Origin of the sequence: Kitasatospora sp. NPDC127067, from assembly GCF_042724755.1 — a bacterium.
Taxonomy (GTDB): domain Bacteria; phylum Actinomycetota; class Actinomycetes; order Streptomycetales; family Streptomycetaceae; genus Kitasatospora; species Kitasatospora lactacystinica.
This window is the reverse complement of sequence record NZ_JBHXEM010000076.1, coordinates 1-42,584: the sequence shown is the minus strand read 5'-3', so window position 1 is coordinate 42,584 and position 42,584 is coordinate 1. Positions and strand designations below refer to the sequence as shown.

The following is a 42,584-nucleotide window of genomic DNA, read 5'->3' as shown; positions in this document are numbered from 1 at the left end:
GTCCGAGTGGGTCGAGCCGTAGCCGTTCATCCACGCCTTCCAGGAGCCGCCGTGGGCCGCCTGGGAGGAGCTGTTGTCCACCACGCCGCTGGACGTCGTCCACGGGGTGGCGGTGCCGGTCTCGAAGCCCGCGTTGCCCAGCAGCTGCGCCGGGGTGCAGCTGCCGCCACCGGTGGAGACCGCCCAGGTGAAGGAGGTGGAGGCCGACGTGCCCGCGGCGTCCGTGACGGTGACGGTCACGGTGGAGCTGCCCGCGGTGGAGACGGTGCCCGCGATGACGCCGGTGGAGGAGTTGATCGACAGCCCGGCGGGCAGGCCGGTCGCGGCGTAGGACAGCGGGGCGGTGCCACCGGAGGCGCCGATCTGGAGGTTCACCGCGCCGCCGACGACGGTGGACTGGTTGCCCGGGTTGGTCACCGAGACGGTGCCGCTGCCGGCCGGCTTGGTGAGCAGGCAGCCGGAGACGTTGAGGTCGATGGCCCGGCTGGAGTTCAGGCAGGTGGTGAACCAGTACGTCTCCTCGCCGTAGCTCTGGCCCTTGAAGGCCTTGGTGGTGCCGTCGGCGGCCACCTCGCACGGGTTGTTGAGGGTGCACATGGCGCCGTCGTCGTTGCCGGTGTTGTTGATGCCGATGATCCGCCCGCTGGCGGACTCGACGATCGGCGAGCCGGAGGTGCCGTGCGTGGTGTTGCAGCCGGAGCTGTAGCGCAGCGAGTCGTGCCAGGTCCACTCGTCCTCGCGCAGGGTCGGCACGAAGCCGTTGACGGAGCAGTTCCAGACCTGCTTCCAGTACGACGAGGGTATGTACATCGACGCGCCGTCGGTCGGGTGCGAGTCGCTGATGGTCAGCGCGGTGGCGCCGTACTTGGAGCTGATCGACCCGTAGGTGTCGGTGAGTTGGTAGAGCGCGACATCGGTGCCGGTCATCGTCGCGTAGAGCACCTTGTCGGCCTGGACGGTGCCCAGGCTGTTGCCCGCGCCGTTCAGCAGGGTGCCGCTGCGGCTGGCGGTGGCGTTCTGGATCACCTGGCCGGCCGAGGGCATGGTCGGCAGGCAGTGCCCGTTGGTGAGCATCAGCGCGCGGTCGCCGGCCACCGAGGTGGGGTAACGGACCAGCGAGGCCGAGCAGTTGCTCAGGGCGATGGTGGACGTCAGGTCGGCCGCCTGGACGGCCTGCGCGGGGGCGGCGGCGAAGGCCAGCCCGCCCGCGACGACGGCACTGGTACCGGCCACCGCAACAAATCTCTTGAACATGGCTCTCCTTGTGGGGGATCGCGGGGTGTACGACTGGTCGCCGACGCCCGCGCCGCACGAAAGTGCCATGGCCACTTCAAGAGGTCAAGGATTGTGACCGAACTCGCCACTGCCCGGCACGGGTCGTGCCATCCGAAGGCAACGACCCGTCCCGGTATGCCCGTTACGGGCGGAGGCTACGGCTGCGGGGCGGTGGCCGCGGTCAGCCAGGCGGCATTGCCGGTGCCCTCGCCGCCCTCCGCGCGGAGCTTGAAGGTCCAGGTCGTCCCGGACGGCTCGAACTCGTGCTTGTCACCGACCTTGACGAACCGGCAGTCCTGGGTGAACTGCTTCACGTCGGCGTCCCAGTCCACTCCGGTGGTGTAGTGGAAGGCGTACGAGCCCGACTTGATGCCGTCGATGGTGGCCTTCTGCCCCTTGACCACGTACATCGAGGCCACGGCCCGGCCGTCCTGGACGACCGAGACGACGGCGTCCACGTCCCCGTTGTTGGTGACGGTCAGCTCCCCCTTGCCGCGGTTCCCGCCGTCGCGGACCGGGGAACCGTTCTCCTGGGCCCGCGGCTGCGGCTGCGGCTTGGGCAGTTGCGGGACGGTGAGGGCGGCCGGCTGGCCGGCCGTCGCGAGCTTGGCGAGCGCGGCGGGGACCGCCACCAGTCCATGGCCGCCGCCGAGCTGCGCCTGGATGACGCCGACGGTGCAGTACTTCTTGAGGTTGAGGTCGGTGCGGATCGTCAGCGCCTCGGAGGAGAGCGTGTTCAGGCCGGTCACCAGTTCGGTGCGCGCCGCGTCGACCCCGTCCGGTGCGCCGGCGGCCTTCAGGCTCCGGACCGCGCGGTCGGCATTGGACTCCACGATGGCGAGCGCGGTCTCGACCTCCTTCATGGTCGTCGCCGCGGCCACCTTCGACAGCCCGGTGCCGACCGGCTCCAGGGACTGCGCGAGCGTCGTCCCGAACGGCGTCGCCGAGGCGCTCGGCACGACCGTCGCCGAGGCGCTCGGCGCCGCCGTCCCACCCCCGCCGGAGCAGGCCGCGAGCAGCAGCACCCCGCCGACCGCCAGACCCGCCCCACCCGAAGACCCCGCGAACCGCATCGACTTCACGACCCCACCCCGCTGTCATCCGCCGCGCACTCCCCGTACGCGTCGGGGCGACATGCTGCCGAGCACGAACCACCCGGGTCAACCCGATAAGGACGATCATCGGAAGGGGCCGCCCCGGAGCCTCCACGGAGGTCAACTACGATCGGGCTCGTGCTCAGTCTCACCGGACTCCCGCTCCAGATCATCGCCTCCCTCCTCGCGATCGCCGTCTTCGCCGCCACCATGTGGCTCTGGCCGCGGTTCGGCGGGAAGGGCTGGAAGGCGTGGCTGGGCCGGATCGGCGCGTTCCTCGCCACCCAGGTGTCGGTCCTGGCCGCGATGGGCCTGATCGCCAACAGCTACTTCGGCTTCTACAGCTCCTGGACCGACCTGCTCGGCACCAGCGGCGGGCTCGGCACGGTGGTCGACCACCAGCCCAACGCCTCCGGGGTGGCCGTCACCGGCGAGCAGAAGTTCTACTCCGCCCAGGGCTCGGACCCGGAGCGCTCCGGCCTGATCCAGAAGGTCGACGTCAAAGGAGCCGGCAGCGGTCTGACCACCGAGGCGTACGTCTACCTGCCGCCGCAGTACTTCCAGCCGGACTACGCCAAGCAGCGCTTCCCGATGGCCCTGGTGCTGACCGGCTACCCGGGCACCCCGGAGAAGCTGATCTCGCTGATGCAGTACCCGGCGTCCACGCTGAACGCGATCGAGCAGAAGAAGCTGCCGCCGACCGTCCTGGTGATGACCCGCCCCACCCTGGTCGGCGACCGCGACACCGAGTGCGTGGACGTGCCGAACGGCCCCCAGGTGGAGACCTTCTTCACCACCGACCTGCCCAAGGCCCTCGCCACCACGTACCGGATCGGCACCGACCCGGCCAACCGGGCGGTGATCGGCAACTCCACCGGCGGCTACTGCGCGCTCAAGTTCGCGCTGCGCAAGCCCGACTCCTACCGCGCGGCGGTCGCCCTCTCCGGCTACTACAGCGCCGCCCACGACGCGACCACCGGTGACCTCTTCGGCGGCAACGACCGGCTGAAGCAGGAGAACGACCTGCTGTGGCGGCTGAAGAACCAGCCGCCGGCCCCGGTCTCGCTGCTGCTGACCACCGCGAAGGACGAGAACAACCGCGACGAGACCGAGGCCATGGTCGCCGCCTTCAAGGCCCCGACCAAGATGTCCACCATCACCCTGGACACCGCCGGCCACAACTTCCACACCTGGACCCGGGAGATCCCCCCGGCCCTGGAGTGGCTGGGCGAGCACCTCACCATGCCGCCATCCGCCTGACGTTCCGGATCACACGCGCCTCACAGCCCCGTCTCACGGTTCTCTCAGCCGCGCCACCCACCGTATGGCGCATGACCACGAGCAGCTACTCCCCTCCGGCCGGCGAACCGTGGCCCGAGGCCGCGAACCACCCGCCGCCGGAGGTGCCGCCCGGCCCGGTCCGGCCGGACCCGGCGCCGCTCTTCCCCGAGCAGCCCCTGCCGCCCACCGGCCCCAAGGGTCCGGCATCCTGGTCCGACCGGCTGCGCACCCTCCCGGCCCGCGCCTGGCGCGGGCGCGCGGACGACCCGCGCTGGGTGCGCCCGGCCCTGCTGGCGCTGCTGGCCGCGACCACCGTCCTCTACCTGTGGGGCCTGAGCGCCTCCGGCTGGGCCAACTCCTTCTACTCGGCCGCCGTGCAGGCCGGCTCCCAGAGCTGGAAGGCCTTCTTCTTCGGCTCCTCGGACGCGGCGAACTTCATCACCGTCGACAAGCCCCCGGCCTCGCTGTGGCCGATGGCCCTGTCGGCGCGGATCTTCGGCCTCTCCTCGTGGTCGGTGCTGGCCCCGCAGGCGCTGATGGGAGCGGCCACCGTCGGCGTGCTGTACGCGACGGTGCGCCGCCGCTTCTCCCCGCTCGGCGGCCTGCTGGCGGGCGCCGCGCTGGCGCTCACCCCGGTCGCGGCGCTGATGTTCCGCTTCAACAACCCGGACGCGCTGCTGGTGCTGCTGCTGACGCTGGCCGCGTACGGGCTGGTGCGCGCGGTCGAGGCGGCGGGCACCCGGTGGCTGGTGTTCACCGGGGTGGTGTTCGGCCTCGCCTTCCTCACCAAGACCCTGCAGGCCTTCCTCGTGCTGCCCGCGTTCGCGGTGATCTACCTGGTCGTCGCGCCCACCGGCCTGTGGCGGCGGGTGCGGCAGCTGCTGCTCTCGGGCGCGGCGATGGTCGTGGCCGGCGGCTGGTGGGTGGCGGTCGTCGAGCTGCTGCCCGCCTCCGCCCGCCCGTACGTCGGCGGTTCGCAGGACAACAGCTTCCTCTCGCTCACCTTCGGCTACAACGGCCTCGGCCGGATCAACGGCGACGAGACCGGCAGCGTGGGCGGCGGCGCGCGGATGCCGGCCGGGCTCGACCTGCCCGGCGGTGCGATGCGCGGCGGCGGCCACGGCTGGGGCCGGACCGGGCTGACCCGGATGTTCGGCACCGACATCGGCGGACAGATCGCCTGGCTGCTGCCGGCCGCGCTGATCCTGCTGGTGGCCGCCCTCTGGGCGACCCGCCGCTACGCCCGCACCGACACCGCCCGCGCGGCCTTCCTGGTCTGGGGCGGCTGGCTGCTCTCCACCGCGCTGATCTTCAGCTTCATGTCCGGGATCTTCCACCAGTACTACACGGTGGCGCTGGCCCCGGCCGTCGCGGCGCTGGTCGGCATGGGTGTGGACGGCCTGTGGCGGGCCCGGCACCGGCTGCCCTGGGCGCTGGTGCTGGCCGGGACGCTCGCGGTGACGGCGGTCTGGGCGTTCGTGCTGCTCGGCCGCAGCCCGGACTTCGTGCCGTGGCTGCGCTGGGCGGTGCTGGTCGGCGGGCTGCTCGCGGCGGCGGCGCTGGCCGCCGGTCCGCTGGTCGTCGGCTCGCCGACCGGGCGGTTCTCCGGCCGGACCGGCGCGCGGATCGCCTCGGTGGCGGGCCTGGTGGGCCTGGCGGCGGCGCTCGGCGGTCCGGCGGCGTACGCGGTGGACACCGTGAACACCCCGCACACCGGCTCGATCGTGACCGCCGGGCCGGGCGTGGACGGCGCGTTCGGACCGGGCGGCACGGGGCGCAAGGGCGGCCAGGGCTTCCCGGGCGGCGGCAACGGGCGCGGCTTCGGCCAGGGCGGTCAGCCGGGCTTCCCCGGCGGGCAGAACGGCCAGGGCTTCCCCGGCGGCCAGGGTTTCCCGGGCAGCGGCACGGGGGCGGGCACCGACCACGGCAACGGCCGCCACGAGCGCGGCACCGGCAGCGGCGCCGGTAGCGGCACTGGCAGTGGCAACGGCTTCCCCGGCGCGCAGGCCCCCGAGGGCACGGGCACCGACGGCCTCCCCGGCGGCGCCACGGCCGGCGGCCCGCCCCCCGGCGGCATGGGCGGCCTGCTCGACGGCCCCAAGGTGACCGACGAGGTCGCCGCCATGCTGAAGGAGAACGCCGACCACTACACCTGGGCGGCCGCCACGATCGGCTCGCAGACCGCCGCCGGCTACCAACTCGCCACCGGCGAACCGGTGATGGCCCTCGGCGGCTTCAACGGCACCGACCCCTCGCTGACCCTGGACGGGTTCCGGACGTACGTCCAGGAGGGCAAGGTGCACTGGTTCATCGGCGCCGGCGGCTCCCACCGCGGCTTCGGCGGCGCGGGCGGCGACGAGGGCGGGCAGCAGAACGAGTCCGCCCGGATCGCGTCCTGGGTGGCCGCCCACTTCACCGCGAAGACCATCGGCTCGACCACCTTCTACGACCTGACGGCCCCCACCTCCTGACGGTGGGCCCGCAACCCCGAAGGGGGCGTGCCGCGTTCGCGCGGCGCGCCCCCTTCCGTCGTCCCCGGCCGCCCGTCCTCAGTCGGTCGCGCAGTGGGTGTCCGCCTCCGGCAGCCGTCCGTCCACCAGGTAGGCGGCCACCGCGTCCCGGACGCAGCTGCTCCGGTAGTAGGCCATGTGCCCGTCGCCGTCCCGGGTGAGCAGCACGCCGTGCTCCAGCCCGCCGGCCAGCCGCTGCGCCCAGGCGTACGGGGTGACCGGGTCGCCGGTGGAGCCGATCACCAGGACCGGCGCGCTGCCCGGTGCCCGGACGGGCTGCGGCAGCTCGGGCGAGCGGTACGGCCAGGCCCGGCAGTCCGGGACGAGCAGGGTGCCCGTCGGGTCGTGCCCGGTGGTCAGCGGGGCGCGGGCGGCGAGTTCGGCGAGGGCCGGGCGCAGTTCCGCGTCGGTGGGCGGCGGCGGGCCGTCCGCGCAGGAGATGGCGGCGAAGGCGTCGGCCACGCTCTGGTAGCGGCCGTCCTCGCCGCGTCCGTAGACGCTGTCGGCGAGGGCGAGCAGGCTCTCGCCGTCGCCCCGGGTGACGGCCGGTTCGATGGCGTCGCGCAGCCCGGACCAGGACTGGTGGCCGTCGGCGAGCGCGTCCAGGACGGCGCCCCAGCCGAGCGCGGCGGTGAGCGTACGGCCGTCGGCGGTGCGCAGCGGGTGCTCGCGCAGGCCGTCGAGGAAGCGGGCGAGGCGCTGCGGGGCGGCGGCCGGGTCGGGGCCGAACGGGCAGGAGTCCCCGTCCTCGGTGGCGCAGTCGGCGGCGAAGGCCCGGAACCCGTCCTCGGCGGCGACGGCCTGTTCGATGCCGAGCCGGGCGGTGGGGACGCCGTGCTCGACGGCGCCGTCGAGGACGAGCCGGCCGGTGCGCTCGGGGAACTCCTCGGCGTAACGGGCGCCGAGGTGGGTGCCGTAGGAGAAGCCGAGGAAGTCCAGGCGGCGTTCGCCGAGGGCGCCGCGCAGCACGTCGAGGTCGCGGGCGGTGTCGCGGGTGCCGAGGTGCGGGAGCAGGTCGGCGTGCCGGGCCTCGCAGGCCTCGGCGAGCACCCGGCCGCGGCCGTAGTCCGGGTCGTCGGTGGCGTCCCACTCGTCGCGCGTGGAGTCGTCCAGGCACTGGACCGGGACGGTGTCGCCGGTGCCGCGCGGGTCGAAGCCGACCAGGTCGTAGCGGTCGTGCAGCGGCCCCTGATAGTTCTTCCAGCCCCAACGGACCATCTTGACACCGGAGTTGCCGGGCCCTCCGGGGTTGAGCAGCAGGGCCCCGAGCCGGTGCTCGCGGTCCGCGGCGGGCACCTCGGTGACAGCGACGTCGATGGTGCGGCCGCCCGGGTCGGCGTAGTCCAGCGGCACCTTGAGGGTGGCGCACCGCACGACGGCCGTGTCCGGGTCGGCGCCGTCGTCGCCGGGGCAGGGCTGCCAGTCGATGTGCTGGTCGTAGAGCGCGCGCAGGGCGGGTGTCGCGGTGGCGGCGACCCGCTCGTCCAGCGGAGGCCGGGCGACGCCGCCCGTGCAGCCGCTCGACAGCGCGAGGGCGAGGACGGCGGCGAGGGCGGGCACGGCGCGCCCGGACGAGCGGGGGAACCGGGAAGTGATCGGGGGCACCGCCCACGAATACCATCCGACCTGCGTCCGAAGCACATCGCACCCGCCCCCGGCCGGGGTCAACGGTCCGTCAGCCGTCGCACTGCTGGAGCATGGCCTTCTTGTCGGCGTCGGTGACGGGCAGCTGGTACTTCAGCGAGACCTGGGCGAAGCGCACCGCGTAGGAGCAGCGGATCCCGGTGTCGGCGGGCAGCCAGGCGGCCGGGCCGGAGTCGCCCTTGGAGGCGTTCTGCGAGCCGTCGGCGGGGATCAGGTTGAGCGGGTCGTTGGCGATCTGGACGCGCTTGGCCTTGTCCCACTTGCTGGCGCCCATCTGCCAGTCGTAGGAGAGCGGCATCACGTGGTCGATCTGGATCTTGGAGGCCTGCTGCTTGGTCCACTGGACGCTCTTGCCGGTGTACGGGTCCCAGATGGTCATCGCGGTGACCGTGCAGTCCGAGCCGTCCTTGTGCTCGACGCCGGTGCCGTCCCGGGCGAGCAGGTCGTTGCGGGTGTCGCACTTGTTGCCGCCGAACGGGACGCCGTCGACGTTGTCCGTCCAGGCGGGGCCGAACTCGTTGCGGTCGTAGCCGTCCTTGGTGCCGACGGCGGCGGTGGCGACCTTGGCGATGACGTCCCGGCCGGCCTTCCGCTCCTCGGGGGTGGTCAGCGGCGCCAGGCCGGGCTTGGTGCCGTCCGGGTTCTGCAGCGGGCTGGTGCCGGTGGCCCCGGCGACAGCGCCGCCACCGGGCTTGGGGCCGGTCGACTTGTGGTCGCGGCCGCCGATCAGCCAGCCGACCAGCGCGAGCGCGCATATCAGGAACACGGTGGCGGCGGACAGGGTGGTGCGGCGGGCGGGCACGGAGAACTCCCGGGATCAGGGGCGGGGTGACGGCGAACCAGCAGATCAGCCGCCCCGAGAGCAGGTCAAGCCGACGCCACGGGCCGGCCCGGAGCATGTCGAAGCTCACACCCGCTCATGCCGCCCCGCCCCGGCGGGGCGTTCAGCCGCCGATGGCCGACATCGGACGGTCGGGCCGGACGAACCGCGCGCTGCCGATGGCGTGCCCGGGCCCCTTGCCCGCCACCGCCAACGACACCCGCAGATCGGTGTGGACCCGGCCGAAGCGGTCCACCGGCGGGCGGGGCGCGGCCCCGGGTACGGGTGGGGGTGCGGTGTTCATCGCCCCAGTACAGGGGGCCCGGGCCCGGCCCGGCCAGCGGCCGAACCGCCGGGCCGCGGCCGCCGCGCGCGGCTTCCCCTTGTGGCTTCCCACAATGCGCGCCCCGGCCCGGACCGGGCAGGCTGGCCCCATGCAGACTGCGCCGACACCCGCCGGACCGGGCCCGGTCGCCGCCCTGGTCCTGGCCGCCGGGGGCGGGCGGCGCCTGGGCGGGCGGCCCAAGGCACTGCTCCGGTACGGGGGCCGGCCGCTGGTGGAGCACGCGGTGGCGGTGGTCCGGGCCGGCGGCTGCGCGGACGTCACGGTGGTGCTGGGCGCGCAGGGCGGGCGGGTGCGGGCCACCGCGCACCTGCCGGGCTGCCGGCTGGTCGGCAATCCGGACTGGGCGCAGGGCATGGGCTCCTCGCTGCGGGCCGGCCTGGCCGCCCTGCCGCCGCACGCCACGGCGGCGCTGGTGATGCTGGTGGACACCCCGGGCGTCACCCCGGCCGCGGTGGCCCGGCTGCTGGCCGCCCACCGGGCGGGCGCCGAACTGGCCGCGGCGGCCTACGGCGGGCGGCGCGGGCACCCGGTGCTGATCGGCGCCCGGCACTTCGCCGAGGCGGCGGCGGGCGCCCGCGGCGACGCCGGGGCCCGCGCCCTGCTGGCGGCGCACGCGGCGGAGCTCGTCCTGGTCGAGTGCGCCGACGTCGCCGCCCCGGACGACCTCGACACGCCCGCCGACCTGGCCCGCTGGTCCGCCGGGTGAACGTCCCGGTCCGGCCCGCCGGACATCCCCCTCGGGGAGGATTCCGCCCCCACCCGAGCGGGCAGGATCCCCTGATCCGTCCCTGAGGATTGCCTCATTCCGCGCCCGGCGCCGGACATTTCGGGGAGCATGGGAAACGTCCCACCCACCCGCCCCCGACGGACGGAGCCCGCGATGGCCGGACTGCCCGACGACTTCACCGGACACGACCCCACGCGGCCGGGGCCGGGCGGTGGCGCCCGGGCGATCCGCTGCCCCGCCTGCCGCCGCGAGCACCTCTACGAACCTCCCTCCCTCCCCTGCCCGTGCGGGGCCTCGCTCAAGGTGCCGCTGCTGCGCGGCGGGGTGCCGGTGCAGGTGCGCTTCCGTTCCTGGGAGGACTCCTGGCTGAGCATGCGCTGCCCGCACTGCGGCCGCTCCGACCAGTGGCCGCAGCCCGAGTTCACCTGCAACTGCGGCGCGACCGTCCGGCTGCCGGTGGACCGCGCCACCCGCCTGGGCGGCGGCACCGCCGCCCCGCTCGCCGCCCCCGGCCCGCAGGCCGCCCGCCCGTACCCGGCCCACCCGATGAACGCGCCCGCCCCGGCCCCGCCCGCACCGCCCTCGGCCGGCCGCCCCCGACCGTTCCGCCACCGCGCGCCGTTCCGCCCCCATCCGGTGCGCACCTCGCAGGACGCGGTGTTCACCGCCGCCCGCTACCTGGAGTGGCTGGGCTTCGACGACCTGGAGCTGACCGAGGCCCAGGAGCGCGACGGGGTCACCCTGCTGGGCAGCCGGATGGTCGCCCAGGTGGACACCTGGACCGAGCCCGCCGACGTGAAGTCGGTCGAGTGCCTCTGGCTGCAGACCCTGCACGCCGAGGAGATGGCCGCCGCGATGTTCACCCTCGCGGGTTATTCGCACCAGGCCACCGTGCGCGGCGAACAGCTGCTGGTCGCCCTGTTCAGCCTGGACCTGGCGGGTGTGCCGCAGCCCGCGAACGGCGCCGCCGAGGCCCTGATGGAGACCGGCTGGACCTCCTGACCCACCGGGCGGCCCGCCGGGCCGCCCCCACCTCCGCCCCCACCTCCCCCTCCCGTGTCTCCTCCGGCGTCTCCTCCCGTGCGCACCCCTAGATCATTTTTCCTCCAAAAGCAACAACCTTCGCTCGTGATCTGGTGCACAAGCTCACCCCCGTGTTGAATTGCGGCCACAGCGCGGGCCTTTCGCCCTGCCGTCGCCATGCGTGCGGGTCGTGGCGGCAGGGCCTCAGGGGCAGGTCCGCGCGCTTGCCGGATGGCGCACACAAGGAGGTGGCGTTGTCGGAGCACGGATGGAACCCGAGCGGCCCGGAGGAGCGGGGGCGGGCGGCAGCGGAGGAACCGGGCGACACCGTGTGGCGGCTGAGGTCCCGGGGGTGCTGGCAGGAGGCCGCCGAACTGCTGCGGCCAACCGCCGAGCACGACCCGGAAGCGGCCCTGGGGCGGGCCGAACTCCTCATCGAGCAGTGCCTGTTCACCGCGGCGCACTGGACCCAGGCGGAACAGGCGCTGCGCCTGGCGGAGGCACTGGCCTCCGGCACCGAGCAGCGCGCGGCCGCCGCCTGCGCCCGCGGCTTCCTCGCGTACGTGGCGAGCGTGCTCGGCCCGCGGGACCGGCTGGACGAGGCGCAGGCCGCGCTCGGCCGCACCTCGGCGCTGCTGCCGCCGGACGCCCCGGGCCGCCCGCTGCTGGACTTCCGGCGCGGACTGGTGGCCGAGAACCTGCTGCGCGACCGCAGCGCCGCGTGGATCGCCTACCGCCGGGCGCACGAGGGCGCCGGCGAGCGCGGGGACGAACTGCTGCGCTCGTACACCTGGCGACACCTGGCCGCGCTGGCGCTCTCGCGCGGGGACCGCGGGAACGCCCGGGAGGGCTTCGAGGCCTCCCTGCGGCTGCGCGAGCAACTCGGCTTCACGGTGGGGGTGGCACCGGCGCTCGCGGCGCTCGCCGAGGTGTCCGAGCCGCCCGAGGCCGCGCGGCTGCGGGCCGAGGCGGCCCGGCTGGTGGCCGGCCTGGGCGGGGTGCCGGTCTGGCTCGCGCGCCAGTTGGCCGCCTCCCGTGCGCCGGGGCCTCCCTCGGACGGGCGCATCGCGAGCGAGACCGGAGGAACAATCAGCTAAGGTGAGGCTAACCTGGCCGGGGGGAGCAGTACCCCGGCCAGGTCGCCTTGCCGTTCCCCGGGCACCGCCATGCCCCGGTCCGGCCGCGTCCGACGGGCCCGTGCCGCCGGGCACCGCCGGGCGGACCATGGGCGCCCCGGTCGACCCGATGGGGCCGCCCATGACCGCGAGCAGCACCCGGCCCGGCCCCAGGCCGCGCGCCCCCCGCACCACCGGGGCGCGCACCGCCGTCCCCGCCCCCGCTCCCACCACCCCGGGCGCTCCCTCGTACCACCGGCTGTCCGGACTCACCCCCGTTCTGACGGTGCGCTGCGCCCCGCCCCGGCGCCGCGACGGCTGGCTGCCCGCCGCCGACCTCACCACCCGCCCCGAGGCGGTGCGCGAGCTGATCGCCCACGACGCCCGGCAGGGCCTCGCCCGCTACGGGCAGCCGCTGCGCCCGGACGTCGCGGCCGGCTTCGGGCTGCACCGCTTCGTCTGGCCGGTCTCGCTGCTGTTCACGCTGCCGTGGTTCCTGGAGCGGCGCGTCCCGCTGCTCGCCCTGCGGGACGTCGCGCTGCGCAGGCGCCCCGACGCGGTCGAACTGACCGTCCGCGCGGCGGAGTTCGCCTGCCTGCCGGAGGACCCGGCGGCCGGCTCCGGGCGGGCCCGGACGGTGCCGGACGAGCCGGCGCTGGCCGCCGCCCTGCGGTCCGCCCTGGGCACCTTCCTGGCCCCGGTGCTCACCGCCTTCGGCCCGGAGGCCCGGCGCGGACCCCGGGTGCTCTGGGCGATGGCCACCGACGCGGTGGTGGAGGGGCTCTGGTACGCGGGCGGGCTGCTCGGGGAGCGGGAGCGGGCGCGCACCGAACTGACCGCGCTGCTGGCGCCCGGCGGGGTCCTCGACCCCGCGCGCACGCCCGGCGCGGACGACCGTCCCGCCCCGGCCCCGGCACCCTTCACCCCGGGCGCCGGTTTCGCGCCCCCGGCGCCCGGGGCGGAGAGCGCCCCGTCCCCGGACCGGTCCCGGGCCAGCTGCTGCCTCGTCTACACCGCCGATCCGAGGGACATGTGCGGCGGCTGCCCGCGCGTCACGCGGCGTTGACGAAAAGCCGTTCGACATCGGGTTCGAAAAGCCCGCCATTCCTGGAAAAACCCACGTCGCATTCCTATGACCATGCGATGGTCACCGGGTCAGAAATCCCTCTCCTCAGCGCATTGACGGCGAATCGGCCATTCCTCCGCGCGGAATCCGCCATGATGGTCCCCGCCATCACGGCGCAGAAAAGCGACGCAGGAAAGCGAGGCCGGTTCCGGCGATGAAATTGTCCGACATACCGCTCGGATGGGCGATCACTGTGGTCGTGGGGCTGCTGGTCAGCGCACTCCTGGTGGCCCTGCTCCGCAGCCGGGGGGCCACCTCCTCCACCGCCGGCCCCGATTCCTGGGAACGTTCCGAGGAACGGCGCCGCCGCAAGGAATCCCTGTACGGCGGCGCCTCCTACACCCTGTTGTTCTGCTGCGCCGGCGTCGCTGCCGCCCTCTCCTTCCACGGCCTGGTCGGCTTCGGCGTACAGAACCTCGGCCTGTCCGGCGGCTGGGAGTACCTCGTCCCGTTCGGGCTCGACGGCGCCGCGATGTTCTGCTCGGTACTCGCCGTCCGCGAGGCCAGCCACGGCGACGCGGCGCTCGGCTCCCGGCTGCTGGTCTGGCTCTTCGCCGGCGCCTCGGCCTGGTTCAACTGGGTGCACGCCCCGCGCGGGCTGACCCACGCCGGCGCCCCGCAGTTCTTCTCCGGCATGTCCCTCTCGGCGGCGATCCTCTTCGACCGGGCGCTCAAGCAGACCCGCCGGGCCGCGCTGCGCGAACAGGGCCTGGTCCCCCGCCCGCTGCCGCAGATCCGCATCGTCCGCTGGCTGCGCGCCCCGCGCGAGACCTACGCGGCCTGGTCGCTGATGCTGCTGGAGAACGTCCGCAGCCTGGACGAGGCGGTCGACGAGGTGCGCGAGGACAGGCGGGAGCGCACCGTCGAGAAGCAGCGCCGCAAGCTGGCGGGGCGCCGGGAACGGGCCGAGATCCGGGCGATCAACCGCTCCAACAGCGCCTGGCGGCGCGTCGGCGGCGCGACGGCACGGCGGCTGGAGTCCGGCCCGGAGCCCGCCGTGGCCGCCGTGGCCCCCGGAGCGGGGCGTCCCGGGGTGGAACGGTCCGCGGCGGAGCGGGTCCGGGCCGAGCGTCCCGGGGTGGAACGGGCCGCCGCGCCGCGCGAGGTGGAGCCGGCCGAGGGCGCGGTCGTCCAGCCGGGCCTGCCGGCGCGTCCGGAGCGGCGCACCATCGACCTCACCATGGAGGAGGACACCGTCACCCTGCCCCGGCTGGACTCGCTGGAACGCAAACTGAAGGACCTGGAGCAGCAGTTCGGCTGATCCCCTCCGGCCCGGTCCCCCCGGGGCGGCGCACCGCCTCCCCGGGGAGGCGGAACCGAACAGGGGTCAGGCCGCTGCCGCCGCCGTCCCGCTGAGTTCGAACCACATCCGCTTGCCGGTGCCGCGCGGCTCCACGCCCCAGGAGTCCGCGAGCGCCTCCACCAGCATCAGCCCGCGCCCGGAGGAGGCCTGCTCCCCCGGCGTCCGGCGGGTCGGCCAGAGGTCCGACTCGTCCTCCACCTCGACCCGCAGCCGGGCCCGGCCGCCGTCCGCCTCCGGCTCCCGGTAGAGCCGGGCGGTGAACATGGCGTCCCGGTCGGTGTGCCGGATGGCGTTGGTGACCAGCTCGGAGGAGAGCAGCTCGGCGGTGTCGATGAACTCGGCCACGCCCCAGCGACGCAGCGCGTCGCGCAGCTCGGCCCGCACCTCGGCCACCCGCGCCAGATCGGCCTGGCCGATCCGGCGGCGCAGCTGCTGGGCGGTCAGGCCGCCGGCCGGGCCGTCCCAGCGCAGGAGCAGCAGCGCTATGTCGTCCTCGCGCTCGCTGGAGTCGGCGGCCTCGGAGGCGATCCGGTCGGCCAGCTCCTCCAGCGGGTCGCGGGCGGCCTGCGCGGCGTCCGGCAGCGGGCGGGCGAGCGCCCGGGTGAGCCGGGCGACGCCCTCGTCCAGGTCCATGCCGCGCGCCTCGACCAGGCCGTCCGTGCAGAGCAGCACGGTCTCGCCCGGGTCCAGGCTGAACCGGGTGACCCGGTACTCCTGGTCCGGGTCGATGCCCAGCGGCAGCCCGCCGGCCACCGGCACCACGGCGGCGGTGCCGTCCGCGCGGCGCACCACCGGGTCGAGGTGGCCGGCCCGGACGGCGTAGACCACGCCGTAGTCCACGTTGACCTCGGCGTAGGCGCAGGTCGCGAAGTGGTCGGTGTCGAGGTCCGCGAGGAAGCGCGAGGCGCGGGCCATCACGGCGGCGGGTGGGTGGCCCTCGGCCGCGTAGGCGCGCAACGCGATCCGCAGCTGGCCCATGATCCCGGCGGCGTGCACGTCGTGCCCCTGGACGTCGCCGATCACCAGGCCGACGTGTCCGCCGGGCAGCGGCACCACGTCGTACCAGTCGCCGCCGATCTGGAGGCCGGAGCCGGCCGCGAGGTAGCGCACCGCGGTGGTCACGCCCGGGACGGACGGGACGGTGCGCGGCAGCATCACCCGCTGGAGGCCGGCCGCCAGCTCGTGCTCGGCGTCGTGCAGCCGGGCCCGGGCCAGCGACTGGGCGACCAGCCCGCCCAGGGTGGTGAGCAGGGTGCGCTCGTCCGCGTCGAGCTCGCGCTCGTCGTCGAAGCTGACCACGCACACGCCGATCGCCCGGCCGCTGGCCACCAGCGGCAGGTACGCCCAGGAACCCCGGCCGCTGCGGCTGGTCGGCTCCCACACCTCGGGGTAGCCCTCGCGGAACTCCTCGCGGGTCGAGACGAAGACCGGCGTGCGGTGGCGCAGCGCCTCGGCCGCCGGGTGCCCGGGCGGCAGCACGGTGCGGTCCCAGACCGCCAGCGTGTCGGCGCGGTAACCGGAGGCCCCGAGGATCTGCGCCCGGCCGGCCTCGAAGGAGGCCAGCACCAGGCCGTCCGGCGGCAGCCCGGGCAGCGGCAGCTCGGTGAACACCCGGGCCACGTCACGCACGGTGACGGCTTCGGAGAGGGCGCGCGCCGCCTCCTTGATGAACCGGGAGCGCTCCTCGCGCAGCAGCGCCATCCGGTCGGCGTGGTCCCGCTTGTGCAGCTCGACGGTGGCGTCCCAGACGAAGCCGACCATCCGGGAGGCCCGGCCGAAGGCGTCGGCGAGCACCCGGCCGCGGAAGCGCACCGCGCGCATGCCGCCCTTCGCCCCGACCGTGCGGTAGTAGGCGCCGCACTGGCCCAGCTCGGCCACCGCGCGCTCGACCCGGCGGCGCACCACGGGCGCGTCCTCGGGGTGCAGCAGGGCCAGGAAGGAGGCGGCGGTGCGGTCGAAGCGACCGTGCTCCAGGGCGTCCAGTCCGACGATCGTGCAGGCCCGCTGGTCGCCCTCCAGGACGTCGCGGCGGATGTCCCAGTCGAAGGAGCCGATGCCGTTGGCCGCCATCGCGGGCTCCAGCCAGTCCGGCATGGTGTCCGCGGAGGACGGCGGCAGTCCGCCCGACAGCACGGGCGCCAGCCGGGCGGCGGCGAGGCTCGGCGACGGGCGCACCGCGGAGCCGCGGCGCGTGGGCTGGGCGGGCGGCCGGGCCCGGCCGGTCCCGGTGGTGGTGGCGCCGGCGACGGGCTGCCCGGGAGTGCGCGGCTCCGGGGCGCCCGGCTGCTCGGCGACGCGCGGCTCGACGGCCCGCTGTCCGACCGCTCGCGGCCTGGCGGCTCTCGGATCGACGGTGCGCGGCTCCACGCTTCGCGGTTCCACGGTTCGCGGCTCGACGGCGGGCGCCGCGCCGGGAGGAAGTGCCGGCCCCGGCGACTCGGGCTCAGTGGGCATGCTGCTCCTGCCGCTGCCGTGGCGGACCGCGCCGACCGTCCGGACGGGCCGCATGGCGGTGTGATGGGTCGTGCTGGATAGGACGGTGCGACGGACGGTGGCCAGTCGAGGTTCGGTCTCCCCGCTGCTTCCCGCACGTGGACACACATTCCCACCATCCTGGCCAATGTTCGGCCGAGCGGCAATGCCAACGGGCCGGAAACCTTTCGTTCCGCCTTCTGTTCCGGGCTTCCTTCGACAGCGAATCAATCGACGGCGAACAATCGTACGACCCCGGCGGCGGGCCCGGTAGCGACCCCGGCGGCGACCCCGGAGGCGGGCCCGGGGCCGTCGGGCCGTGGCCGTCGGGCCGTGGCCGCGCCGATGCCGAGACCGGTGCCGATGCCGATGCCGATGCCGATGCCGATGCCGAGAGACTGTGCCGGCGCCGGGGCCGGGATCAGGGCGTGGCGAGTTCGAACCAGGTGACCTTGCCGTCGCCGCGCAGCTGTACGCCCCAGGAGTCCGCGAGCGCCTCCACCAGCAGCAGGCCGCGCCCCGAGGTCGCGTACTCGGCCTCCGGATCGCGGCGGCGCCCGGGAAGTCTGCTGGTGCCGTCCTGCACCTCGATCCGCAGCCGGTGGTCCGAGTCGAGCACCGCGTCGAACACCGCGCCCTTGCCCGTGTGCAGCAGCGCGTTGGTGACCAGCTCGGAGGAGAGCAGCTCGGCGGTGTCGGACAGCTCCGGCACCCCCCAGTGGCTCAGCGCCGAACGCAGCCGCCGCCGGACCGCGCCCACTCCGACCAGGTCCGCCGGATCGAGCGTGAGGTGCAACCGCCGGTGCAGGGCACAACCCGGAGCCGGTGCACCCGGCAGGGTCGTCCCGGTGCTGCCGGTCGGCCCCTGGACCGGCCCGGACCGGTAGGCGTCGCCGGAACTCGTCCGCTGCCGCGGGAATCGCGACTGACCGTCCATCAACCCATGCCCCCGCCCTGAAATCCGGGCCCCCGCCTCCGGATCCCCCGCCGGCCGGGTGGCCCCCTCGTTCTGACCACTCATCCTCATGCCCAGTTGACGGCGTTTGCAACAGTGTGCGTCCGATCACGTGGGGTGAAAGGGGCACGGAGTGGTTCGCGTGATCCAACTGCCCGCGCCGGACAGGTTTGCGAAGCGCAGAGGCGATTTTCGAGGGCGCCGCCACCCGATCCCGCGCACACCCGGCGCCTGTACGGACCGCGCGCCCGACCGCGCGCCCCCGCCCCGCTCCCGCCGCGCGCCGGGGCCGGGGCCGGGCGGCGGGTCCGGGCGGCGGTCCGCGGACCCTCCCGGCCCGCCACCCCCGTCACGCCCCTCACCCCCATCCCCCGCCCAGCAAGCCGAACCCCCGCGGAGCGGCAACGCTGGACAGGGCGGCCCGGTGCGGGTTCAATGACCCGAGATGTTTGAACGATGTTCTAACATCACCCCTGACAGCCCCCAGGCCCCCGAGCCGACCCCCTCCCCGGCGACCGCGAGCGAGGAACCGTGCGACTGACCCCCACCGAGCGGGACCGGCTGCTGATCTTCACAGCAGCCGAGCTGGCCCGCGCCCGCCGCGCCCGGGGCGTGCGCCTCAACATCCCCGAGGCCACCGCCCTGATCGCGGACGCCGTCTGCGAGGCCGCCCGCGACGGCCGGCGCCTGGCCGAGGCCATCGAGGCCGGCCGCTCCGTGCTGACCGCCGACGACGTCCTGCCCGGCGTGCCTGACGTGGTCACCGTCGTCCAGGTCGAGGCCGTCTTCGAGGACGGCACCCGCCTCGCCGTCGTCAACGACCCGTTCAAGGGCGCCGGCTCGCTCGGCGACGAGGCCCCCGGCGGCGCGCTGATCGGCGACGGAGCCGGCTACGACCCGGTCGAGGAGACACTGCTGCTCCCCGTGCACAACACCTCCGCGGTGCCGATCTCGGTCACCTCGCACTTCCACTTCTTCGAGGCCAACCCGCGGCTCGCCTTCGACCGCGCCGCCGCCTACGGCACCCACCTGGCCGTCCCGGCCGGCTCCTCGGTGCGCTTCGACCCCGGCGCCACCGTCGAGGTCGGCCTGGTGCCGATCGGCGGCGGGCGGGTCGCGATCGGTTTCGCGGGGCTCGTGGACGGCCCGCTGGACGCGCCCGGCGCGAAGGAGGCCGCCCTGGCGAAGGCCCGCGCCACCGGCTACCTCACCCACTTCGACGACGCGGAGGTCGAGTCGTGACATCCATCACCCCGCACGACTACATCTCGGTGCACGGCCCGCGCGCCGGGGACCGGGTCCGGCTCGGCGACAGCGGACTGATCGTCCGCGTGGAATCCGACTCCCAGGCGCCCGGCGACGAGTTCCTGGCCGGCTTCGGCAAGACCGCCCGCGACGGCCTGCACCTCAAGCCCGCCGCGGTCCGGGACACCTGCGACGTCGTGATCAGCAACGTGCTGGTGATCGACGCGATCCAGGGCATCCGCAAGACCTCGATCGGCCTGATCGGCGGCCGGATCGCCTCGATCGGGCGGGCCGGCAACCCGGACACCCTGGACGGCGTGGACGTGGTCGTCGGCACCGGCACCACGATCGTCTCCGGCGAGGGCATGATCGCCACCGCCGGCGCCATCGACACCCACGTCCACCTGCTCTCGCCGCGGATCATGGAGGCCTCGCTGGCCTCCGGCGTCACTACCATCATCGGCCAGGAGTTCGGCCCGGTCTGGGGCGTCGGCGTCAACTCGCCCTGGGCACTGCGCCACGCCTTCAACGCGTTCGACGCCTGGCCCGTCAACATCGGCTTCCTGGGCCGAGGTTCGTCCTCCGACGAGGCCCCGCTGATCGAGGCGCTGGCCGAGGGCGGGGCGTCCGGCTTCAAGGTGCACGAGGACATGGGCGCGCACACCCGCGCCCTGGACACCGCGCTGCGGGTCGCCGAGGAGTACGACGTCCAGGTCGCCCTGCACACCGACGGGTTGAACGAGTGTCTGTCGGTCGAGGACACCCTGAAGGTGCTGGAGGGCCGGACCATCCACGCCTTCCACATCGAGGGCTGCGGCGGCGGACACGTCCCCAACGTGCTCAAGATGGCCGGCGTGCCGAACGTCATCGGCTCCTCCACCAACCCGACGCTGCCGTTCGGCCGGGACGCCCTCGGCGAACACTTCGGCATGATCGTCTCCGCGCACGACCTCAAGGTCGACCTGCCCGGCGACGCCGCGATGGCCCGCGACCGCATCCGGGCCGGCACCATGGGCGCCGAGGACGTCCTGCACGACCTCGGGGTCATCGGCATCACCTCCTCCGACGCCCAGGGCATGGGCCGGGCCGGCGAGACGGTGCGCCGCACCTTCGCCATGGCCGGCAAGATGAAGGCCGAACTCGGCCCGCTCGACGGCGCCGGCTCGTACGGCACGACGGAGAGCGGCGACGACAACGAGCGCGTGCTGCGCTACATCGCCAAGCTCACCATCAACCCGGCCATCGCCCACGGCCTCGCGCACGAGGTCGGCTCCATCGAGATCGGCAAGCTCGCCGACATCGTGCTGTGGCGCCCGGACCACTTCGGCGCCAAGCCGCAGCTGGTCCTCAAGGCCGGATTCCCCGCGTACGGCGTGGTCGGCGACCCCAACGCCTCCACCGACCGCTGCGAACCGCTCGTCCTGGGACCGCAGTTCGGCGCCCACGGCGCGACCGCCGCCGACATCTCGGTGGCCTTCGTCGCCCAGGCCGCCGCCGACGGCGCGTACCTCGACCGGGCCGCCGACGGGCTGCCCACCCGCCGCCGCCGGGTCGGCGTCCGGGGCACCCGCGGCATCGGACCGCGCGACATGGTGCGCAACGCCCGCGTCGGCCACGTCGAGGTCACCGAGACCGGGCTGGTCTCGCTCGACGGCTCGCCGCTGCGCTCCGAACCCGCGGACAGCGTCTCGCTCAGCCGCCTCTACTTCCTCTGACCCCCCCGCGCTCCGACCCCCCGCGCCAAGGCCCCGGACCTCTTGAGGACTCGATGACGACCACCCCCACACCCGCCTCCCTCGGCTACCGGATGCCCGCCGAGTGGCACCCGCACGAGCGCACCTGGATGGCCTTCCCCACCACCAACCCCACCTTCGACGGCCCCGAGCAGCTGCACGCCGCCCGCCGGGCCTGGGCCGCCGTCGCCGACACCATCGTCGGGTACGAGCCGGTGACGCTGATCGTCAACACCGGTGAGACCGAGGAGGCCCGCAAGTACGTCTCCGAGCGGGTCGACATCGTCGAGCGCCCGCTGAACGACGCGTGGATGCGCGACATCGGCCCGTCCTTCCTGATCGACGGCAAGGGCTCGCTGGCCGCCGCCGACTGGATCTTCAACGGCTGGGGCGCGCAGTCCTGGGCCCGCTGGGACAAGGACCAGCACATCGCCGAGCACATCGGCGAACTGACCGGGGTGCAGCGCTTCGCCTCCCGGCTGATCAACGAGGGCGGCGGCATCCACGTCGACGGCGACGGAACGGTGCTGGTCACCGAGACCGTCCAGCTCGGCGAGGGCCGCAACGCCGACTGGACCAAGGAGGAGGTCGAGGCCGAGCTGCACGCCTTCCTCGGCACCACCAAGGCGATCTGGCTGCCGCGCGGACTCACCCGTGACTACGACGAGTTCGGCACCCGCGGACACATCGACATCGTCGCCTCCTTCGTGCGCCCCGGCGTCGTGGTCGCCCACGTCCAGCCCGACCCCTCGCACCCGGACCACGAGGTCTGCCGCGAACTGGTCGCCGTGCTGCGCGCCTCGACCGACGCCCGGGGCCGGCCGCTGGAGGTCGTCGAACTGCCCGCCCCCACCGTCCTGCTGGACGAGGACGGCGAGCCGGTCGACTACTCCTACATCAACCACTACGTGGCCAACGGCGCGGTCGTCCTGTGCGCCTTCGACGACCCGCGCGACCAGGAGGCCGCCGCCATCCTCGCCGAGGCCTACCCGGGCCGCACCGTCGAACTCGTCGACGCCCGCGAGATCTTCGCGAACGGCGGCGGCATCCACTGCATCACCCAGCAGCAGCCGAAGGCGCTCTGACGCCCCGTCCGGGCGGGGGCCCCGCGCCCCCGCCCGGACGGCTTCCGAGGCCCCGTTCCACCGAGGAGACCCGCACATGGCCGACCCCCGCCCGCGCCGGCCGGCCCGCCCCCGCGAGGAGGTCTTCGCCACCGCCCGGGCCGCGATCGCCGAACACGGGCTCGCCAAACTCACCATGGCCGGGCTCGGCAAGCAGCTCCAGATGAGCGCCGGGCACCTGCTCTACTACTTCGGCAGCAAGGACCAACTGCTGCTGGAAACCCTGCGCTGGAGCGAGGAGCAGCTCGGCGCCCGCCGCCGCGAGGCCCTCGCCGACCGCATCCTCGACCCCTGGCAGCGCCTCGACGCCTACCTGCGCCTCTACCTGCCGGAGGGCGCGGGCGACCCGCGCTGGATCCTCTGGGTCGAGGTGTGGGGCCGCTCCCCCGCGAGCGCCGAGATCCGCCAGGGCCAGCAGGAGATCGAGGCCCCCTGGCACACCGACCTGGTCGCCCTCATCGAGGAGGGCGCCGCCGCCGGCCACTTCACCCCCGGCCCCGCCGCCGACCGCGCCCTGCAGATCCGCGCCCTGCTCGACGGCCTCGCCGTCCCCATCGCCATCGGCCTCCCCGACGCCCACCGCCCCGCCGCCCTCACCCAGGCCACCGCCGTCACCGGCATCCTCCTGCGCACCTGAACCCGCCCGCGGCTCCCGCCCGCGGCCGCGCGAGAAGTCGGCCCGGCCGACTTCCTGCGCATCACCTCGGTGGGGCGGGCAGAGAATATGCAGACCGGTCTACAGACTCGCCCTCGGCGCGGCCGGTGCCGAGGTACCTGCGCACGCGCGCCCGGGCGGGGGTGGGGCCGGATTGGGTCTTCGGGCGGGTTGGGGTCGGGGGTGGCACGGGGTCACTCGGTCCAGATGGCGGCGGCCGTGCGGTCATCGGCGTAGCCCTTGGCGCGGACCTGGACCTGGCGGAGGAAGTCGACGGTGCCCGGCGGGTGGGGGTGGGCCCAGTGGGTGGAGAGGAAGTGCGCGACGGCCGGCTCGTCGGCGATGGGCCGGGCGAGGCCCGGAGTGCACAGGAGGAGGATGTCACCCGGCGTCGCGGGGACGAGCCGGAAGCGGAACGGGCGCGGGCCGGGCACCGGGGCCTCGGGGAACGGCGGCTGACCGTCCGGGTGGTGCAGCAGCCGGGCCGCGTAGGCGTCGATCCAGTGGCCCGAGCGCAGCAGGTAGAGCCCGCCCGGACCGACGCCGAAGGCCGCGCGGTAGCCGGCCTCCGGGTCCAGCGACACCATCAGGCAGTGCAGCGACGCCGGGGACGGGGTGTCGTCCCCCTCCGGCTGCGGCGCCAGGGCGCGCAGCGGGGCGGCCGCACCGGTGGCCAGGCGCTGGAGGCCGTAGCGGAGCCGGTCGCGGGCACCGTCGCGCAGGTCCGCGGCCAGGCCGGCCCGGCTGCGCCCGATCGCGGCGGCGAGCTGGTGGCACGCCTCCCCGCTGGCGGCCGCGATCGCCTCCGGGGTGACCATCTCCTCCTCCGCGGCTCCGCCCGTACGGTCGAAGCCGCCGAGGACCGCGAGCAGCAGCCCGTCCGGGCCCTCGCCGAACCGGGTGACCAGCAGGGAGTCGCGGCGCGGCTCGCCCCGGTAGCGCGCGGAGTCGCCCCGGACGGAGGCGGCGCGCAGGACGGACGGACCGTACTGGGCGCCGTCCAGCACGGTGTCCGGGACGAGCGCGCGCAGTGCGCCCGGGTCCGCCTCGGGTACGGTCGTCGGCTCGGGTCCGTAGGTCGGCGGGCGCTCGCCGACGTGCGGGACCGCGGCGCCGCCGTCGGCGAGCGGTGCGCGGACGGCCAGGCGGGGGTCGGGGACGGCGGCGGTCTGGGCCACGGGCTCCGGGTCGGGTTCCGAGGCGTGGACGGGTTCGGGCTCGGGGGCGGAGCTGGGGGCGGGGGCGGGCGGCTCGGACTTCTCCGCCTCCACCAGCGGCACCAGTTCCTCGGGGGGCTCGGGCTGCTCGGCAACGGCGGGTTCGGGGTCCGGCTGCGCCGGTTCGGGGGCGGGCGGCGGGGTGGGCTTCTCCAGCGAGACCGGGTCCGGGTCCGGGACCTGCTCGGGTTCGGGTTCCAGTTCCGGTTTGGGTGCGGGTTCCGGGTCCTGCTCCGGGTCCTGCGCGCGCGCCGTCCTCGGTGCGTCGTCGGCGAAGTCGGGGGCCTGGAACCGGTGGGTCTCCGTGGAGGTCCGCTGACGCCCGATCCCCTCCGCTCCGCCGATCACGCCGACCGCGGTGTCGAACCAGTCGTCGATGCTGTCCCGGCCCGCCGTGCCGTCGGGCTCTCCGGAAGCCGCTACGGCCGCCTCCGGCTCGGGCTCGGGCTCCGATGCCGGTTCCGGTGCCGGTTCCGGTGCCGGTTCCGCCGAGCGCTGCTGCCCGATGAGCCCGGCCGCCGTGTCGAACCAGTCGTCCACGCTGCCGTCCCCCGGGTCGGCGTGCGGGGTGTCCGGGAGGGTGCCCGTCGGACCGTCGTAGACGGCGTCCCACCAACCGTCGTCCGGCCGGTGCGGCTGTGCGGGTGCACCCTGCTTGCTCATCTGGCGGCTCCTGGTCGTTCCGTGGTCGCGCCGCCCCCGGCGGGCCGGGCTGACGACATTGTTCTCCACCTGCGACGACCCTGTCCGGGTTTCGGCGACAACCGGTCACCCACCGGAACATCCCGGCCACCGCGCTCACCAGGCTGTTCACCAGGGGGTTCGCCGGGCCGTCCACGGTGGCGTCGCCCGGTCGTCCGCTCCCGTTCCGTCCGTGCTTGCCGGATGTGTCCGGAGCAGGGCGTTTCCTGGCCATCCGGGTGTGCGGGCCCCCGAAAATGAGGGCCGATGGGGGGCATCGCATCACTCGTTCGGCTGATTAAATGTGCGCATGACCGCGTCGGCCCCCAGTTCGCCCCGACCGGGGAGGGCCGCATCGGCGGGCCGCCCGGCAGGTGGGCTGTTGGTCCTGCTGCTCGTCACGCTGTTGACGCTGCTGCCCTGCGCGGGCCAGGCGAAGGCGGTGGACGGCTCCGGCCAACCGGCGCCGCACGCGGCCCCGGTCAGCGCCGTCACCGTCGTCAGCGTGGTCAGTGTCCAGGTCGCCACCGGGCACTCCTCCTACACCGGCCACGCCGCGAAGGTCACCGGGGCCGCGAAGTCCTCGGACCACCACCGGACGGCCGAGGAGCAGGGGCACTGGATCCTCTGCACCGCCGACGGCCAGCCGCCGCGCAACAACGGCTGCTCCAGTCACCCGTACTGCTCGCAGGACGCCCAGCTGCCGAACCCGCCGCCGCAGCCGCAACCCGCCGTGTCACCGCTGACCCCGGCCGCGCCCGAGGCGCTGCCCCGGGTGGTGCCCACCGGTCTGCTCGACGGCGCGCACCCGGTGCCCGATCTGCACGAACTCCAGGTCCACCGGTCCTGAGTGGAACCCACCGCCGGCGCAGCCGCCGACGGATCCGTTTCTCCTCTCACACCAGCTGACCGCCGCCACCGACCGGTGCGGCGGGGACAAGGACGACCACCATGGGTTCCGCCTCCAAGCAGTCCAACAAGCCCGGCGGCAAGCAGGACGGCCTCGACCGCCGCGCCCGGATCGCCGAGCTGCGCGCCGCCGAGCAGCGCCGCGACCGCCGCAACAAGATCGTCGCCTCGGTGGCGGCCGGCGTGCTGGTGATCGGTGCGATCGCCACCGGCACCTGGATCGTCATGGACCAGAACCAGAAGAAGAAGGACAAGGAGACCGCCGCCAGCGCGGACATCCCGGGCGTGAAGACCTTCGGCGAGCTGAGCCGCACCCACGTCAAGGACAAGGTCACCTACCCGATGACCCCGCCGGTCGGCGGCGACCACAACGCGATCTGGCTGGACTGCATGGGCCACGTCTACGACCAGCCGGTCGAGAACGAGCGCGCCGTCCACTCGCTGGAGCACGGCGCCGTCTGGGTGACGTACAACGGCAAGGCCACGCCGGACGACGTCAAGACCCTCTCCGACAGGGTCAAGAAGACCCCGTACTCGCTGATGAGCCCGTACCCGGACGAGCAGGGCACCATCACCCTGAACGCCTGGAGCACCCAGCTGACCGTGGACAGCGCCAGCGACCCGCGGGTCGAGCAGTTCTTCACCAAGTACGTCCAGGGCAAGCAGACCCAGGAGCCGGGCGCCTCCTGCACCATGGGGCAGATGTGACCGCCGACGCGGGCCGCCCCGGCGAGGCCGTGACGGCGGACAGCGCGGGCACCGTGGACGCCGTGGACGCCGTGGACGCCGCGGCGGACGGCGTCCAGGAGGTGGGGGCCCCACGCCGCCGCCGCATGTGGTGGCCGGCCGCGCTGGCCGCCGCCGTGGCGCTGGCGCTCGGGGTGCCGGCCCTGGTGGCGAGCGGGACCTCGGCGTCCGGCTCGTCCACGCTGTCCGTCCCCGCGAACGACTCCCCCGAGGCCGGGTTCGCCCGCGACATGGCGACCCACCACCAGCAGGCCGTGGACCTGTCGTTCGTGGTCCGGGACCGCACCGCCGACGAGCCGACCCGCACCCTGGCCTTCGACATCATCAACACCCAGGCCAACCAGCGCGGGATGATGATGGGCTGGCTCGACCAGTGGGGGCTGCCCCAGCACTCGACCGCCACGCCGATGGCGTGGATGAAGATGGGCCACGAGTACCAGGCCCACGACGGTTCGCTGATGCCGGGCATGGCCACCAACACCCAGATCGCGAAGCTGCGCACGCTCAGCGGGCGGGACGCCGAGGTGTACTACCTCCAGCTGATGATCGAGCACCACAAGGGCGGCGTCGAGATGGCCCAGGGCTACGTCGACAAGGCCCGGAACGATGCCGAGAAGCGGCTCGCGCAGTCGATGGTGGTCGCCCAGACCTCCGAGCTCCAGCTGATGACCGACATGCTCAAGGAGCGCGGCGCCGAGCCCGGCGTGCCCGCCTCCTGAGTGCTCGTTCCGCGGGCTCGCCCTGCGACTCGTACGTGTCCCTCGGGTCCGGGTGTCCCCGGGTCCCACAGGTCCCGTACATTCCGTACGTCCTGTACGTCCCGCAGGTCCCGCAGGTCCCGCGTGTCCCCGGACGGCCGGGGCGCCGGCGGGACGGTCCCGTACCGTCCCCGCCGCGCCCCGGCCGTCCGCCGTCTTCCCCCACACCCCCACCCCTCCGGAGAACCCTCGCATGACCCCCGACGCCCCCTGGCTGATCGCCGGCCTGGGCAACCCCGGCCCGTGGTTCCGGCTCACCCGGCACAACGCGGGCTTCCTCGCCGTGGACCGGCTGGCCGAACGGCACGGCGCCCGGTTCCGCCGGCGCGGGATCGCCACCCTGGTGGCCGAGATCGCCGTCGACGGCCACCGGGTGCTGCTGGCCAAGCCGCTGTGGTGGTCCATCAACCTGTCCGGCCGCCCGGTGGCCGCGCTGCTGCGCCGCCACGGCGTCCCGGTCGAGCGGCTGGTGGTGGTGCAGGACGACCTGGACTTCGCCTTCGGCTCCGCCCGGCTCAAGCGCGGCGGCGGCCCCGGCGGCCACAACGGGGTGCGCTCGGTGGGCGAGGTGCTCGGCACCCGGGACTTCGTCAGGCTGCGGTTCGGCATCGGACGTCCGCCGAAGGGCCAGAGCGTCGGGGACTTCGTGCTGAAGAAGTTCTCGGAGGAGGAACTGGCCGCCATGCCAGGCGAGTTGGACCGCTGCGCGGACGCCCTGGAGACGCTGGTGCGGCGCGGCCTGAACCGCGCCCAGGACGCCCTGAACGCACCGGGGCCCCCGCACGCCCGTACCGACGCGCGGTAGCGGGGCCCCGCACTCCTCAGGCCCGGACGGGCCGGGTGAGCAGCGCCGTCGCCGCGGCGACGGCGGCGAGGACGAGCAGTACCGTCCGCCCACCGGACTCGGCGCCCGCCAGGTGGACACCGAGGACGGACAGCGCCATGCCGAGCGCCGTGCCGAGGCTGCGGGCCATGTTCACCATGCCGCCGCCGACCGCCGAGCACTGCGCCGGGATCGCCCGCATCACCAGCGCGTTGTTGGCGGGCAGCAGCAGACCCAACCCGTAACCGGCGATCAGCAGCGGGGCCGCCGACGCGTCCGAGGCCGGCAGCAGGGCGAACAGCAGCAGCCCGCCGGCCGCGAGCAGCGCACCCCAGCGGCACCTGGTCACGTCCGACCAGCCCCGGGGCAGCAGCCCGCCGCCGACCGTCGCGGCGAAGGCGAACCCGGCGGGCAGCAGGGTGATCACCAGGCCCGCGTGGGCCGTCGACACCCCGGCGCCGGTGAGCAGCACCGGGCCCAGTACCAGCGGGCAGAACAGCAGCAGATAGCCGATCAGCCCCACCACCAGGCCGGAGCGCACGCCCGGGGTGTTGACCAGCCCGGGCGCCAGGATCGGCCGGGCGGCCCGCCGTTCCTGGCGCACCAGTGCCAGGGTCAGGGCGGCGGAGGCGAGCAGCAGGGCCGCCACCGCCCAGCCGGGCAGGGGCAGGCCGGAGGCGGTGGACAGGGCGAGCAGCAGCGAGGTGGTCGCCCCGGTGAGCAGCAGCAGGCCGGGCAGGTCGAAGCGGGCGGCGTCGCCGGTCGCGGTCCGGCCGGTCGCGGTCCGGCGGGCTTCCTTGCGGTGGGCATCGTTGCGGTGGGCATCGTTTCGACGGCCCCCGGCGCGGTGGGCTTCCCCGCCGGGGGAGTTCGCAGTGCGGGGGCCCGGTACGGCGGCGGGGGCGCCCGCCGCCCGGGTGCGGGGCAGCAGGAACCAGCCGGCCAGGATGCCGAACGCCGCGATCGGCACATTGACCCAGAACACCCAGCGCCACGAGGCGTGTTCGACCAGCAGCCCGCCGAGGCTGGGCCCGAGCGCCAGGCCGAGGCCCTGGGCGGAGGCCTGGATGCCGAGCGCGCGCCGCATCGCGTGCTCGGGGACGCCCCGCGCGACCAGGGCGACGCTGTTGGCCTGCATCATCGCGGCACCCACCGCCTGGACGGCGCGGCACCCGACCAGGGCCCAGAGGCCGCCGGCGAATCCGGCACCGAGCGAGGAGAGGCCGAAGACCGCGAAGCCGCCGATGTACATCGTCTTGCGGCCGACCAGGTCCGACAGCCAGCCGATCGGGGCCAGCAGGGCGACCAGGACCAGCAGGTAGGCGAGGGCGACCCACTCGACGGCGGCGAAGCCCGCGTCGAAGTCGCGGCCGATGGCGGGGAAGACCAGGGCGATGACACTGGCGTCCAGCTGGCCGAGGAAGGCGCCGAGACAGACCGTGCCGACGGCGAGCCAGTGGGCGTGACGCCAGCCGGCTATGCCGCGCGGCCGGGGCCGCTCGGTGAGCAGCCGCGAGGCAAGGGCGGTGGCGTTCATGGGTACGAATATATCGGATACAGATATGTTCTCTCTACGAGCAGCTCGTTCTACGACAGGATGTGTCCCACGCTACGGACGGTGCCGGACGAACGCCTGCGGCGAGGCCTGCGACAGAGCCGCAACACGGCGCGGCCCCGGGGCCCCGACCGGCCGCCGAACCGCCCCGTACCAGGCGATACGCTGTCCGCCATGCCGTCGTCACCACACGTTCCCGACCCCGCCACCGCAAGCCCCGACCCGGCGGTCGAGCACGCCCGGCAGCTGACCGACACCGTCACCCGGCTGCGCCGCGCGCTGCGCAGCAGCATCCGCACCGACTACCCGTGGGAGTCCCTGCCGATGGCGCAGGTCGAACTCCTCCAGACACTGGCAGCCGCGCCGCTGCGGGTCGGCGAGCTGGCCGCACGGCAGCGGCTCGCGCCCAACACCGTCAGCGGACTGGTCGGGAAGCTGCTCGACGCCGGTTTCGTGGACCGCCAGGCCGACCCCGGCGACCGCCGCACCGCCCGGATCGCCCTCACCCCGGCGGGCCGGCGACAGCTGGACGACTGGCAGCACGCCCACGAGCGCCGCATCGCCACCGCACTCGGCACCCTCGACCCGGCCGACCGCGCGGCGGTCGTCAACGCCCTGCCGGGCCTGGAACAGCTCGCCCGCGCCCTCGCACAGCCGGGCACCGGGCCCGAGCCGGCACCCGCCCAGGAGCCCGCGGCCGGGTGAAAACCACTGGCCGCCGCATTCGCCCGCCGCTACCGTCCCCGGCATGACCAGCACAGCGGTACGGATCGAGCCCTGGACGGACGACGACCTCGCGCTGCTGCGCCGGGTCAACACGCCGGAGATGAAGAAGCACGTCGGCGGGCCGGAGAGCGCCGAGCAGCTGCTCGTACGGCACCGGCGCTACCTGGACTTCGTCCCGTCCGGGCTCGGCTGCATGTACCGGATCGTGCTGCTGCCCGAGGGCGAGGCCGTCGGGACGGTCGGCTACGGCACCCGGACGTGGGAGGGCCGGACCGTCCACGAGATGGGATGGAACGTGCTGCCCGGCTTCCAGGGGCGGGGCATCGCGGTCGCCGCGACCCGCGCGGCGGTCGAGGCCGCCCGCCGCGAGGCCGCCCACCCCCACCTGCATGCCTTCCCCTCGGTGGACAACCCCGCCTCCAACGCGGTCTGCGCGAAGGCCGGCTTCACACTGCTCGGCGAGACGGACTTCGAGTTCCCGCCCGGACGGCTCATGCACAGCAACAACTGGCGGGTGGAACTGCGGAGTTGAGCGGTAGGCGGTGGGGGCTCGGCGGGGCTGCCGTGCTCGAAGGTCCGGTGCTCGAAGGTCCGGTGCTCGGACGTTCGCGGCACCCGGCGGTCAGAACAGGGTGCCGCTCTCCAGGTCCAGCAGCCAGCGCTTGCGGTCCACGCCGGCGGCGAAGCCGGTGAGCGCGCCGCCGGCGCCGAGCACCCGGTGGCAGGGGCGGACGATCAGCAGCGGGTTGGCGCCCACCGCGCCGCCGACCGCCCGGACCATGCGCGGCTCCTGCCCCGCCAGCTCGGCGAGTTCGCCGTACGTGACGGTCTTGCCGTACGGGATCTCGTCCAGTGCCGCCCAGATCCTGCGGCGGAACTCGGTGCCCTCGGGCGCGAGCGGGAGGTCGAAGCCGGTGCGCTTGCCGGCGAAGTAGTCGGTCAGCTGGGCCACCGGCTCGGCGAGCGCCTCCGGGTCGAGGACCCAGTCGCCGGCGGGCTCGGCCAGCGCGTACTTCTGGCCGGGCACGGTGACCGTGGCCAGCGCGGCCGGGCCGCCCTCCTCGGGCAGCACGCCGCTGAGCAGCAGCCGGCCGAAGGGGCTCTCCATGGTGGTGTAGACGGTGGTGCTCATGCTCGTCCGTTCTCCGTTCCGGTGCTGGTGCCACTGGTGCTGCTGGTGCTGCTGGTGCTGATGCCGGTGTTCGCGGGACTGGTACTCGCGGGGCCGGTGCTCACGGGGCCGGCCCACAGCCGATGGACGGCGTAGGAGCGCCACGGGGCCCAGGCCTCGGCGGCGCGGTCGGCGGACTTCGGGTCCCCCGCGGCGCCGAGACGCAGCAGGCCGTGCTTGACGCCCACGTCGCTCGGGAGGAAGACATCGGGGTCGGCCATCGCCCGCATCCGCAGGTAGCCGACCGTCCAGGGGCCGATGCCGGGCAGGTCCAGCAGGCCGGCCGCGGCCTCCTCCCGGTCGACCCCGCTGTCGAGCCGGACCACGCCTTCGGCCAGCGCGGCGCACAGGCCGGTGAGCGCGCGGCGGCGGGCGACGGGCATCGCGAAGTCCTCCGGATCGGCGGTGGCCAGGGCGGCCGCGGTCGGGAAGAGCAGCCGCAGGCCGCCGCTGGGCTCGGGCAGCGCGGTGCCGTACTTCTCGGCGAGCCGTCCCGCCAGGGTGCGGGCGGCGACGACGCTGATCTGCTGGCCGAGGACGGCGCGGACGGCGAGCTCGTGCGGGTCCACGTGGCCGGGCGAGCGCAGGCCGGGGCGCTCGCGGACCAGCGGGCCGAGCAGCGGGTCGGCGCCGAGCTGCTCGTCGACCGCGAGCGGGTCGGCGTCCAGGTCGAAGAGGTTGCGCAGGCGCTGGACGGCGGTCGGCAGGTCGCGCAGGTCGGCGAGCAGCAGGCGGCAGTCGAGCCAGCCGCGGGTGGGCGGCTCGCCCGGCGCCAGGCCGTCGACCTCGGCGATGCCGTGGCCGTACGGGAGCGCGAGGGTACGACGGTACACGCGCACACCGGGCCGCGCGCCGGGGACGACCTCCTCCACGCCGGGGACGGCTCGCAGGGCGAGGAAGTCGATCAGGTGCTCGCTGTCGAGCGCGCCGCGGTAGGCGAGGCGCAGGGTGAGGCCACCGGCCGGGGTCGCGCTGCGGCGGCCGGCGGCGACCTCGGCGCGCAGACCACTGGGAGTGCGGTCGTAGACCTCGCGCACGGTGTCGTTGAACTGGCGGACGGAGGCGAAGCCGGCCGCGAACGCGATGTCGGTGACGGGCAGTTCGGTGGTCTGGAGGAGCAGGCGGGCGGTCTGCGCGCGGCGGGCGCGGGCCAGCGCGATCGGGCCGGCGCCGAGCTCGGCGATCAGCTGGCGCTGCAGCTGGCGGGCGCTGTAGCCGAGGCGGCCGGCCAGGCCGGCGACGCCCTCGCGGTCCACCACGCCGTCACCGATCAGGCGCATCGCGCGGCCGACCAGGTCGGCGCGGTGGTTCCACTCGGGCGAGCCCGGCACGGAGTCGGGGCGGCAGCGGCGGCAGGCGCGGAAGCCGGCCCCCTGGGCCGCTGCGGCGCTGGGGTAGAAGACGCAGTTGACGCGCTTGGGGGTCACGGCGGGGCAGCTCGGACGGCAGTAGATGCCGGTGGAGGTGACCGCCGTGAAGAAGACCCCGTCGAAGCGGGAGTCTCGGCTGTCCACGGCTCGGTACCGGATGTCGTCGTCGATCACGTTGTCCAGTTTGCGGCACTGGGCGGGGGGTGACTGGCGGGAATCGGACATCGCCGTTGATCGCTGCTTCGGGGGCCTCCCCTCCCCCCTCCCCACCCACCCGCCACCCGCCACACCGTGAGCCCACGACCCGCAGGCCCACCGCACCGGCCCGCGGCCCCGAAATTCGCGGGCCCGCCGAGCGCCCCGCCGTTACTCTCGCGGCATGAGCGAGCAGCAGCCCTACACCGGCCCGGACGACCCGCGCGTCGTCGCCCTGCCTCCGGCAGAGTTCGCGTTCCCCGGCCCTCTGCGGGACCAGCTGGTCGCCGCGATCCTCGACGGTGCCAAGACCAGCACCACCGGCCTGATCGCCGACTACGAGCACGAGGGCGAGCCCCTGCCGCTGGCCGCTGAGCGCTCCGCGGTTCTCGACTCGGACGGCCGCAGGGTCGCCGTGATCGAGACCACGGACGTCCGGGTGGTCCCGCTCGCGGAGGTCGACCTCCAGCACGCCCTGGACGAGGGCGAGGGGTGCACCAGCGTGGCCGAGTGGCGTGCGGTGCACGAGCGGTTCTGGCGCAGTCCGGAGATGCTCGACGCCCTCGATGACCCGGGTTTCACCGTGGACGACACCACTCCGGTGGTCCTGCAGCGCTTCCGCGTGGTGGCGGACCTCCGCTGAGCCGGGCGGGCCCGGCGGGGGCCGGCCGGCGGCCGTTGTGCGGCGGCCGGCCGGTGCCCGGGCTCAGCGCTTCACCGGACCTCCCACGGCTCGCATCGACTTGGTGATCGTCTTCCACTTCTTCAGCCGCGCCTTGGCCACCCGGGCGTCCGTGCGCGAGGCGATCCAGTCGTTCTCGCGCTGGAGCTTGAGGTAGCTGTCCATTCGGCGCTGCGGCAGGGTGCCGTCGGCCAGCGCCGCCTGCACCGCGCAGCCGGGCTCGGTGTGGTGGCCGCAGTCCTGGAAGCGGCATTCCTCGGCCAGCTCGGCTATGTCGGCGAAGGCCAGGTCCACGCCTTCGCCTCCGTAGAGGCCGACCTCGCGCAGCCCGGGGGTGTCGATGAGCACGCCCCCGCCGGACAGCGGGATCAGTTCTCGGGTGGTCGTGGTGTGGCGGCCCTTCTGGTCGACCTCGCGGGCCTCCTGGACGGTCATCACCGCGGAGCCGGCCAGCGCGTTGGTGAGCGTGGACTTGCCGACGCCGGACTGGCCGATCACCGCGGTGGTGCCGGGGGTGCAGGCGCGGAGCACGTCCATGCCCTCGCCGGTCTCGGCGCTCACCACGAGCACCGTGACTCCGGGGGCGACCGCCTCGACGTCGGACCGGATGAAGTCGGCGTCGTCGACGAGGTCGGCCTTGGTGAGGACGACCAGCGGATCGGCGCCGGACTCCCAGGCCAGGGCGAGGAAGCGCTCGATCCGTCCGAGGTCGGGGTCGGTCGCGAGCGAGGAGGCGATCAGCACGGTGTCGACATTGGCGGCCAGCACCTGGCCGTCGGAGCGCTTGCCAGCCACCTTGCGGATGATCGCGGTGGAGCGCGGCAGCAGCGCGGCGACGGAGGCCATCGGCTGGGCGTACAGGTCGACCGCCGCCCAGTCGCCCGTGCACGGGCAGTTGATCATGTCGGCGTCGCCCACCGGCCGGGTGTCGAACCGGACGGTGCGCGGCTCGCCCGTCTCCGGGTCGGCGATGACGGCGTCGCACTGGCCGCGGTCGACCCGGACGATCCGGGCCGGGAGCAGCCCGGCCTCGCCGAACGGGGTGAACAGTTCCGCGAGCTCGGCCGTCCAGCCGTAGCCGGTCAGGGCGGAGGCGTCGGCGGAAGTCGAAGAGAAGGAAGAGGAAGAAGAGAACGACGAAACGGAGGCAGCGTTGAACAACGCAGTGGCCCTTCGGGAGGAGATGATCCCGGCGGGCTACGGCTGGCGCGAAGGGCTCAGCCGGCGGCCGGGGAAAGGAGGTGAACGCGAGTGCTGCCCTGGGCAGCTATCGGGGCGACAACGACCACGGGGTTCACCTCCTGCTCTCTACTCCTCGGGCGGCCCAATGGCCCCCGAACCGGATGTGTCACACGCTAGCGGGGCGGGGGATTGTGGCCAACCTATTTTTGACCTGCGGAAACGCGAGGCAGCGGCCGTCAGAGCGGCCTCTGAGGACCAAAATTGGCCCGCCGTGCAGGGGCCGGACGGCGCCCCGCACCGCCGTCCGCCGCCATGCGCATCCGCCTCAGCTCGACCAGCCCCGCCGGGACCCGCGCTACGCCCCGTACCGGTGCTTGAGGTTCGGGTCGTCCAGCCACCACGGCCGCATCCCGGTCTCCTCCTCCTCCGGCCCTCCCGCCGCCCGCGCCCGCGCGGCGGCCGCCGCGAAGCGGGCGTCCAGCTCGGCGTCCACCGCCTCGGTCTCCTCCCGCCCCTGCACCACCATCCGCCGCACCAGCGCGGCCAGGAACGGCAGCCCGACCAGGTCCCCCAGCACCCAGAACGCGTTGCCGCCCCAGGTCTGGTCCTGCGCCGGGCTCGGGCCCCACGGCCGCCCGAGCGCCAGGTAGTAGTGCTCGGCGACCAGGTGCCCGCCGTAGATCAGCACGATCCCGAGCCCCGCGTCGAAGATCACCTCGGCGAAGGTGATGAACAGCCCGACCAGGTGGGGGTACTCGTGCCCGACCGGGTCGAGCTGCAGACGCGGCCAGAAGTAGGCGAGGCCCAGCAGCACCAGTGCCAGGTGCAGCACCACGTTCCCGATCCCGCTGGACACCGACCACTCGTACCAGGGCGTGAAGTAGAGCAGCCACGGCGGCGCCATCAGCAGCGCGGTGGAGACCGCCGGGAACATCAGCACCTTGGACGGGCGGCTGCGCAGCGCCCGCAGGACGCGTTCCCGCCGCGCCGCCGGCGCCGCCTCGACCAGCAGGGAGACCGGTGCGCCGAGCGCGAGCAGCAGCGGAACGACCATCAGCAGCAGCACGACCTGCACGGCCCGGTCGGTGAAGAGGATCCGGTCGTACACACCGAGGCCGGAGCAGGTGCACCAGACCCACAGCAGCAGCCCGCCGAGGAACGCGGCGGTACGGGTGGGCTGCCAGCGCCCGCCGCCGTGCCCGGCCGCGCGCCGCCCGCCGCCGGACCCCGCGGCCGCCCGGTCCCCCACCGCACGTTCACCCGCCGCGCGTTCACCCACCGCCCGGTTGACCCTGCGCACCGCCGCCAGGTACCAGACACCGAGCAGCACCGACAGCACGAGCACCAGCGGCTCGGCCGTCCAGGAGGTCGCCAGGTCGGACCACCGCCACGGCGGCGGACCGCTGTAGGCGAGCACCGAGGCGGGACCACCGGTCGGCCCGCCCACCGGCCCGACCATCGGGCCGCCCACCGACCCGACCGCCGCGCCGCCCACCACTGCGTTCATCCGCCCGCTCACCTCGCTCGTCCCGGCGGTCCCCGGCCGGTCGGGCACCCCGCGCCGGGGCTCCCCCGGCGCCCGGCCATGATGTCCCCGCGCGACGGCCCCGCCGCACCCGGGGCCCGCCTCTATACCCGGGCCTGAACAAAGCTTTACCGAGCCCCAACAAAGCTTTGCCCGGGCAAAGTTCTGCCCTGCACCCGCTCCTTCCGGCAACCGCGGCGAAGACACAAACGTCTGGCAGGATGCGCCGTCGGCGAGACCCGCCACGTGCTCGACAAGGGGATGACAAGAGGTGCGAACCACTGCACGCGGCGACGGCCGCCGACTCGCGGCGCGCCATCGCAACATCGAGCTGGGCCTGCTGGCCCTCGCGGTGGCCGTCTGTCTGGCGGGACACGTCGACGCGAACCTGGCGCTCACCGGCCGGATGCCGCCCGGGCTGCTGGTGCACGGCCTGTCGCTGGGCGCGCTGGCCGGGGCGGCCCACCTGGCGGTGCGCCGGTTCGCCCCGTTCGCCGATCCGCTGATCCTGCCGCTGGGCGTCTTCCTGACCGGCTTCGGGCTGGTGCTGCTGGACCGGCTGGACTTCAGCTACAAGGCCGCGCACGCCGCCAAGGGCGACTACCAGAAGCTCCCGGCCGCGCCCTCCCAGCTGATGTGGGTGTTCATCTCGGTGGCGGTGGCGCTCGCGCTGATCGTCCTCGTCAAGCACCACCGCTTCTTCCAGCGCTACGTCTACCTGCTGATGGCGGGTGCGCTGATCCTGCTGGCGGCACCGGTGTTCTCCCCCGGCGACAGCTTCGGCGCCAAGCGCTGGATCCGGCTGTTCGGGCTCTCCTTCGAGCCGGACGAGTTCGTGAAGGTCGCGATCACGATCTTCTTCGCGGGGTACCTGATGGCCGCCCGGGACGCGCTGGCGCTGGCCGGGCGGAAGGTCTGGGGGCTCACCCTGCCGCGCGGACGGCACGCCGGCCCGGTGCTGGCGATCTGGGTGGTCAGCCTGCTGGTGCTGATCTTCGAACGCGACCTGGGCACCTCGCTGATCTTCTTCGGCATCTTCATCGTGATGCTGTACGTGGCGACCGAGCGCACCAGCTGGGTGGTGCTCGGCCTGCTGATGGCCGTCGGCGGCGCGGCGGTGGTCGGGACCGTGGAACCGCACGTGCACGGCCGCGTCGAGGCCTGGCTGCACCCGCTCGACTACTACAAGCCGGTGCACGACAAGGCGATCTCCGAGCAGCCCGCCGAGGCGCTGTTCAGCCTGGGCACCGGGGGCATGACCGGGACCGGCCTGGGCTCGGGACGGCCCTGGCTGATCGGCTTCGCCGGGCGCAGCGACTTCATCTTCACCACCATCGGCGAGGAGCTGGGCCTGGCCGGGGCGACCGCGATCCTGCTGGTCTACGTGCTGCTGATCCAGCGCGGTCTGCGCACCGCGATCGGCCTGACCGACCCGTTCGGCAAGCTGCTGGCCACCGGTCTGTCGGCGGCGCTGGCGCTCCAGGTGTTCGTGGTGGTCGGCGGGGTGAGCGGGCTGGTCCCGCTGACCGGCAAGGCCCTGCCGTTCCTGGCCGCCGGCGGTTCGTCGCTGCTGGCGAACTGGCTGATGGTGGCGCTGCTGATCAAGCTGAGCGACTCCTCCGGACGCACCGCCCTGGACCCGCCCCGGCCCTCCCCCGAGCCGCTCCCGGCCCCGGCCCCCACAAGCCCGAACCGGACGCACCCGGACCCGACGCACCCGAACCCGACGGCTCCGACTCACCCGAACCCGTCGGCCCCGTCCCCCGCCGCCCCCGGCACGGCCGACCCCTCCGCCGTGACCGAGGTGCGCCCCGCCCACGGCCACCCACCGCACCGGGCCGCCACCTGACCCGTCGTCCGCCGGCCCCGCCCGCCTCACGCCCGCCCCGCCCCGCCCCGCCAGAGCGACAGGGCCTCCCCCGCACCCGCGGGAGAGGCCCTGTCCGTTCCTGCCGTTTCGTTCCGCCTACCGCTGGTCCCACGGCGGCCGGGGCGGTCGCGGCGGGTACCCCGGCGGCTGCTGCCCGGGCGGCCCCTGCGGCGGCCCCGAACCGGGCCCGGACACAGGCCCGGACACAGGCCCCGAACCGGGCCCGGACACAGGCCCCGGCGGAGTTCCCGGCCCGCTCCCCTGCGTCGGCCCGGCCGGCCGGTCGCTGTCCGGCGGCGGCGGTCCGGGCCGGTGGTGCGGCCCGCCGCGGGCGGTGAGCCGGCCGCGCACGTTGTCGGCGGCCAGCACGTCGGCCCACCGCTCCGGGTACTCGGAGGGCACCTCGACGTCCTCGCCCTCGTCCTCGCCCCACTCCTCCTCGACGCCCTCGGCGAGCCCGAGCTCGCGGGCGCGCCGGGCCCGTTCGACGGCCCGCCGGGCGGCGACCTCGCGGACCACGGCGGCGGCCGCCTCCTCGTGGGCGCGCTCGTTCTCGGCACGCGCGTCGGCGGTCTCCAGGGTGGGCCAGCGGCGGTCTATCGCGGCGTTCATCGCGGCGCCGATGAGCACCGCGAGCGCCACCACGAAGATCCACAGCAGCACGGCCACCGGCGCCGCCAGCGAGCCGTACACCGAGGGGCCCTCGACCGAGCTGACCAGGTAGACCCGCAGGCCGACGCTGCAGAAGACCAGCACCACCAGGGCGACCAGGGCGCCGGGGATGTCCTCGCGCCACGGGGTCGAGACCGGGACGGCCAGGTGGTAGAGGGTGGTCAGCGAGACGGTCAGCAGCACGATCGCGACCGGCCAGTAGAGGGCGCCGACCAGCCCGGACACCCCCGGCACCGCGTTCTCCAGCAGCCCCGGACCGACCATCAGCAGCGGCAGCACCAGCGAGCCGATCACCAGGGCGCCGAAGTAGAGGCTGAGCGACATCAGCCGGGTCTTGACGATGCCCCGCTTGCCGTCGAGCCCGTACATGACGGTGATGGTGTCGATGAAGATGTACAGGGCCCTGGAGCCGGACCACAGGGACAGCAGGAAGCCGATCGAGACGAGGTCGGGCCGGGTGCGGTCGAACACCCCGTCCAGCAGCGGGACCACGACCTCGTTGACGGAGGAGTCCGACAGCACCGTCCCGGAGGCCGAGAGGATGCTCTTCTTGAGCCCGGCGATGGTGCCCGCGCCGACGAACTCGTCGAGGTAGCCGAGGGTGCCGGCCAGCCCGAGCAGCAGCGGCGGGATCGACAGCAGGGTGAAGAAGGCCGCCTCCGCGGCGAGCCCGGTGACCCGGTACTCGACGCAGGTGTTGGTGGTGTCCCTGACCAGTTCCCACGCCGTGCGGCGCCAGGTGGCCTGTTTCGCCGCCCGCCGCGCGCCCTTGCCCCTTCGCCGGGAGGGCCGCTCGGCGTTCGGTCTGCTCGTATCGCCTGCTGCTTGCACAGGGCCCACCGTATCGGGCCGGGGCCGCGCGGTTGATCTCCCTGGGGGTACGGGCGCGTGGCCGGGCGCCCCGGCGGGGAGCGGCGGGAACGCCCGGATGTCTCGCCTGACGAAACCTCAGCGTCCAGTATTCGGATGTTAGTGGACCGCGAGTCCCGCGCCGTGCGAATCTCTTGCCATGTCTAGCGCCGGAACCACCCTGGTAGGTCGACTCCACGTCGACCTCCTTCGCGTGTCCAGCGCCATCTGTCCGGTGACCTGAGCCCGACTCCGCCGCACCACCGCACCCGGCGCCGACCTCCCCCGCCATCCCCGTCGCAGCGGATGCGCAGGCGCCCGCCCGGTCCCGGTCACTGCCCTCACGGCCTTGAGAAATCCGCAGGTCAGAGCGGCACCGCACGGCCGAGCACGCCCCGCGACCTATTCGGCGCCAGCGCCACCTGCCCCGAAGGACTTCACCATGGCCACCTCCTCCGAGACCGTCGAGCCCGCGGCCGACCGCGCCGCCGAGCGCCGCCCCGCAGCGGCCCGCAAGGCGACCCGCCACCGCGGCGAGGGCCAGTGGGGCATGGGCCACTACACCCCTCTGAACGCCAACGAACAGTTCAAGAAGGACGACGACGGTCTCAATGTGCGGACACGTATTGAGACGATCTACGCGCACCGGGGCTTCGACTCGATCGACCCGGCCGACCTGCGCGGCCGGATGCGCTGGTGGGGGCTCTACACCCAGCGCAAGGAGGGCATCGACGGCGGCAAGACCGCGATCCTGGACCCGCACGAGCTGGACGCCGAGTTCTTCATGCTCCGCGTGCGCATCGACGGCGGCCGGCTGACCGTCCCCCAGCTGCGGGCGATCGCCGAGGTCTCCGAGCAGTACGCCCGCGGCACCGCCGACCTGACCGACCGCCAGAACATCCAGTACCACTGGATCCGGATCGAGGACGTCCCGGCGATCTGGCAGAAGCTGGAGGCCGTCGGCCTGTCCACCACCGAGGCCTGCGGCGACACCCCGCGCGTCATCCTCGGTTCCCCGGTGGCCGGCATCGCCGAGGACGAGATCATCGACGGCACGCCCGCCATCGAGGAGATCCAGCGCCGCTTCATCGGCAACCCGGACTTCTCCAACCTCCCGCGCAAGTTCAAGAGCGCGGTCTCCGGCTCCCCGCTGCTCGACGTCGCGCACGAGATCAACGACGTCTCCTTCGTCGGCGTGGTCCACCCCGAGCACGGCCCCGGCTTCGACCTCTGGGTCGGCGGCGGCCTGTCCACCAACCCCAAGCTGGGCGTGCGGCTGGGCGCGTGGGTCCCGCTGGAGGAGGTCGCCGACGTCTACGGCGGCGTCATCGGCATCTTCCGCGACTACGGCTACCGGCGCCTGCGCAACCGCGCCCGGCTGAAGTTCCTGGTCGCCGACTGGGGCGTGGAGAAGTTCCGCCGGGTGCTGGAGGACGAGTACCTCGAGCGCCCGCTGCTCGACGGCCCCGCCCCGACCGAGCCCGCAGCCCGCTGGCGCGACCACGTCGGCGTCCACCGGCAGCAGGACGGGAAGTTCTACATCGGCTTCGCGCCGCGCGTCGGCCGGGTCGACGGCAAGCTGCTCGGCCGGATCGCCGACCTCGCCGCCGCCCACGGCAGCGACCGGGTGCGCACCACCGCCGAGCAGAAGATGATCGTCCTCGACATCGCCGAGGAGCACGTCGACTCCGTGGTGGCCGGCCTGGAGGCGCTCGACCTGCGGGTCACCCCCTCGCCGTTCCGCCGCGGCACCATGGCCTGCACCGGAATCGAGTACTGCAAGCTCGCCATCGTCGAGACCAAGGAGCGCGGCCGCACGCTCATCGACGAGCTGGAGCAGCGCCTGCCGGACTTCGCCGAGCCGCTGACCATCAACATCAACGGCTGCCCGAACGCCTGCGCCCGCATCCAGGTCGCCGACATCGGCCTCAAGGGCCAGCTGGTCACCGACGAGCACGGCGAGCAGGTCGAGGGCTACCAGGTGCACCTCGGCGGCGCGCTCGGCCTGGAGGCCGGCTTCGGCCGCAAGGTCCGCGGCCTCAAGGTCACCAGCGCGGGCCTGCCCGACTACGTCGAGCGCGTGCTGACCCGCTACCAGGCCGACCGCACCGAGGGCGAGCGCTTCGCCCAGTGGGCGGCCCGGGCGACCGAGGACCAGCTGTCGTGAGCGAGCGAGCGGCCCCTTTCTTCTGCCCCTACTGCGGGGACGAGGACCTGCGCCCCTCCGAGGCCGGGCACGGCGCCTGGGAGTGCCACGGATGCCGCCGCGCCTTCCAGCTGAAGTTCCTCGGCCTGCTGTCACCGACCAACCACGGGGGTACGTCACATGAGCAGCACAGCGACTGACTACGCGTCGCTGGCGGAGAGGGCCGGGCGCGAGTTGGAGGAGGCCTCCGCGCAGGAGGTCCTCGCCTGGGCGGCCGAGACCTTCGGCGGGCGGTTCTGCGTGACCTCCTCGATGGAGGACGCGGTGGTGGCCCATCTGGCGTCCTCGGTGTTCCCCGGGGTGGACGTGGTGTTCCTGGACACCGGCTACCACTTCCCGGAGACCATCGGGACGCGGGACGCGGTGGCCGCGACCATGCCGGTCAACGTCATCACACTCACCCCGCTGCGGACGGTGGCCGAGCAGGACGCCGAGCACGGGCCGCGGTTGCACGACCGCGACCCGGACCTGTGCTGCTCGCTGCGCAAGGTCGAGCCGCTCAACCGGGGCCTGGCCGGCTACGACGCCTGGGCGACCGGCCTGCGCCGCGACGAGTCCCCGACCCGGGCGAACACCCCGGTGGTGTCCTGGGACCCGAAACGCCGCAAGGTCAAGATCGCGCCGATCGCCCGCTGGACCCAGCAGGACGTGGACGCCTACGTCGCCGCCCACGGCGTGCTGCTCAACCCGCTGCTGTGGGAGGGCTACACCTCGGTCGGCTGCTCCCCGCTGTCCTGCACCCGCAAGCCCGCCGAGGGCGAGGACGCCCGGGCCGGCCGCTGGTCCGGCTCCGGCAAGACCGAGTGCGGCATCCACCTTTGACCATCCGTCAATTCTCGCGTAAGGAAAGAACCGTGACAGCTGACACTCTGGCCGCCGACGGAGCCGTAGAGGCGGCCCCCTCGGCCGCCCCCTGCGAGCGCGGCGCCACCGTGTGGCTGACCGGGCTGCCGAGCGCGGGCAAGACCACGCTGGCCTTCGCGCTGGCCGAGCGGCTG

General features: G+C 74.3%; 38 protein-coding genes. 24 read left to right on the top strand and 14 right to left on the bottom strand.

Features of this window, described 5'->3' with window-relative positions; genetic code table 11:
* Together ACFWJ4_RS26835 and ACFWJ4_RS26830 are read right to left on the bottom strand one after the other, a co-directional pair.
* A partial coding sequence (locus tag ACFWJ4_RS26835) for a putative Ig domain-containing protein (RefSeq protein ID WP_380547919.1) occupies window positions 1-1,254 on the bottom strand: 1,254 nt, incomplete at its 3' end.
* 176 nt (window positions 1,255-1,430) lie between these two features.
* Window positions 1,431-2,357 carry a hypothetical protein gene (locus ACFWJ4_RS26830; RefSeq protein WP_380547916.1) on the bottom strand — a complete coding sequence of 309 codons (927 nt, stop codon included), beginning with the start codon at window positions 2,355-2,357 and terminating at the stop codon, window positions 1,431-1,433.
* A gap of 150 nt (window positions 2,358-2,507) precedes the next feature.
* Between ACFWJ4_RS26830 and ACFWJ4_RS26825 the strand changes: the two genes are divergently transcribed.
* Both ACFWJ4_RS26825 and ACFWJ4_RS26820 read left to right on the top strand, forming a co-directional pair.
* A complete protein-coding gene (locus ACFWJ4_RS26825) occupies window positions 2,508-3,629 on the top strand; it encodes an alpha/beta hydrolase (RefSeq protein WP_380547913.1) in 1,122 nt (373 codons plus the stop codon).
* Between the two features lie 71 nt (window positions 3,630-3,700).
* Window positions 3,701-6,121: a glycosyltransferase family 39 protein gene (locus tag ACFWJ4_RS26820; protein WP_380547911.1), complete on the top strand. Its 2,421-nt coding sequence runs from the start codon at window positions 3,701-3,703 to the stop codon at window positions 6,119-6,121.
* 78 nt (window positions 6,122-6,199) lie between these two features.
* Here ACFWJ4_RS26820 and ACFWJ4_RS26815 read toward each other — a convergent pair whose 3' ends face one another.
* The 3 genes from ACFWJ4_RS26815 to ACFWJ4_RS26805 all read right to left on the bottom strand — a co-directional run bounded on the left by ACFWJ4_RS26815 (window position 6,200) and on the right by ACFWJ4_RS26805 (window position 8,928).
* The gene (locus tag ACFWJ4_RS26815) at window positions 6,200-7,765 is read right to left on the bottom strand and encodes an alpha/beta hydrolase (RefSeq protein ID WP_380547908.1); all 1,566 of its coding nucleotides are present in this window, start codon (window positions 7,763-7,765) and stop codon (window positions 6,200-6,202) included.
* A 70-nt stretch (window positions 7,766-7,835) separates the two neighbouring features.
* The gene (locus ACFWJ4_RS26810; protein ID WP_359907996.1) at window positions 7,836-8,606 is read right to left on the bottom strand and encodes an HNH endonuclease family protein; all 771 of its coding nucleotides are present in this window, start codon (window positions 8,604-8,606) and stop codon (window positions 7,836-7,838) included.
* Window positions 8,607-8,748: 142 nt separating this feature from the next.
* Entirely contained in the window at window positions 8,749-8,928 is a 180-nt protein-coding gene (locus ACFWJ4_RS26805; RefSeq protein WP_380547928.1) for a hypothetical protein, read from the bottom strand.
* 130 nt (window positions 8,929-9,058) lie between these two features.
* Between ACFWJ4_RS26805 and ACFWJ4_RS26800 the strand changes: the two genes are divergently transcribed.
* The 5 genes from ACFWJ4_RS26800 (at window position 9,059) to ACFWJ4_RS26780 (ending at window position 14,222) form a co-directional block, all read left to right on the top strand.
* Complete coding sequence (locus ACFWJ4_RS26800) at window positions 9,059-9,676, top strand: NTP transferase domain-containing protein (RefSeq protein ID WP_380547906.1); 618 nt, start codon at window positions 9,059-9,061, stop codon at window positions 9,674-9,676.
* 174 nt (window positions 9,677-9,850) lie between these two features.
* Complete coding sequence (locus tag ACFWJ4_RS26795; protein WP_359908005.1) at window positions 9,851-10,699, top strand: hypothetical protein; 849 nt, start codon at window positions 9,851-9,853, stop codon at window positions 10,697-10,699.
* 275 nt (window positions 10,700-10,974) lie between these two features.
* Complete coding sequence (locus tag ACFWJ4_RS26790) at window positions 10,975-11,817, top strand: hypothetical protein (protein ID WP_380354328.1); 843 nt, start codon at window positions 10,975-10,977, stop codon at window positions 11,815-11,817.
* 160 nt (window positions 11,818-11,977) lie between these two features.
* Window positions 11,978-12,901 carry a (2Fe-2S)-binding protein gene (locus ACFWJ4_RS26785; RefSeq protein ID WP_380547903.1) on the top strand — a complete coding sequence of 308 codons (924 nt, stop codon included), beginning with the start codon at window positions 11,978-11,980 and terminating at the stop codon, window positions 12,899-12,901.
* A 214-nt stretch (window positions 12,902-13,115) separates the two neighbouring features.
* Window positions 13,116-14,222: a DUF2637 domain-containing protein gene (locus ACFWJ4_RS26780; RefSeq protein ID WP_380547900.1), complete on the top strand. Its 1,107-nt coding sequence runs from the start codon at window positions 13,116-13,118 to the stop codon at window positions 14,220-14,222.
* A gap of 66 nt (window positions 14,223-14,288) precedes the next feature.
* On the opposite strand, the gene ACFWJ4_RS26775 is transcribed toward ACFWJ4_RS26780, so the two are convergent.
* The gene (locus tag ACFWJ4_RS26775) at window positions 14,289-16,631 is read right to left on the bottom strand and encodes a SpoIIE family protein phosphatase (protein ID WP_380547897.1); all 2,343 of its coding nucleotides are present in this window, start codon (window positions 16,629-16,631) and stop codon (window positions 14,289-14,291) included.
* 526 nt (window positions 16,632-17,157) lie between these two features.
* The gene (locus ACFWJ4_RS26770; protein ID WP_380547894.1) at window positions 17,158-17,532 is read right to left on the bottom strand and encodes an ATP-binding protein; all 375 of its coding nucleotides are present in this window, start codon (window positions 17,530-17,532) and stop codon (window positions 17,158-17,160) included.
* Between the two features lie 690 nt (window positions 17,533-18,222).
* Here ACFWJ4_RS26770 and ACFWJ4_RS26765 point away from each other — a divergent pair.
* The 4 genes from ACFWJ4_RS26765 to ACFWJ4_RS26750 all read left to right on the top strand — a co-directional run bounded on the left by ACFWJ4_RS26765 (window position 18,223) and on the right by ACFWJ4_RS26750 (window position 22,430).
* The gene (locus ACFWJ4_RS26765) at window positions 18,223-18,933 is read left to right on the top strand and encodes an urease subunit gamma (RefSeq protein ID WP_359908019.1); all 711 of its coding nucleotides are present in this window, start codon (window positions 18,223-18,225) and stop codon (window positions 18,931-18,933) included.
* Entirely contained in the window at window positions 18,930-20,651 is a 1,722-nt protein-coding gene (locus ACFWJ4_RS26760; protein ID WP_380547891.1) for an urease subunit alpha, read from the top strand. Before ACFWJ4_RS26765 ends, ACFWJ4_RS26760 begins: the two co-directional genes overlap by 4 nt.
* Before the next feature lie 53 nt (window positions 20,652-20,704).
* A complete protein-coding gene (locus ACFWJ4_RS26755; protein ID WP_380547888.1) occupies window positions 20,705-21,754 on the top strand; it encodes an agmatine/peptidylarginine deiminase in 1,050 nt (349 codons plus the stop codon).
* Window positions 21,755-21,830: 76 nt separating this feature from the next.
* Window positions 21,831-22,430 carry a TetR/AcrR family transcriptional regulator gene (locus ACFWJ4_RS26750; protein ID WP_380547885.1) on the top strand — a complete coding sequence of 200 codons (600 nt, stop codon included), beginning with the start codon at window positions 21,831-21,833 and terminating at the stop codon, window positions 22,428-22,430.
* 212 nt (window positions 22,431-22,642) lie between these two features.
* Here the strand turns inward: ACFWJ4_RS26750 and ACFWJ4_RS26745 are convergent, their stop codons facing one another.
* Window positions 22,643-24,328, bottom strand: coding sequence for a hypothetical protein (locus tag ACFWJ4_RS26745; protein WP_380547882.1), 1,686 nt, complete (start codon window positions 24,326-24,328; stop codon window positions 22,643-22,645).
* A gap of 400 nt (window positions 24,329-24,728) precedes the next feature.
* Between ACFWJ4_RS26745 and ACFWJ4_RS26740 the strand changes: the two genes are divergently transcribed.
* From ACFWJ4_RS26740 to pth, 4 genes are all read left to right on the top strand, one after another.
* The gene (locus ACFWJ4_RS26740) at window positions 24,729-25,196 is read left to right on the top strand and encodes a hypothetical protein (protein ID WP_380547879.1); all 468 of its coding nucleotides are present in this window, start codon (window positions 24,729-24,731) and stop codon (window positions 25,194-25,196) included.
* A 101-nt stretch (window positions 25,197-25,297) separates the two neighbouring features.
* Window positions 25,298-25,963, top strand: coding sequence for a DUF3105 domain-containing protein (locus ACFWJ4_RS26735; RefSeq protein ID WP_380547876.1), 666 nt, complete (start codon window positions 25,298-25,300; stop codon window positions 25,961-25,963).
* 125 nt (window positions 25,964-26,088) lie between these two features.
* Window positions 26,089-26,721, top strand: coding sequence for a DUF305 domain-containing protein (locus ACFWJ4_RS26730; protein ID WP_380547925.1), 633 nt, complete (start codon window positions 26,089-26,091; stop codon window positions 26,719-26,721).
* 232 nt (window positions 26,722-26,953) lie between these two features.
* Window positions 26,954-27,565 (top strand): aminoacyl-tRNA hydrolase, encoded by a 612-nt coding sequence (gene pth, locus ACFWJ4_RS26725; RefSeq protein ID WP_380547873.1) that lies wholly within the window; start codon window positions 26,954-26,956, stop codon window positions 27,563-27,565.
* Between the two features lie 16 nt (window positions 27,566-27,581).
* Here the strand turns inward: pth and ACFWJ4_RS26720 are convergent, their stop codons facing one another.
* Window positions 27,582-29,120: an MFS transporter gene (locus ACFWJ4_RS26720; protein ID WP_380547870.1), complete on the bottom strand. Its 1,539-nt coding sequence runs from the start codon at window positions 29,118-29,120 to the stop codon at window positions 27,582-27,584.
* Between the two features lie 192 nt (window positions 29,121-29,312).
* On the opposite strand from ACFWJ4_RS26720, the gene ACFWJ4_RS26715 reads away from it, so the two are divergent.
* Together ACFWJ4_RS26715 and ACFWJ4_RS26710 are read left to right on the top strand one after the other, a co-directional pair.
* On the top strand, window positions 29,313-29,843 hold the full coding sequence (locus ACFWJ4_RS26715) for a MarR family winged helix-turn-helix transcriptional regulator (protein WP_359908043.1): 531 nt from the start codon (window positions 29,313-29,315) through the stop codon (window positions 29,841-29,843).
* 43 nt (window positions 29,844-29,886) lie between these two features.
* Window positions 29,887-30,396: a GNAT family N-acetyltransferase gene (locus ACFWJ4_RS26710; protein WP_380547867.1), complete on the top strand. Its 510-nt coding sequence runs from the start codon at window positions 29,887-29,889 to the stop codon at window positions 30,394-30,396.
* Between the two features lie 90 nt (window positions 30,397-30,486).
* On the opposite strand, the gene ACFWJ4_RS26705 is transcribed toward ACFWJ4_RS26710, so the two are convergent.
* Both ACFWJ4_RS26705 and ACFWJ4_RS26700 read right to left on the bottom strand, forming a co-directional pair.
* A complete protein-coding gene (locus ACFWJ4_RS26705) occupies window positions 30,487-30,996 on the bottom strand; it encodes a methylated-DNA--[protein]-cysteine S-methyltransferase (protein WP_380547864.1) in 510 nt (169 codons plus the stop codon).
* Entirely contained in the window at window positions 30,993-32,630 is a 1,638-nt protein-coding gene (locus tag ACFWJ4_RS26700) for a DNA-3-methyladenine glycosylase 2 family protein (RefSeq protein WP_380547861.1), read from the bottom strand. The genes ACFWJ4_RS26705 and ACFWJ4_RS26700 overlap by 4 nt, the downstream gene beginning before the upstream one ends.
* Before the next feature lie 154 nt (window positions 32,631-32,784).
* On the opposite strand from ACFWJ4_RS26700, the gene ACFWJ4_RS26695 reads away from it, so the two are divergent.
* On the top strand, window positions 32,785-33,243 hold the full coding sequence (locus ACFWJ4_RS26695; protein ID WP_380547858.1) for an ASCH domain-containing protein: 459 nt from the start codon (window positions 32,785-32,787) through the stop codon (window positions 33,241-33,243).
* Between the two features lie 63 nt (window positions 33,244-33,306).
* On the opposite strand, the gene rsgA is transcribed toward ACFWJ4_RS26695, so the two are convergent.
* Together rsgA and ACFWJ4_RS26685 are read right to left on the bottom strand one after the other, a co-directional pair.
* Window positions 33,307-34,443 (bottom strand): ribosome small subunit-dependent GTPase A, encoded by a 1,137-nt coding sequence (gene rsgA, locus ACFWJ4_RS26690; protein ID WP_380547855.1) that lies wholly within the window; start codon window positions 34,441-34,443, stop codon window positions 33,307-33,309.
* Window positions 34,444-34,819: 376 nt separating this feature from the next.
* Window positions 34,820-35,971 carry a cytochrome c oxidase assembly protein gene (locus ACFWJ4_RS26685; protein ID WP_380547853.1) on the bottom strand — a complete coding sequence of 384 codons (1,152 nt, stop codon included), beginning with the start codon at window positions 35,969-35,971 and terminating at the stop codon, window positions 34,820-34,822.
* A gap of 289 nt (window positions 35,972-36,260) precedes the next feature.
* Here ACFWJ4_RS26685 and ACFWJ4_RS26680 point away from each other — a divergent pair, with 289 nt between their 5' ends.
* On the top strand, window positions 36,261-37,838 hold the full coding sequence (locus tag ACFWJ4_RS26680) for an FtsW/RodA/SpoVE family cell cycle protein (protein ID WP_380547850.1): 1,578 nt from the start codon (window positions 36,261-36,263) through the stop codon (window positions 37,836-37,838).
* A 117-nt stretch (window positions 37,839-37,955) separates the two neighbouring features.
* On the opposite strand, the gene ACFWJ4_RS26675 is transcribed toward ACFWJ4_RS26680, so the two are convergent.
* Window positions 37,956-39,362: a YihY/virulence factor BrkB family protein gene (locus ACFWJ4_RS26675; RefSeq protein ID WP_380547847.1), complete on the bottom strand. Its 1,407-nt coding sequence runs from the start codon at window positions 39,360-39,362 to the stop codon at window positions 37,956-37,958.
* A gap of 178 nt (window positions 39,363-39,540) precedes the next feature.
* Here ACFWJ4_RS26675 and ACFWJ4_RS26670 point away from each other — a divergent pair, with 178 nt between their 5' ends.
* From ACFWJ4_RS26670 to ACFWJ4_RS26650, 5 genes are all read left to right on the top strand, one after another.
* The gene (locus tag ACFWJ4_RS26670; protein WP_318264789.1) at window positions 39,541-39,624 is read left to right on the top strand and encodes a putative leader peptide; all 84 of its coding nucleotides are present in this window, start codon (window positions 39,541-39,543) and stop codon (window positions 39,622-39,624) included.
* A gap of 198 nt (window positions 39,625-39,822) precedes the next feature.
* Complete coding sequence (locus ACFWJ4_RS26665; RefSeq protein WP_380547844.1) at window positions 39,823-41,547, top strand: nitrite/sulfite reductase; 1,725 nt, start codon at window positions 39,823-39,825, stop codon at window positions 41,545-41,547.
* Window positions 41,544-41,726 carry a hypothetical protein gene (locus tag ACFWJ4_RS26660; protein ID WP_380547841.1) on the top strand — a complete coding sequence of 61 codons (183 nt, stop codon included), beginning with the start codon at window positions 41,544-41,546 and terminating at the stop codon, window positions 41,724-41,726. The genes ACFWJ4_RS26665 and ACFWJ4_RS26660 overlap by 4 nt, the downstream gene beginning before the upstream one ends.
* The gene (locus ACFWJ4_RS26655) at window positions 41,707-42,408 is read left to right on the top strand and encodes a phosphoadenylyl-sulfate reductase (protein WP_380547838.1); all 702 of its coding nucleotides are present in this window, start codon (window positions 41,707-41,709) and stop codon (window positions 42,406-42,408) included. Before ACFWJ4_RS26660 ends, ACFWJ4_RS26655 begins: the two co-directional genes overlap by 20 nt.
* 47 nt (window positions 42,409-42,455) lie before the next feature.
* A partial coding sequence (locus ACFWJ4_RS26650; RefSeq protein WP_380547922.1) for an adenylyl-sulfate kinase occupies window positions 42,456-42,584 on the top strand: 129 nt, incomplete at its 3' end.

Coding starts and splice junctions, on each gene's coding strand:
- ACFWJ4_RS26735 (WP_380547876.1), top strand. CDS start 25,298: ATGGGTTCCGCCTCCAAGCAGTCCAACAAGCCCGGCGGCAAGCAGGAC.
- ACFWJ4_RS26695 (WP_380547858.1), top strand. CDS start 32,785: ATGAGCGAGCAGCAGCCCTACACCGGCCCGGACGACCCGCGCGTCGTC.
- ACFWJ4_RS26780 (WP_380547900.1), top strand. CDS start 13,116: ATGAAATTGTCCGACATACCGCTCGGATGGGCGATCACTGTGGTCGTG.
- ACFWJ4_RS26670 (WP_318264789.1), top strand. CDS start 39,541: ATGTCTAGCGCCGGAACCACCCTGGTAGGTCGACTCCACGTCGACCTC.
- ACFWJ4_RS26700 (WP_380547861.1), bottom strand. CDS start 32,630: ATGTCCGATTCCCGCCAGTCACCCCCCGCCCAGTGCCGCAAACTGGAC.
- ACFWJ4_RS26795 (WP_359908005.1), top strand. CDS start 9,851: ATGGCCGGACTGCCCGACGACTTCACCGGACACGACCCCACGCGGCCG.
- ACFWJ4_RS26730 (WP_380547925.1), top strand. CDS start 26,089: ATGTGGTGGCCGGCCGCGCTGGCCGCCGCCGTGGCGCTGGCGCTCGGG.
- pth (WP_380547873.1), top strand. CDS start 26,954: ATGACCCCCGACGCCCCCTGGCTGATCGCCGGCCTGGGCAACCCCGGC.
- ACFWJ4_RS26705 (WP_380547864.1), bottom strand. CDS start 30,996: ATGAGCACCACCGTCTACACCACCATGGAGAGCCCCTTCGGCCGGCTG.
- ACFWJ4_RS26755 (WP_380547888.1), top strand. CDS start 20,705: ATGACGACCACCCCCACACCCGCCTCCCTCGGCTACCGGATGCCCGCC.
- ACFWJ4_RS26745 (WP_380547882.1), bottom strand. CDS start 24,328: ATGAGCAAGCAGGGTGCACCCGCACAGCCGCACCGGCCGGACGACGGT.
- ACFWJ4_RS26805 (WP_380547928.1), bottom strand. CDS start 8,928: ATGAACACCGCACCCCCACCCGTACCCGGGGCCGCGCCCCGCCCGCCG.
- ACFWJ4_RS26710 (WP_380547867.1), top strand. CDS start 29,887: ATGACCAGCACAGCGGTACGGATCGAGCCCTGGACGGACGACGACCTC.
- ACFWJ4_RS26750 (WP_380547885.1), top strand. CDS start 21,831: ATGGCCGACCCCCGCCCGCGCCGGCCGGCCCGCCCCCGCGAGGAGGTC.
- ACFWJ4_RS26665 (WP_380547844.1), top strand. CDS start 39,823: ATGGCCACCTCCTCCGAGACCGTCGAGCCCGCGGCCGACCGCGCCGCC.
- ACFWJ4_RS26800 (WP_380547906.1), top strand. CDS start 9,059: ATGCAGACTGCGCCGACACCCGCCGGACCGGGCCCGGTCGCCGCCCTG.
- ACFWJ4_RS26655 (WP_380547838.1), top strand. CDS start 41,707: ATGAGCAGCACAGCGACTGACTACGCGTCGCTGGCGGAGAGGGCCGGG.
- ACFWJ4_RS26820 (WP_380547911.1), top strand. CDS start 3,701: ATGACCACGAGCAGCTACTCCCCTCCGGCCGGCGAACCGTGGCCCGAG.
- ACFWJ4_RS26715 (WP_359908043.1), top strand. CDS start 29,313: ATGCCGTCGTCACCACACGTTCCCGACCCCGCCACCGCAAGCCCCGAC.
- ACFWJ4_RS26785 (WP_380547903.1), top strand. CDS start 11,978: ATGACCGCGAGCAGCACCCGGCCCGGCCCCAGGCCGCGCGCCCCCCGC.
- ACFWJ4_RS26685 (WP_380547853.1), bottom strand. CDS start 35,971: ATGAACGCAGTGGTGGGCGGCGCGGCGGTCGGGTCGGTGGGCGGCCCG.
- ACFWJ4_RS26720 (WP_380547870.1), bottom strand. CDS start 29,120: ATGAACGCCACCGCCCTTGCCTCGCGGCTGCTCACCGAGCGGCCCCGG.